Source organism: Brevundimonas sp. PAMC22021 (assembly GCF_019443405.1).
Taxonomy (GTDB): domain Bacteria; phylum Pseudomonadota; class Alphaproteobacteria; order Caulobacterales; family Caulobacteraceae; genus Brevundimonas.
The window spans coordinates 2,075,512-2,130,683 of record NZ_CP080376.1 but is presented as its reverse complement, the minus strand read 5'-3'; the positions used below and the strand labels follow the sequence as shown (position 1 = coordinate 2,130,683).

55 protein-coding genes, 2 tRNA genes and 1 pseudogene (2 of these 58 only partly in view) are annotated in these 55,172 nt (G+C 67.9%); 30 read left to right on the top strand and 28 right to left on the bottom strand.

The features are described from left to right. Positions 1-96 carry the end of a cold-shock protein gene (locus KY493_RS10490; protein ID WP_219896293.1) on the top strand. It extends 117 nt beyond the left edge of the window, so 96 of the gene's 213 nt are visible here — the last part of the coding sequence; the start codon falls outside the window, past its left edge; it ends in the stop codon at positions 94-96. An 89-nt stretch (positions 97-185) separates the two neighbouring features. Continuing rightward, complete coding sequence (locus KY493_RS10485; RefSeq protein ID WP_219896292.1) at positions 186-446, top strand: hypothetical protein; 261 nt, start codon at positions 186-188, stop codon at positions 444-446. Between the two features lie 536 nt (positions 447-982). On the opposite strand, the gene KY493_RS10480 is transcribed toward KY493_RS10485, so the two are convergent. Continuing rightward, positions 983-1,058, bottom strand: a tRNA-Ala gene (locus tag KY493_RS10480). Between the two features lie 211 nt (positions 1,059-1,269). Continuing rightward, positions 1,270-1,725: a TIGR02300 family protein gene (locus tag KY493_RS10475; protein WP_219898498.1), complete on the bottom strand. Its 456-nt coding sequence runs from the start codon at positions 1,723-1,725 to the stop codon at positions 1,270-1,272. Between the two features lie 127 nt (positions 1,726-1,852). Here KY493_RS10475 and aroA point away from each other — a divergent pair, with 127 nt between their 5' ends. The 7 genes and pseudogenes from aroA (at position 1,853) to mscL (ending at position 7,199) form a co-directional block, all read left to right on the top strand. Then, positions 1,853-3,160, top strand: a complete 1,308-nt coding sequence (gene aroA, locus KY493_RS10470; RefSeq protein WP_219896291.1) for a 3-phosphoshikimate 1-carboxyvinyltransferase — start codon at positions 1,853-1,855, stop codon at positions 3,158-3,160. 21 nt (positions 3,161-3,181) lie between these two features. Further along, positions 3,182-3,481, top strand: a complete 300-nt coding sequence (locus KY493_RS10465) for a type II toxin-antitoxin system RelE/ParE family toxin (protein WP_219896290.1) — start codon at positions 3,182-3,184, stop codon at positions 3,479-3,481. Further along, complete coding sequence (locus tag KY493_RS10460; protein WP_219896289.1) at positions 3,474-3,752, top strand: addiction module antidote protein; 279 nt, start codon at positions 3,474-3,476, stop codon at positions 3,750-3,752. Before KY493_RS10465 ends, KY493_RS10460 begins: the two co-directional genes overlap by 8 nt. Beyond that, positions 3,752-4,396 carry a (d)CMP kinase gene (gene cmk, locus KY493_RS10455; RefSeq protein ID WP_219896288.1) on the top strand — a complete coding sequence of 215 codons (645 nt, stop codon included), beginning with the start codon at positions 3,752-3,754 and terminating at the stop codon, positions 4,394-4,396. The genes KY493_RS10460 and cmk overlap by 1 nt, the downstream gene beginning before the upstream one ends. Before the next feature lie 163 nt (positions 4,397-4,559). Next, positions 4,560-6,263, top strand: coding sequence for a 30S ribosomal protein S1 (rpsA, locus tag KY493_RS10450; RefSeq protein ID WP_219896287.1), 1,704 nt, complete (start codon positions 4,560-4,562; stop codon positions 6,261-6,263). Between the two features lie 189 nt (positions 6,264-6,452). Beyond that, a pseudogene (locus KY493_RS10445) lies at positions 6,453-6,764 on the top strand (integration host factor subunit beta); the annotation flags it as partial. Positions 6,765-6,776: 12 nt separating this feature from the next. After that, on the top strand, positions 6,777-7,199 hold the full coding sequence (gene mscL, locus KY493_RS10440; RefSeq protein ID WP_219896285.1) for a large-conductance mechanosensitive channel protein MscL: 423 nt from the start codon (positions 6,777-6,779) through the stop codon (positions 7,197-7,199). Positions 7,200-7,203: 4 nt separating this feature from the next. On the opposite strand, the gene KY493_RS10435 is transcribed toward mscL, so the two are convergent. Next, the gene (locus tag KY493_RS10435; RefSeq protein ID WP_219896284.1) at positions 7,204-8,346 is read right to left on the bottom strand and encodes a GNAT family N-acetyltransferase; all 1,143 of its coding nucleotides are present in this window, start codon (positions 8,344-8,346) and stop codon (positions 7,204-7,206) included. A gap of 202 nt (positions 8,347-8,548) precedes the next feature. Here KY493_RS10435 and KY493_RS10430 point away from each other — a divergent pair, with 202 nt between their 5' ends. Beyond that, on the top strand, positions 8,549-10,378 hold the full coding sequence (locus tag KY493_RS10430; RefSeq protein ID WP_219896283.1) for a peptide MFS transporter: 1,830 nt from the start codon (positions 8,549-8,551) through the stop codon (positions 10,376-10,378). A 193-nt stretch (positions 10,379-10,571) separates the two neighbouring features. On the opposite strand, the gene KY493_RS10425 is transcribed toward KY493_RS10430, so the two are convergent. Then, entirely contained in the window at positions 10,572-12,656 is a 2,085-nt protein-coding gene (locus KY493_RS10425) for a TonB-dependent siderophore receptor (protein WP_219896282.1), read from the bottom strand. Positions 12,657-12,835: 179 nt separating this feature from the next. Between KY493_RS10425 and KY493_RS10420 the strand changes: the two genes are divergently transcribed. After that, a complete protein-coding gene (locus tag KY493_RS10420; protein WP_219896281.1) occupies positions 12,836-13,774 on the top strand; it encodes a TraB/GumN family protein in 939 nt (312 codons plus the stop codon). 17 nt (positions 13,775-13,791) lie between these two features. Here KY493_RS10420 and KY493_RS10415 read toward each other — a convergent pair whose 3' ends face one another. From KY493_RS10415 to ppk2, 3 genes are all read right to left on the bottom strand, one after another. Beyond that, a complete protein-coding gene (locus KY493_RS10415; protein WP_219896280.1) occupies positions 13,792-14,094 on the bottom strand; it encodes a hypothetical protein in 303 nt (100 codons plus the stop codon). A 65-nt stretch (positions 14,095-14,159) separates the two neighbouring features. Next, positions 14,160-15,590 (bottom strand): metalloprotease TldD, encoded by a 1,431-nt coding sequence (tldD, locus tag KY493_RS10410; RefSeq protein ID WP_219896279.1) that lies wholly within the window; start codon positions 15,588-15,590, stop codon positions 14,160-14,162. A gap of 53 nt (positions 15,591-15,643) precedes the next feature. Next, a complete protein-coding gene (ppk2, locus tag KY493_RS10405) occupies positions 15,644-16,393 on the bottom strand; it encodes a polyphosphate kinase 2 (protein ID WP_219896278.1) in 750 nt (249 codons plus the stop codon). Between the two features lie 125 nt (positions 16,394-16,518). Between ppk2 and KY493_RS10400 the strand changes: the two genes are divergently transcribed. After that, entirely contained in the window at positions 16,519-17,280 is a 762-nt protein-coding gene (locus tag KY493_RS10400) for an extensin family protein (protein ID WP_219896277.1), read from the top strand. Between the two features lie 190 nt (positions 17,281-17,470). Further along, positions 17,471-17,674 carry a cold-shock protein gene (locus KY493_RS10395; RefSeq protein WP_219896276.1) on the top strand — a complete coding sequence of 68 codons (204 nt, stop codon included), beginning with the start codon at positions 17,471-17,473 and terminating at the stop codon, positions 17,672-17,674. Positions 17,675-17,689: 15 nt separating this feature from the next. Here KY493_RS10395 and KY493_RS10390 read toward each other — a convergent pair whose 3' ends face one another. From KY493_RS10390 to KY493_RS10375, 4 genes are read right to left on the bottom strand one after another with little or no spacing between them, the layout of a single operon-like run. Next, entirely contained in the window at positions 17,690-18,607 is a 918-nt protein-coding gene (locus KY493_RS10390; protein WP_219896275.1) for a DMT family transporter, read from the bottom strand. 19 nt (positions 18,608-18,626) lie between these two features. Beyond that, positions 18,627-19,730 carry a histidinol-phosphate transaminase gene (gene hisC / locus KY493_RS10385; RefSeq protein ID WP_219896274.1) on the bottom strand — a complete coding sequence of 368 codons (1,104 nt, stop codon included), beginning with the start codon at positions 19,728-19,730 and terminating at the stop codon, positions 18,627-18,629. Between the two features lie 19 nt (positions 19,731-19,749). After that, positions 19,750-20,430 carry a hypothetical protein gene (locus KY493_RS10380; protein ID WP_219896273.1) on the bottom strand — a complete coding sequence of 227 codons (681 nt, stop codon included), beginning with the start codon at positions 20,428-20,430 and terminating at the stop codon, positions 19,750-19,752. Then, entirely contained in the window at positions 20,430-21,485 is a 1,056-nt protein-coding gene (locus tag KY493_RS10375) for a DUF2125 domain-containing protein (protein WP_219896272.1), read from the bottom strand. Before KY493_RS10375 ends, KY493_RS10380 begins: the two co-directional genes overlap by 1 nt. A gap of 102 nt (positions 21,486-21,587) precedes the next feature. On the opposite strand from KY493_RS10375, the gene KY493_RS10370 reads away from it, so the two are divergent. Further along, a complete protein-coding gene (locus tag KY493_RS10370; protein ID WP_219896271.1) occupies positions 21,588-22,022 on the top strand; it encodes a VOC family protein in 435 nt (144 codons plus the stop codon). Between the two features lie 5 nt (positions 22,023-22,027). On the opposite strand, the gene KY493_RS10365 is transcribed toward KY493_RS10370, so the two are convergent. Next, a complete protein-coding gene (locus KY493_RS10365) occupies positions 22,028-24,871 on the bottom strand; it encodes an ATP-dependent DNA helicase (protein ID WP_370627322.1) in 2,844 nt (947 codons plus the stop codon). A gap of 49 nt (positions 24,872-24,920) precedes the next feature. Here KY493_RS10365 and KY493_RS10360 point away from each other — a divergent pair, with 49 nt between their 5' ends. Continuing rightward, the gene (locus tag KY493_RS10360; protein WP_219896270.1) at positions 24,921-27,554 is read left to right on the top strand and encodes a ligase-associated DNA damage response DEXH box helicase; all 2,634 of its coding nucleotides are present in this window, start codon (positions 24,921-24,923) and stop codon (positions 27,552-27,554) included. Then, positions 27,551-28,291 carry a ligase-associated DNA damage response endonuclease PdeM gene (gene pdeM / locus KY493_RS10355; RefSeq protein ID WP_219896269.1) on the top strand — a complete coding sequence of 247 codons (741 nt, stop codon included), beginning with the start codon at positions 27,551-27,553 and terminating at the stop codon, positions 28,289-28,291. The genes KY493_RS10360 and pdeM overlap by 4 nt, the downstream gene beginning before the upstream one ends. Before the next feature lie 9 nt (positions 28,292-28,300). Here the strand turns inward: pdeM and KY493_RS10350 are convergent, their stop codons facing one another. The 5 genes from KY493_RS10350 to KY493_RS10330 are packed head-to-tail and all read right to left on the bottom strand — an operon-like array spanning position 28,301 to position 32,098. Then, the gene (locus KY493_RS10350) at positions 28,301-29,089 is read right to left on the bottom strand and encodes a MipA/OmpV family protein (RefSeq protein ID WP_219896268.1); all 789 of its coding nucleotides are present in this window, start codon (positions 29,087-29,089) and stop codon (positions 28,301-28,303) included. A 26-nt stretch (positions 29,090-29,115) separates the two neighbouring features. After that, positions 29,116-29,853 carry a 1-acyl-sn-glycerol-3-phosphate acyltransferase gene (locus KY493_RS10345; protein WP_219896267.1) on the bottom strand — a complete coding sequence of 246 codons (738 nt, stop codon included), beginning with the start codon at positions 29,851-29,853 and terminating at the stop codon, positions 29,116-29,118. Continuing rightward, positions 29,854-30,474, bottom strand: a complete 621-nt coding sequence (locus tag KY493_RS10340) for a YdcF family protein (RefSeq protein ID WP_219896266.1) — start codon at positions 30,472-30,474, stop codon at positions 29,854-29,856. Continuing rightward, a complete protein-coding gene (locus KY493_RS10335) occupies positions 30,471-31,376 on the bottom strand; it encodes an ABC transporter permease (RefSeq protein ID WP_219896265.1) in 906 nt (301 codons plus the stop codon). The genes KY493_RS10340 and KY493_RS10335 overlap by 4 nt, the downstream gene beginning before the upstream one ends. Next, positions 31,373-32,098 carry a cell division ATP-binding protein FtsE gene (locus KY493_RS10330; protein WP_219896264.1) on the bottom strand — a complete coding sequence of 242 codons (726 nt, stop codon included), beginning with the start codon at positions 32,096-32,098 and terminating at the stop codon, positions 31,373-31,375. The genes KY493_RS10335 and KY493_RS10330 overlap by 4 nt, the downstream gene beginning before the upstream one ends. Positions 32,099-32,166: 68 nt before the next feature. Here KY493_RS10330 and KY493_RS10325 point away from each other — a divergent pair, with 68 nt between their 5' ends. From KY493_RS10325 to KY493_RS10315, 3 genes are read left to right on the top strand one after another with little or no spacing between them, the layout of a single operon-like run. After that, a complete protein-coding gene (locus KY493_RS10325) occupies positions 32,167-33,099 on the top strand; it encodes an MJ0042-type zinc finger domain-containing protein (RefSeq protein ID WP_219896263.1) in 933 nt (310 codons plus the stop codon). An 18-nt stretch (positions 33,100-33,117) separates the two neighbouring features. Next, the gene (locus tag KY493_RS10320) at positions 33,118-33,651 is read left to right on the top strand and encodes a phosphoribosyltransferase (RefSeq protein WP_219896262.1); all 534 of its coding nucleotides are present in this window, start codon (positions 33,118-33,120) and stop codon (positions 33,649-33,651) included. Positions 33,652-33,694: 43 nt separating this feature from the next. Further along, entirely contained in the window at positions 33,695-33,967 is a 273-nt protein-coding gene (locus KY493_RS10315) for a hypothetical protein (protein WP_219896261.1), read from the top strand. Between the two features lie 160 nt (positions 33,968-34,127). Here KY493_RS10315 and lysA read toward each other — a convergent pair whose 3' ends face one another. Genes lysA through argH form a run of 3 tightly spaced genes read right to left on the bottom strand, consistent with a single transcriptional unit; the run spans position 34,128 to position 36,994 of the window. Then, positions 34,128-35,402 carry a diaminopimelate decarboxylase gene (gene lysA / locus KY493_RS10310; protein ID WP_219896260.1) on the bottom strand — a complete coding sequence of 425 codons (1,275 nt, stop codon included), beginning with the start codon at positions 35,400-35,402 and terminating at the stop codon, positions 34,128-34,130. A gap of 3 nt (positions 35,403-35,405) precedes the next feature. Continuing rightward, positions 35,406-35,633, bottom strand: a complete 228-nt coding sequence (locus tag KY493_RS10305) for a hypothetical protein (RefSeq protein WP_219896259.1) — start codon at positions 35,631-35,633, stop codon at positions 35,406-35,408. Further along, positions 35,630-36,994 (bottom strand): argininosuccinate lyase, encoded by a 1,365-nt coding sequence (gene argH, locus KY493_RS10300; protein WP_370627377.1) that lies wholly within the window; start codon positions 36,992-36,994, stop codon positions 35,630-35,632. The genes KY493_RS10305 and argH overlap by 4 nt, the downstream gene beginning before the upstream one ends. A gap of 61 nt (positions 36,995-37,055) precedes the next feature. Here argH and KY493_RS10295 point away from each other — a divergent pair, with 61 nt between their 5' ends. Next, the gene (locus tag KY493_RS10295) at positions 37,056-37,691 is read left to right on the top strand and encodes a TlpA disulfide reductase family protein (protein ID WP_219896257.1); all 636 of its coding nucleotides are present in this window, start codon (positions 37,056-37,058) and stop codon (positions 37,689-37,691) included. A 23-nt stretch (positions 37,692-37,714) separates the two neighbouring features. On the opposite strand, the gene KY493_RS10290 is transcribed toward KY493_RS10295, so the two are convergent. From KY493_RS10290 to KY493_RS10270, 5 genes are all read right to left on the bottom strand, one after another. Further along, entirely contained in the window at positions 37,715-38,014 is a 300-nt protein-coding gene (locus KY493_RS10290; RefSeq protein WP_219896256.1) for a hypothetical protein, read from the bottom strand. 72 nt (positions 38,015-38,086) lie between these two features. Then, a complete protein-coding gene (locus tag KY493_RS10285) occupies positions 38,087-38,656 on the bottom strand; it encodes an NUDIX hydrolase (protein ID WP_219896255.1) in 570 nt (189 codons plus the stop codon). Next, positions 38,656-38,853, bottom strand: a complete 198-nt coding sequence (locus tag KY493_RS10280; protein WP_219896254.1) for a hypothetical protein — start codon at positions 38,851-38,853, stop codon at positions 38,656-38,658. The genes KY493_RS10285 and KY493_RS10280 overlap by 1 nt, the downstream gene beginning before the upstream one ends. Positions 38,854-38,883: 30 nt before the next feature. Beyond that, positions 38,884-39,228 (bottom strand): hypothetical protein, encoded by a 345-nt coding sequence (locus KY493_RS10275; RefSeq protein ID WP_219896253.1) that lies wholly within the window; start codon positions 39,226-39,228, stop codon positions 38,884-38,886. A 65-nt stretch (positions 39,229-39,293) separates the two neighbouring features. Beyond that, positions 39,294-39,370: transfer RNA gene (locus KY493_RS10270), tRNA-Met, on the bottom strand. Positions 39,371-39,525: 155 nt separating this feature from the next. Between KY493_RS10270 and KY493_RS10265 the strand changes: the two genes are divergently transcribed. The 4 genes from KY493_RS10265 (at position 39,526) to KY493_RS10250 (ending at position 42,946) form a co-directional block, all read left to right on the top strand. Next, positions 39,526-40,179 (top strand): DNA-3-methyladenine glycosylase, encoded by a 654-nt coding sequence (locus tag KY493_RS10265; RefSeq protein WP_219896252.1) that lies wholly within the window; start codon positions 39,526-39,528, stop codon positions 40,177-40,179. Then, positions 40,176-40,835: a trimeric intracellular cation channel family protein gene (locus KY493_RS10260; protein ID WP_219896251.1), complete on the top strand. Its 660-nt coding sequence runs from the start codon at positions 40,176-40,178 to the stop codon at positions 40,833-40,835. Before KY493_RS10265 ends, KY493_RS10260 begins: the two co-directional genes overlap by 4 nt. A gap of 136 nt (positions 40,836-40,971) precedes the next feature. Then, positions 40,972-41,532 (top strand): HNH endonuclease, encoded by a 561-nt coding sequence (locus KY493_RS10255; protein ID WP_219896250.1) that lies wholly within the window; start codon positions 40,972-40,974, stop codon positions 41,530-41,532. A 76-nt stretch (positions 41,533-41,608) separates the two neighbouring features. Next, the gene (locus tag KY493_RS10250) at positions 41,609-42,946 is read left to right on the top strand and encodes a tyrosine-type recombinase/integrase (protein WP_370627321.1); all 1,338 of its coding nucleotides are present in this window, start codon (positions 41,609-41,611) and stop codon (positions 42,944-42,946) included. A 394-nt stretch (positions 42,947-43,340) separates the two neighbouring features. Here the strand turns inward: KY493_RS10250 and KY493_RS14520 are convergent, their stop codons facing one another. Then, a complete protein-coding gene (locus KY493_RS14520) occupies positions 43,341-45,188 on the bottom strand; it encodes a hypothetical protein (RefSeq protein WP_255567861.1) in 1,848 nt (615 codons plus the stop codon). Between the two features lie 422 nt (positions 45,189-45,610). Between KY493_RS14520 and KY493_RS10240 the strand changes: the two genes are divergently transcribed. Next, on the top strand, positions 45,611-46,855 hold the full coding sequence (locus KY493_RS10240; RefSeq protein ID WP_219896248.1) for a DUF3363 domain-containing protein: 1,245 nt from the start codon (positions 45,611-45,613) through the stop codon (positions 46,853-46,855). A 24-nt stretch (positions 46,856-46,879) separates the two neighbouring features. Here the strand turns inward: KY493_RS10240 and KY493_RS10235 are convergent, their stop codons facing one another. Further along, positions 46,880-47,173 carry a hypothetical protein gene (locus KY493_RS10235; RefSeq protein ID WP_219896247.1) on the bottom strand — a complete coding sequence of 98 codons (294 nt, stop codon included), beginning with the start codon at positions 47,171-47,173 and terminating at the stop codon, positions 46,880-46,882. A 181-nt stretch (positions 47,174-47,354) separates the two neighbouring features. Next, positions 47,355-48,287 carry a nucleotidyltransferase and HEPN domain-containing protein gene (locus KY493_RS10230; protein ID WP_219896246.1) on the bottom strand — a complete coding sequence of 311 codons (933 nt, stop codon included), beginning with the start codon at positions 48,285-48,287 and terminating at the stop codon, positions 47,355-47,357. 179 nt (positions 48,288-48,466) lie between these two features. Between KY493_RS10230 and KY493_RS10225 the strand changes: the two genes are divergently transcribed. From KY493_RS10225 to KY493_RS10205, 5 genes are all read left to right on the top strand, one after another. Next, positions 48,467-49,729 carry an SIR2 family protein gene (locus KY493_RS10225; protein ID WP_219896245.1) on the top strand — a complete coding sequence of 421 codons (1,263 nt, stop codon included), beginning with the start codon at positions 48,467-48,469 and terminating at the stop codon, positions 49,727-49,729. 47 nt (positions 49,730-49,776) lie between these two features. Next, the gene (locus KY493_RS10220) at positions 49,777-51,465 is read left to right on the top strand and encodes an ATP-binding protein (RefSeq protein ID WP_219896244.1); all 1,689 of its coding nucleotides are present in this window, start codon (positions 49,777-49,779) and stop codon (positions 51,463-51,465) included. A 612-nt stretch (positions 51,466-52,077) separates the two neighbouring features. Beyond that, on the top strand, positions 52,078-52,950 hold the full coding sequence (locus KY493_RS10215) for a hypothetical protein (protein WP_219896243.1): 873 nt from the start codon (positions 52,078-52,080) through the stop codon (positions 52,948-52,950). Between the two features lie 87 nt (positions 52,951-53,037). Then, positions 53,038-53,562 carry a very short patch repair endonuclease gene (locus KY493_RS10210; RefSeq protein ID WP_370627320.1) on the top strand — a complete coding sequence of 175 codons (525 nt, stop codon included), beginning with the start codon at positions 53,038-53,040 and terminating at the stop codon, positions 53,560-53,562. Continuing rightward, on the top strand, positions 53,552-55,172 hold the 5' portion of the coding sequence (locus tag KY493_RS10205; protein WP_219896241.1) for a DNA cytosine methyltransferase. Its footprint extends 35 nt past the window's final position; 1,621 of the gene's 1,656 nt are visible here — the first part of the coding sequence; the start codon lies at positions 53,552-53,554; its stop codon lies beyond the right edge, outside the window. The genes KY493_RS10210 and KY493_RS10205 overlap by 11 nt, the downstream gene beginning before the upstream one ends.

The following is a 55,172-nucleotide window of genomic DNA, read 5'->3' as shown; positions in this document are numbered from 1 at the left end:
CGCGGCCTCGATGAAGGTCAGAGCCTTTCCTACGAGCTCGAGCGTGACAGCCGCAGCGGCAAAGAGTCCGCAGGCCAGCTCAAAGCCTCGGCCTAACTTTCCCTGCCGCGCCTGGTGAGCAGCCAGGCGATCACGCTCAAGGGCTGGCGCAGTCTGCGTCAGCCCACGTTTCAACGGAGACCATCATGACTGTGCTCGCTGACAGGGTGCCTGCCCTGAACGACGTGGATCTTTCAACGCTCCGGGCGAACGCGGTGCGCTTGGTCGAGGAGGGAACGGCCACGCAGGTTCTGGCCGCCGACAACATCATTCCCGTGATCGATGCGGAGGTCGCGCGACGTGCGGCGCTGCCAAAGGCGGCCCCGGTGAAGAAGCGGGCTGCCCCGCGGCTGAAGGCGATCCCGGTCAGCGGCCACCAGACCGCCCTCGCGCCCAAGGCGGCCTAAACGCTGTTTCTGGCGGCCAAGAAAGACTTGCTCTTCGAGCTGATCAAAGCGCCGGCGCGTCAAGCGCGTCCGGCGCTTAGCGCGTCGCGTACCTGGGTCCACAGCGGCGGAGCTCAGGATGAAGATCTATGATGGACGGTTTTCCAATGGCGAGTTCGTCACCAGACGCGGCGCTCGCGAGCTCCCCTTCGCCTGGCGCGTCGTTTACCAGGTTCTCGGACGCCCTGGCGTGATGACTGGCTTCTCGACATCTCGATCCCTCGCGGAAGCGACCGTCGAGCGCCACAGCGCGGAGATGAGCTGGAACCGAGGGAGCCGCAGCATCTTTGTTTCCGGCGAGGTCGTTCCGACCTGCGTGCGCGGGGCGCCGTAAGCTCTGCATTCAGGTGCGCGTCACAGATCTTCATCTTCGCCAGAGGGCCAGATGAAGCCGGGACTGCGCTGCTCAAGCCGCCGGGCACTCCGAGCAGGCGATGTGAATCAACGGGCCAGAAAAGCAAAAGGGGTTAGCGGCGAGCCGCTAACCCCTAGGAAACTGGTGGAGCTAAGCGGAGTCGAACCGCTGACCTCTTGAATGCCATTCAAGCGCTCTACCAACTGAGCTATAGCCCCGGACCTTTCGGTCTGGTCCGCCCGGTTCGTCTTGCGACGGCCCCCGGCGAGGCGGCGGAACCTATGTCGAAGCATTTCGGCGATCAAGCCTGTTTCGACATTTATTTTCGGCCGGGTTCCAGGCGCCGAAAATGCAGCAGAATCAATGACCGGAATGCTGTCCCATCGCGCCTCCACTAGCGGGAGCCGCGACGGGCGCAAGTGAAAAAGATCAGTCGTCGTCCTTGGACGGCTTGGCGATCTCGTCGTCGAAGGAGTCGTCGTCCTCGTCCTCGATGAAGGGCACCGAGTCATCGTCTTCGTCGGCCAGGACGTCGTCGTCGTCGCCGTCGGTCGCGCCCATGCCGGGTTCTTCCGATGCGTCGGTCGGCGTGTCCTCGTCGTCGTCGGGCGTCAGGATCGGCTCATGGCCTTCCTCGTCGATCTCGGGGGCGCGGACCGTCTCGTCCTCGTCCTCGTCCTCGGCCTTCTTGTCGACGACCTGATCTTCGGCCTCGTCATCAGCCGGATAGCCCGGGCGGGTCCGACGGCTGCGCAGCTTCAGCGCCTCTTCCGGATCAAAGTCGGTGGAGCATTTCGGGCAGTGGGCGGGGCGGCGGTTCAGGTCGTAGAACTTTGCCTGACAGTTCGGGCAGACCTGCTTGGCGCCCAGTTCGGGATTGGCCACGGCGGATACTTTCAACAGGTTGAATTCGGGGCGGTCCCTTGCCACCCCCGGGGGCCGCTGTCAAAAGCGATCTTCGCGCCGCCCGCCCGGCCGATCCCCTGATGACCAGCTTTAATGCGGGCCCGCCATGATCTCCCAACTCACCGCGCGCCGTTCCTCCGCCCTCAGCGGCCGGGTGCGCGCGCCGGGCGACAAGTCGATCTCGCACCGCGCATTGATCCTGGGCGGCATGGCCGACGGCGTCACCGAGATCGAGGGTCTGCTGGAAGGCGACGACATCCTGGCCACCGCAAGAGCAGTGCAGGCCTTTGGCGCGGGCGTCGAACGGCTGGGCCCGGGACGGTGGCGGGTGACGGGGCGGGGCGGGTTCAGGACGCCGCTGGACGTGATCGACTGCGGCAACGCCGGCACCGGCGTGCGCCTGCTGATGGGCGCGGCGGCCGGCTACGGCCTGACCGCGACGTTCGACGGCGATGCGAGCCTGCGCAAGCGGCCGATGAAGCGAGTGACGGATCCGCTTCGGCGCATGGGCGCGCGCTTCGGCTGGCTGACCAACGAGGACCGGCTGCCGGTGGCGCTGACCGGCGGCGCGCTGACCGCCATCGAGCACGAGCAGGCGGTGGCCTCGGCCCAGGTCAAGTCGGCGATCCTGCTGGCCGGGCTGAACGCCGACGGCGTGACGACGGTGCTGGAGCCGGAGAAGAGCCGCGATCACACCGAGCGGATGCTGCGCGCCTTCGGCGCCGAGGTGGGGGTGGAGCCGGTCGGCCAGGGTTGGCGCGTCACGCTGCGCGGAGGGCAGGCGCTGCGGGGAACGGCCGTGGCCGTGCCGGGCGATCCGTCCTCGGCCGCCTTTCCGCTGGCGGCGGGGCTGATCACGCCGGGTTCGGAGGTGACGGTCGAAGGGGTGATGCTGAACCCGTTGCGCACCGGCCTGTTCGACACCTGGATCGAGATGGGCGCGGACCTGACGATCTCGGACCGGCGCGAGGCCGGCGGCGAAGAGGTCGGCGATGTCACCGCGCGGCATTCCGCGCTGAAGGGCGTGGTCGTGCCCGAGGCGCGCGCCGCCTCCATGATCGACGAATACCCGATCCTGGCCGCCACCGCCGCCTTTGCCGACGGTCAGACGGTGATGCGCGGCGTGGGCGAGATGCGTGTCAAGGAAAGCGACCGCATCGCCCTGATGGTCGCGGGTCTGCGCGCCTGCGGCGTGATGGTGGAGGAGGAGCCGGAGGGCTTCATCGTCACCGGCGGACAGGTGAAGGGCGGCGCGACCGTCCGCACCGCCCACGACCACCGCATCGCCATGAGCCACCTGGTGCTGGGTCTGGCGGCGGATGCGCCGGTGTCCGTCGACGATCCGGGCATGATCGCCACCAGTTTTCCGGGCTTTGCCGAGATGATGCGTGGGCTGGGCGGCGATCTGGCATGAGCGATCGATCGACGACCGCTGATGTTTGAGGTTCTTCAGCATCCGGAGTTCGTGGAATGGCTTCATCGGCTCAGAGACATCCAGGCCAAAGCGCGAATCCTTCGTCGCCTGAACAGGCTTGAGCGAGGCTTGGTCGGTGACGCCAAATTCATCGAGGCCGGAGTGCGGGAGCTGCGCATCGACTACGGCCCCGGATATCGGCTATACTTCATTCAGCGTGGCGGGCAGCTGATCGTGATGCTGTGCGGCGGCGACAAGGCAAGCCAGAGGGCGGATATCGCGCAGGCCTTGCGGATCGCCAGGGAGGTCGAACATGGTTGAGCTGAGACGTTTCGACGCCGCCGAATATCTGGACTCTGATGAAGCGGTGGAGGCGTTCCTGCAGGACGCGCTGGATTCCAATGAGCCGGTCGAGATCGCGGACGCCCTGATAGTCATTGCGCGAGCCAAGGGCCTGACGGCGGTCACGGAAGCGGCCGGGCTGTCGGAGGCGATGCCGGCTGCACCAGCGCCCGCATGGCCGACGCTGCTCAGGGTAATCGGCGGACTTGGGCTTAGGCTTACCCCGGTAACGGTCAGATCCGCCGCCTGATGGGTTTCGTCATCGCCGTCGACGGCCCGGCTGCATCGGGCAAGGGGACCATCGCGGGCCGGCTGGCGCGCGAATACGGCCTGCCGCATCTGGACACCGGCCTGCTCTATCGCGCGGTGGGGCTGAAGGTGCTGGAGGCGGGCGGATCGCTGGACGACGCCGAGGCGGCGCAAGCGGCGGCGAGAGGGCTGGACGCTCGCACCCTGTCGGACGATCTTCGCCTGACGACCGGCGAGGCGGGGGAAGCGGCCAGCCGCGTCGCGGGGCACCCCGGCGTGCGCGCGGCGCTGCTGACGCTGCAACAGGACTTCGCCGCGCAAGCCGGCGGCGCCGTTCTGGACGGGCGCGACATCGGCACGGTGATCGCGCCGGACGCCACGGCCAAGCTGTTCGTCACCGCGACGCCCGAGGTGCGGGCGAGCCGGCGCTGGAAGCAGCTGACGGCGCGCGGCGACGCCATCGCGCTGGAGGACATGCTGGCCGACATCCGCAGGCGCGACGAACGCGACGCCGGCCGGGGCGCGGCCCCCATGGTGCAGGCCCACGACGCGGCCTTGCTGGACACGACCGACTTGGGTATAGAGGCCGCCTTCGATGCGGCCCGCCGTATCGTCGAGGCGGCGCGCGCCCGGCACGGTCTTTAGACCAAACCTGGCAAATCCAACGCACCGGTCCTCAGACTTTCCGCGGGCGTTCTGAGCGATCCTGTCGCGCTCGCATCCTGACGACCTGCCTATCCTTTCCGTCCACCTCGCGCGGGGCCGCATGGCCGCGCGCCGCAACCCATTCGGAAGCTCCAACAGCTACATGACCGACACTCTCTCCCCCTCGCGCGACGATTTCGCCGCGCTGCTCGACGAACAACTGCAGGGCCGCGATCTCGGCGAAGGCCAGGTCGTCCACGGCCGCGTCGTCGGCATCGAAAAGGACATCGTCATCATCGACGTGGGCCTGAAGACCGAAGGCCGCATCGCCATGCGCGAGTTCGGCCAGGGCGAAGGCGCCGTTCTGCCCAAGCTGGGCGACAACGTCGAAGTCTACCTCGAGCGCGTCGAGAACGCCCTGGGTGAAGCGGTCATCAGCCGCGACAAGGCTCGCCGCGAGGAAGCCTGGACCCGTCTGGAAGGCGTGTTCGCCGAAGGCCAGCCGGTCAACGGCGCCATCGTCGGCCGCGTCAAGGGCGGCTTCACCGTCGATCTGGGCGGCGCCTCGGCCTTCCTGCCGGGCTCGCAGGTCGACATCCGTCCCGTGCGCGACGTCGGTCCGCTGATGGGCAAGGAACAGCCCTTCGCCATCCTGAAGATGGACCGTCCGCGCGGCAACATCGTCGTGTCGCGTCGCGCCATCCTGGAAGAAGCCCGCGCCGAACAGCGCACCGAGCTGGTCGGCCAGCTGCAAGAGGGCGAAGTCCGCGAAGGCGTGGTCAAGAACATCACCGACTACGGCGCGTTCGTGGATCTGGGCGGCATCGACGGCCTGCTGCACGTCACCGACATGAGCTGGAAGCGCGTGTCGCACCCGTCGCAGGTCCTGAACGTCGGCGACACGGTCAAGGTGCAGATCGTCAAGATCAACCCGGACACCCAGCGCATCAGCCTCGGCATGAAGCAGCTGCAGTCGGACCCCTGGGACGGCGTGGAAGCCAAATACCCGGTCGGCGCCAAGTACACGGGCCGCATCACCAACATCACCGACTACGGCGCCTTTGTGGAGCTGGAAGCCGGTGTCGAGGGCCTGGTGCACGTCTCGGAAATGTCCTGGACCAAGAAGAACGTCCATCCGGGCAAGATCGTCTCCACCTCGCAGGAAGTGGATGTGGTCGTGCTGGACGTCGACAGCTCCAAGCGCCGCATCTCGCTGGGCCTGAAGCAGGCTCAGGACAATCCGTGGGATGCGTTCGTCGCCAACCACCCGATCGGCTCGACCGTCGAGGGCGAAGTCAAGAACGCCACCGAGTTCGGCCTGTTCATCGGCCTGGACAACGACATCGACGGCATGGTGCACCTGTCGGACCTGGACTGGAACGTCTCGGGCGAGGAAGCCATCCAGCGTTACCGCAAGGGCGAAACCGTCAAGGCGAAGGTGCTGGACGTCGACGTCGAGAAGGAACGCGTCTCGCTGGGCATCAAGCAGCTGGGCGGCGATCCGATCGGCGAAGGCGACACCTATCGTCGCGGCCAGCAGATAACCGTCACCGTCTCGTCGATCGAGACCGGCGGCATCGAGGTCAAGTTCGGTGAGGACGACGCGCCGGTGTCGGCCTTTGTCCGCAAGTCCGATCTGTCGCGTGACCGCAACGAGCAACGTCCGGAACGCTTCGCCGTCGGCGACCGCGTCGATGCGATGATCACCGCCGTGGACAAGGCCTCGCGCCGCATCTCGGTGTCGATCAAGGCGCTGGAGATGAAGGACGAACAGGAAGCCATCGAACAGTTCGGGTCGTCGGACTCGGGCGCCTCGCTGGGCGACATCCTGGGCGCCGCGCTGAAGAACGCCGGCAACAAGGAGTAAGAACGCGGCCCCCACGGGCGGTGTTCGAGGGGCGGCCGGAGCGATCCGGCCGCCCTTTTCCGTTTCAGGACAAGGCAAGCCGACGTATCAACTGATGAGGTTGGGCGCGACTCAGTCGCGCTGGGGCTTTTTAAGCCGAACCTCTGCGGCTAGGGTGCGCTCGGAAGGGGTCGGCGCGAGAACGTCGGTCCGCGTAAAAGGCGGGGCGCGATGATCAAGTCGGAGCTGATCGAAAAGCTGGCGGCCGAGAACACCCATCTGACCCACGGCGAGGTGGAGCGGTTGGTCAACATCGTTCTGGGCAAGATGACGGACTCGCTGGCCGAAGGCGGTCGGGTGGAACTGCGCGGCTTTGGCGCCTTTTCGGTGCGGTCGCGTCCCGCGCGGGCGGGGCGGAATCCGCGCACCGGCGAGACGGTCGAGGTGCCGGCCAAATGCGTGCCCTTCTTCAAGAGCGGCAAGGAACTGCGCGAGCGGCTGAACGCCTCGGGCGACGAATAGGGAGGCGCCGCGATGGGCCTGCTGTCCGAGTTCCGCGAGTTCGCCGTCAAGGGCAATGTCGTCGACCTGGCGGTCGGCGTCATCATCGGCGCGGCCTTCAACGGCATCGTCAAGAGCCTGGTCGATCAGGTGGTCATGCCTCCGATCGGCCTGATGACCGGCGGCATCGATTTCTCGGAGCTGGAATGGGTGCTGCGGCCAGAGAACCCGGCGACCGCCGAGATCGAAAAGGTCGCGATCCAGTACGGCGCCTTTCTGAACACGGTGATCCAGTTCCTGATCGTGGCCTGGGTCGTGTTCCTGATGGTCAAGGGGATCAACACCCTGCGCAGGCGCGAGGCGGCCAAGCCCGACCCGGCGCCTTCGGCCCCTACCGCGACCGAGTCGCTGCTGATCGAAATCCGAGACGAACTGCGCCAGCGTCCCGGCGCCTGACGCGTCAGGCCTTGGACACCCGGCCGGTGGTCGCGCGACGCTGCGCTTGTCGCCGCTCCTGCGCCGACGGAACCGGGCGGTTGCAGACCAGATAGTCGCCGTCCAGCGGCGTCGGTCGCCACAGAGGCGCCAGGCTCTCTTCGCGGAAGGCGGCGTGGCCGTGGCCCCAGCCTCCCTCGCGCCGGGCCGCTCGACCCACGCGGCCCAGCGTCTGCAGCAGTTCCGGCGTCAGCGCCTGCAGCCGCACCTTGGCCGCGCCCAAGGCTCGGGCGTTGCGGATCAGCGTCCGCGTCAGCAGCGGAATGGCGTCGGCGCCCGCCAGCGCCTGAAGGTCGATGATCTCCAGGCTGGGCGGATCGATGATGCTGGTCTTGGCGGTCATCGCCAGGGCGGTCCCGGTCAGCCGCCCGTCCTCGATCCGGCCCAGCAGCAACGGACGGTGCGGCAGGTCGGGATCGGCCAGACGCCAGCGCATCATCTCGGCGCCGCGATCCGCGACCAGCGCCCCTTGCCTGGACAGGGCCCGCCAGAACTCGCCATAGGGCGAGCCTTCCGACACATCGCTGATCTCCACCACGTCGCGGGGCAGCCGCAGATGCTCAGGCTGTAACAGCCGGGGGTTCATCAGCCGCTCGCCGATCTGCTCTGCCGCCTCCGCCGATGTCTGGCCATAGGCGCGCCGGAGCAGTCGGCCGCGGAAGCAGGCGATCGGGTCGATGGTCCACGACAGTATCAACGCGTGGGTCTGCTCGGGCCAGGGTCGCATTCCCAGCCGGCCGTAGAGCGCGGCCGAGCGAGCATTGGCGTTCAGGGTGTAGTGGGCGAACACGCCGGGCTGATCCAGAAAGGCCTGGATCAGGGGGCGGCTGGCGCCCTTGTGCTGCGGCGGGACGATGATCGAAAAGCCCGTCGCGCCATGCAGCCTGCGCCCGTCCAGCACGAACCGCTGGATCAGATTGCCCAGCATGGCGCACGGCCGGTCCCCCGCATCGACGATCACCCAGCCCTCGGGCGCATCGATCTCGCGCCGCGCCGGATTGTCGGCCAGCCAGCGCCAGCCGTCCATTGATCGCTGAGGCCAGCCGACCGACGCATGCAGCCGGTTAAGGGCCGGGTAGTCGTCGGCGCGAACCTCCCGCACGATCATCTCGGCTTCCATCCCTGTCTGGCACGCGTGATCTGCATGGCGTCCGTGATTGCAGAAGACGGGCCACTTATGACAACCAGAGGTTGCGTAGAAGTGAGCGACGGGTGCTCTCGCAAGGTTAAGGCTTGTTCGGACTATCGGCCCGTGCTGCTTATGCGCCTTTCGCGCGCCCAAGCGAGGCGCGGCAGTTGGGAGTGAGCCGTTGACGACAACGGATGGGGGGGCGCTGACGCCTCGAAAGACCTTCCTGGGTCACCCTCGGGGGCTGGTGATCCTGTTCTTCACCGAGATGTGGGAGCGGTTCTCCTACTACGGGATGCGGGCGCTGCTGGTGCTGTATCTGACGCAGCACTTCCTGTTCGGCCCGGCCGAGGCGCAGGGCATCTACGCCGCCTACGCGGCGCTGGTCTATCTGATGCCGGTGATCGGGGGCATGATCGCCGACAAGTATCTGGGGCAGCGCAAGGCCGTCATCATCGGCGCGGTGCTGCTTGTGTTGGGCCATTTCACCATGGCGTTCGAAGGCTCCGGCGGGCGTGAGCGCCTGACTATCGGCGAGACCACCTACGACATCCAGGTCGAAGGCCGCGATCAGAACCGCCGCATGTTCGCGGTCAACGGCGACGAGCGCGTTCAGATCGCCATCTCTCCCGAAGGCGTCTCCACCGTCGGCGCAGAGCCGTCGGCCGCGAACGCCGCCGACGCGGCCGCCGCCGCTGTCGGCACGGGCCTGGGCACGCCGCCGACCGGCGCGTTGGATCCCGCGACGCAGGCCGCTCCGCAGGCCTCCGCCCAGGCCGGCTTCCCCGCGTTCACCGCCACCGGCGGCTATTCGCTGGAGACGACCCGCGACACGGCGATGGGCGAACCGGTGCTTTTCCTGGCGCTTTCGCTGATCATCATGGGAGTGGGATTTCTGAAGGCCAACATCTCGACCGTGGTGGGCGCTCTTTACGAAGAGAACGATCCCCGTCGTGACGGCGGCTTCACCATCTTCTACGTCGGCATCAACCTCGGCTCGTTCCTGGCCACGGCCGCATGTTCGTATCTGGGCTTCACCTATGGCTGGGCCTATGGCTTCGGGTTGGCCGGCATCGGCATGCTGCTGGGTCTGCTCACCTTTGTGCTGGGTCAAGGCTGGCTTGAGGGACGCGGCGGCCCCCCTGTTCCGCTGAAGGGGCGTTCCATCCTGGGCGTGCCGGTCGAGGCCTTTTTCTGGATCGCCGGCCTGATCTGCGTGATTCCCGTATGGCTCCTGATGCAGCGTCACGAGATCATCGAGACCCTGCTGCCGTGGATCGCAGGGATCATCTTCGCCGCCGTTGTCGGCTACACCGTGCTGAAGCTGAAGGGCGTCGAGCGGAGCCGCATGCTGGTGGCGCAGGTGCTGATCTTCTTCTCGGTGCTGTTCTGGGCGCTGTTCGAGCAGGCGGGTTCATCCCTGACCTTGTTCGCGGATCAATCGACCCAGATGCCGTCCTGGTTCAACGCCGGCTACACGCAGATGTTCAACCCTGGCGTGATCATCATCGGCGGCCCGATCATGGCTGCGCTGTGGGTCTGGCTGGCCAAGCGCAAGCTCGAGCCCTCGACCCCGGTCAAGTTCTCGTTCGGCCTGATGTTCGTGGGGCTCGGCTTTCTGGTTCTGACCTTCGCCGCGAGCAACCTGGCCAACGACGCCTTCCGGGTGCCGCTGACCTTCCTGTTCCTGACCTACGTCTTCCACACGATCGGCGAGCTGTGCCTGTCGCCCGTGGGCCTGTCGATGATCACCAAGCTGTCCCTGGCTAGGGTGGTGGGCATGATGATGGGCGTGTGGTTCCTGTCCAGTTCGGTGGCGCACATCGTGGCCGGCCTCATCGCCCAGGCGACCGCAACCGACACCGTGGCCGGCGTGGTGACCAGCCCGCAACTGGCGCTGGAGACCTATGCTTCCATCTTCGGCACCATCGGCTGGACCGGCGTCGGCGTCGGCGTCTTCCTGCTGGTGCTTTCTCCGCTGCTGAAGAAGGGCATGGCGGGCATCCACTGATCTCCGACGGTGCGGACATGAAGAGGCCCCGGCGGAGCGATCCGCCGGGGTCTTTTTGTTTACAGCCGTGCGGCTTTCCCCCTCCACCGCTTCGCGGTTCCCCTCCCCCAGAGGGGGAGGAATGATGCGGGTTTGAACTCCTCCCCCCACAGGGGGAGGGGACCATGCGAAGCATGGTGGAGGGGGCGCGGCTTCAGAACGTCTTGCGCAGGCTGACGCGATAGAAGGTCCTGGGGTCGATCTCGCGGCGTTCGGTGAAGGCCACAGCCTGCGTCTCCCGATCGCCGTAGAAGGTGCGGTCGATGGTGAAGTCGTCCCACAGGGTGACCTCGCCGCGCAGGGTCAGGCTGGCGGTCGGCTTGTACTCGATCCAGGCCTGCTTGTAGTCGCTGATGCGGACCAGCTGGCGCTGATCGGGATCGAAGCGCGGGTCGCGGAAGCCGGCCAGGTAGAACACGCCCCACTGCAGCTTCAGGCGCGTCAGGTCCTGCTGGAAGCTGAACTCCGCTTGGCTGGGCCGCACGCCGGAGATGGCGCGGGTCTCGCCGGTCGTGGGATCGGTCACCTCGGTATGGTTCCAGCTGTTGGACACCTTGAACTGACCGCCCGAGACGCCGAGCTTGTCGGTCGGCAGCGTCAGGCTGACCGCCAGCTGGTCCAGCGAGCCGTCGCCGATGTTGCCGGTCGCCGACAGCTCGTCGGCCAGCGGGATCACGTCGATGGCGTTGACGATCTCGTCGTGGCGATAGCCGAGCGACAGCACGCCCTCGCCCCAGAAGCGGCGTTCATAGGTCAGCTCGCTGATCCAGCGCTGCTCCGGCTCCAGGTCGACGTTGCCGCCGAAGACGTTTTCCTCCTCCAGGTCGGCCGACGCCGCGAAGTCCGAGAAGTCCAGCTGCCCCAGTTCGCGCTCGAAGCGGAAGCGCAGCTGGTTGTTCGGCATCGGCGTCCAGGTGGCCAGGACGCGCGGCTTGGCGAAGAAGAAGCTCTTTTCCTGATCGGCGTCGCCCGACTGGCTGATGGTCGAGGCCTCCAGCCGCAGGCCCGCTTCCAGCGTCAGGTTGGGCCGCACGCGGTAGGTGCCCTTGCCAAAGGCCTCGCCACGCGTTTCCTCGACCTTGACCGAGGCGCTGGGCAGCGGCACGACCGCGCCGCCGACGGTCAGCGCCTGTTCGGTGTCGAGCATGTTGTAGGCGACCTCGCCCCCAAGCTCGAGGGTGATGCGCGGCGAACGCTCCTGACGCACGAGGGCGCGCAGGATCGATTCCGAACTCTTGCCGTCATAGCTGAAGACCTGATCGGGCTCATCGAGGCCGTTGCTCATCACACTGTAGGTCGAGGCGCCGTCAAAGTCCGAGAACTCGTGGATCAGCCGCGTCTCGAGCTTCAGCGTTGGCGTGAGAGGACGGGTGTAGGTCGCGCCGACCTCGCCGTTCACGCCGTCTTCAGCGCTCTGGCTTTCGCGAAACACGGTCGGGCTCTGGCTGATATCGTAGCTCTGCCAGTCGTTGACGCCGATGCGGGCGGTCAGGTCGATCTTGCCGCCGGCGAGAGGGCCTGCGTAGTTGCCGCGGATGGAGTTGCCTCCGCCGTAGCCGTCGTTCACCGTCTGCTCGTCACGCGTGACGACGCCCGCGGCGTTGCGGCGGATGGTGCGGCCGCGACCGTTGGAGTCGCTCATGCTGACGCCGTCCGACAGGGTGACGCCCCAGCTGCGATCGCCCTCGCGCGCGGTGAACTGGTAGGAGGCGCCGGACACGTCCTGGCCGCCCTCGAAGAAGACGCGGTTGGCGCTGAACACCGACTGACGGCTGCTTTCGGCCTTCAGGATCACGTTCACGACGACCGAGTAGCCCTGCATGTCGATGCCGGGCGCCCCGCCCCGGATCAGCTCGACGCGCTCGACCTGGCGGGCCAGGGTGCGCGACAGAACCGAGGATCCGGTGTCGTTCTTGGACGCCGGGCGCGCATTGTTGATCAGGATATTGCCGACCGCGCCCTCGAACCCCCGCGCGCCCGAGCCGTCGTCGATCTGAAAGCCCGGCACCCGGTCCACCATGTCCAACGCCGTGTCCGGACGCTGGTCGGCGAAGAAGTCGGGGGTGAAGACCAGCACGCCCTGCTGGGCCGCGTCCGCCAGCGGCGCCTCGGTCGTCGGGCCGGTCGGCACGGGCGCCTGAGCCGCCTGCGGATTCGCCTTCGGCGGCGTCGTTTCGGCCGACGCTGCGCCTGTGCTCAGCAGCAGGGCGGTGGTGGTCAGCAGGATGGTGCGGGTCATGTTTGGCCTCTCGTTGCGTGGCGAGAGGTGTGCCGTTCGTCGCGTGTCGTCTCCAGTTACAAGGCCGAAAGGTGGATTAAATCGGCGACAGCATTACAGGCTTGTAAGTGTTGCCGGAAGTTAATGCGATGTAAGTCGATCCTATACTTGCCGGATGTTCGGCAAACTCGGGGGCGGACATGAAGACGCGGCTTGTTCTGGCGATTTGCGGCGCCCTGGCTTTCGCGGGCGGGGTCCAAGCCCAGGTTCAGTCTGAGCCCGCCTCGGAGGTCGAACCGATCGTCGTCACGGCGCGGCGGTCGGGGGCGCCGATGTGGACGGTGACGGCGGGAGACAGCACCGTGCTGCTGGTCGGCGCCATCGACGGGGTGCCGAAGTCCGTCGCCTGGCGTCCGGATGCGCTGGATGCGGCGACGCTGCGCGCGAACCGCATCCTGTTGGGCACCGGGGTGGAAGGGTCGCTCAGTGACATCCTGAGGCTGATCTGGCGCTCGCGCACCCTGACGCGCCTGCCGGATGGACGGACCTCGGCCGACTATCTGTCGCCGGAGTGGCAGGCGAGGCTGGACGCCCTGGAGGCCCGCTACCGCGTCGATCACAGTCGCAAGAGCTTCCTGCTTTCCAGCCGCGACCTGCTGACGGACCAGCTCGACTTCGACCGCGACACGGCCGACGACGCCGAAGACGTGGTGCGCCGCGCCGCGCGAAAGGCGCGCATTCCGGTTCAGGCCGTCACCGGCGGGCGCGGCGACCAGATGGTCGAGGATCTGCTGACCGCCCCGCCCGAGCGCCTGGTTCCCTGCATGCAGGCGGCCATCGAGGCGACGGAGGCGGGCGCCGGACCGGTGCAGCAGCGGGGAGAGGACTGGACGCGGTTCCGCGTGCGTGCGGTTCTGGATTCACCGTTGGAGAAGGCGCTAGGCCGCTGCTGGCCCTGGGGCGATCCCACCATCGGCCCGCAACTGCGCTCCGCCTGGATCGAAGGCGTCGACAAGGCGCTGGCCGAGCCGGGGGTGACCATGGCGGTCGCGCCGCTGAACCTGCTCGGCGGCGAGGACGGCGTGCTCGACCGCCTAAAGGCCAAGGGTCTGGAGGTCTCAGGTCCGGACTGGCGCTGAGACCTCCGAGGCGAGAATCAGTTCGCCGGGCGCTCGGGAACGGCGTCGCGAGCGGCGTCGCCGACGTTCTCGGCCGCATTGCCCACGCTTTCGGCCGCGGCGGAGACGGCGTCGGTGCGCACTTCTTCCTGACGGTTCATGTTCAGCAGGAAATAGGCGATCAGCGCCACGACGGCCAAGCCGATGATCAGGGCCACGACGCCGCCCATGCCGCCGCCGCCGCGACGCTCGACGATCACCGGGTTGGAGCCGCCGCCGCGCTCGACCACGCGCTCGTGGTTTACGCCATCGGTTCGTTCGGTCACGCGTTCATCAGCCATGGGATATCTCCTCCTGTTGTGGTGGAGCTTGAACCCCGCGTGTGCGGCGAAGGTTCCGGAGGGCCTCAGACGGCGGTGCCGCCCACGGTCAGGCCGCCCATCTTCAGGCTCGGCTGGCCGATGCCGACCGGCACGCCCTGGCCCGCCTTGCCGCAGACGCCCACGCCCGGATCAAAGGCGAAGTCGTCGCCGATCATCTGGATGTGGGTCAGCGCGGTCGCGCCGTCGCCGATCAGGGTGGCGCCCCGCACCGGTGCGGTGATGCGGCCGTCCTCGATCAGATAGGCCTCGGTGCACTGGAACACGAACTTGCCGTTGGTGATGTCCACCTGGCCGCCGCCGAAATTCGCGGCATAGAGGCCGCGCTTGGTCGAGGCGATCATGTCGGCTTTGTTGTCGCGCCCGCCCTCCATGAAGGTGTTGGTCATGCGCGGCATCGGCATGTGGGCGAAGGACTGGCGCCGGCCGTTGCCGGTCGGCTGGACGCCCAGCTGACGGGCGCTCAGCCGGTCGTGCATCAGCCCGACCATGATCCCGTCCTCGATCAGCACGGTGCGCGAGGTGGGCGTGCCCTCGTCATCGACCGACAGCGAGCCGCGCCGCCCGGCGATGGAGCCGTCGTCGACCACGGTGACGCCCGGCGCGGCCACCCGCTTGCCCATCATGCCGTTGAACACCGAGGAGCCCTTGCGGTGGAAGTCGCCCTCGAAGCCGTGCCCGATCGCCTCGTGCAGCAGAACGCCCGGCCAGCCGGCGCCTAGCACCACGTCCATCTCGCCCGCCGGGCAGTCCACGGCCTCCAGGTTCACCAGGGCCTGGCGCAGGGCTTCGTCGACCTGGGCCTGCCAGCGTTCGGGCGCGATCCAGGTCTCGAAGCCCGCTCGGCCGCCGGCGCCGGCGGAGGCGCTCTCGCGCCGGCCGTTCTGCTCGACGGTGACGGAGACGTTCAGGCGCACCAGCGGGCGCACGTCACGGACCGATCGGGCGTCGGCGCGCAGGATGTCGATCTCGCGGCGCTCTCCGACCAGCGAGGCGGACACCTGGACCACGCGCGGATCGCGCGCACGGGCAAAGGCGTCGATCTCGGCCAGCAAGGCGATCTTGTCCGAGAAGGCGGGCGAGGCGAGAGGATCGACCTCCCCGTACAGCTTCTGGTTGGTGGCGCGCGGACCATCGGCGATCACGGCCGCATGGCCGGCCTTGGCCAGGGCGGCGCTGTCGGCGGCGCGGCGCAGGGCGGCCGGGGAAATCTCGTTGGCGTGGGCGTAGCCGGCGGTCTCTCCCGCCACCACCCGCAGGCCGAAGCCTTCCGAAGCGTCATAGGCGGCGGACTTCAGCCGGCCGTCGTCGAACACCAGCGATTCGCTCTCCGACCGCTCCAGGAACAACTCGCCGTCGTCCGCGCCGGTCAGGGCCGCTTGCAGGATCGTCAGGGCTTCCGACGGATCGACGCCCGAGGTCTCGAGCAGGGGAGAAGGGGAAACGTGCACGGTCATGTCTGGATAAGTAGGGGGCCGCGCCCCCTGCGTCACCACGCCGGCGCGCGATTCTACGGCGCCACCCGGCCGGTCGCGCCGTCGGCCGGGAAGACGATGTCCGGATCGGGCAGCGGCGCCTCGATCCCCGGCGCGTCCAGACGGTGCAGCACATGGCGCAGGATGTTCAATCGCGCCTTCTTCTTCTTGTCGGTGGCGATCACGGTCCAGGGCGCGCAAGGGCGGTGCGTCTCGGCCAGCATCCGGTCGCGTGCGTCGGAATAGGCGTCCCAGCGCGCCTGCGCCTCCGCATCCAGGTCCGAGACCTTGAAGCGTTTCAGCGGATCGTCCCGCCGGGCCTCCAGCCGCTTGGCCTGCTCCCCCTTGGTGATGTCCAACCACAACTTGATCAGCACAATGCCGTCATCGGTCAGCATGCGCTCGAACCGCGGCGCGTCGGCCAGGAAGCGCGCGTGCTGCTCGGGCGTGCAGAAGCCCATCACCGGCTCCACGCCCGCGCGGTTGTACCAGGACCGGTTGAAGATCGAGGTCTCGCCCGCCGCCGGCATGTGCGGGACGTAGCGTTGAAAATACCACTGCGTCGCCTCCCGGTCGGTGGGCTTGGGCAGGGCGAAGACGCGGGTCTGGCGCGGCGACATGTATTCGGTCATGCGCTTGATCGCGCCGTCCTTTCCCGCGGTGTCGCGCCCCTCGAACACCACTACGATGCGCAACCCCTGACGGATCGCCCAGGCCTGGCTTTCCACCAGCGCGGTCTGCAGGGTGATCAGTTCGGCGTCGTAGTCGTCGTCGGTCTTGCGCATGGCGCGACTGTGGACGCCGGGAGCGCGGGCGGCAAGGTGATGACACGCTGCGGCATGAGGTCGCGGAGCTTAGCCGCTGCGCGCGCGTTCACCGACCGGCCCTTCCGGCCGCGTGTTGGAGAGGCATGAAGCGCGACGTCGCCGACTTCTGGAATCTGCTGTGGGAACTGGCGCTGCTGGCGTGCGCGGGGTTCGCCCTGTTGAACGTCTTTGCGCCCGCGCAGGACCTGCCGTGGAAGCCGCTGGACCTGTCGCGCCCGATCGGCACGGCGACGGCGTCCAAGGTCTCGGCCTTTGATCTGCCGCGCGTGGCGGCGTCCGAGGAGGTCGAGCGTTCCACCGCGGCCTGCATGAACCTGCTGAGAGAGGCGGGGGTGCAGGTCGAGCGGGCGGCGGACCGCAACGACGGCGGCTTCTGCATCGTCCAGGGCGCGGTGCGCATCACCGGCGGCGACGTGACGCCGCTGAGCCCGGCCGGCGTGGTCATGCAATGCCCGCTGGCGGTGCGCTATGTGATCTGGGACCGGCAGGTGCTGCGTCCGACCGCCCGCGAGGTGATGGGATCGGAGCCGGCTCGGGTGGAGAATTTCGGGACCTATTCGTGCCGCCGCATCTACGGCTCGTCGGACACAAACGAGCGGCCGAGCGAGCACGCGCGCGCCAACGCCCTGGACGTCTCAGGCTTCCGGCTGGAGGACGGGCGCAGCGTCAGCGTTCTAAACGACTGGTCGGGCGCGGGACCTGCGGGCGAGAGCGGCGGTCGCTTCCTGCACGCAGTGCGCGACGGCGCCTGCCGGCTGTTCTCCAATGCTCTGGACCCGGATTATAACGCCGCCCACGCCAACCACCTGCACCTGGACGGGGCGCCGCGCGGCCTGTGCGGCTGAGGCTGCGCGATTCGCTTTGCTGTTGACCGGCCCGAAAAGCCGGGTGACAACATCTGCGCAGTCCGGATTTCAGCGTGGGGTCCAAACCCGCGTCTCGCTCCTTCGCCTGAACGAGCTTGTCCAGATGGGCTGACGGGGTTTGCCTTCGGGAACCCTGCCTGGAAAAAAGCGCGTTTACGGAGACGCAGACATGGCGACCGGTACGGTCAAGTGGTTCAACCCCACCAAGGGCTACGGCTTCATCCAGCCCGACAGCGGCGGCTCGGACGTGTTCGTTCACGTTACCGCCGTGCAGAAGGCGGGCCTGCAAGGCCTCGATGAGAATGCGAAGGTGTCCTACGAGCTGGAAAACCAGCGCGGCAAGACGTCGGCGGTGGACCTCAAGGTCCTCTAAGTCCGACCTTCGGGTTTATGGATTGACGGGCGCGTCGGCTTTGGTCGGCGCGCCCGTTTTCTTTCGCGCCGAGACCTGGGCCAGCACCACGGCGCTCAGCACCAAGGCGCCGCCCAGCGCCTGAACCGGCGTCAGGGTCTCGCCGAACACCAGCCAGCCCAGGACGCCCGCGACCACCGGCTGGATCAGGATGGTGACGGCGGTCAGCGAGGCCGGCAGCTTGCCCAGCGCCCAGGCGACCCCGCCCTGACCGGTGACGTGCATCAGGCCCATGGCGACGCAGGCGGCCCAGCCCGCTGCGCTGGCAGGAACCAGGTCTTCGCCCAGCATCAGCGAAACGGCCAACAGGATGGGCGCGCCGACCACCGTCGCCCACCAGGTGACGCGCATGGCGCTGGCGTCGCGCCTGGCCAGCTTCACCGCCAGGAAGTAGCCCGAGTACCAGAAGGACACGAGCAGGGAGAGGATGTCGCCCAGAAGCGGATTGGTCCCCTGCGCGCCGCTGGCCGCCGCCGCCATGGCGAAGGCGCCCGCCATGGCCAGGATCAGCGCCACCACGAACAGCTTGCCCGGCCGCTCCTTCAGCACCAGCCAGGCGAAGGCCGTCACCACTACCGGGGTCAGGTTGCACAACACGGTGGCGTTGGCGACCGAGGTCATGACGATGCCGTAGTGCCAGAAGCTGAGGTCCATGGCGAAGAACAGGCCCGCCAGCAGCATCCACTTGGACGGCCGGGCGAAGCCTTCGCCGCCGGGCCGTCCGACGATCAGCGCCAGCAGCGGCAGGGCGAAGACGAAGCGCCAGAAGCCGGCCGCCGCCGGTCCCGTCTCCGTCAACCGCACCAGAATGGGCGCAAGGCCCAGCACGCTGGCGGCGATCAGCAGCACGATCAGCGGAACGGCGCGCGACGGGGCGGCGGGAGATGCAGGCATGACGACGTGGGACGGCCGGTCAGCCGGCCGCGAACTCGCTCAGGGCGTCGATCACGGCGCGGTTCTGGTCTTCCGTGCCGATGGTGATGCGCAGGCCGTCGTGGATGCCGTAGCCGCCGACGGCACGCACGATGACCCCCTTCTTCATCAGGGCCTCGTTGGCCTCCGCCGCCGTGCGCGCGGGATCGGGAAACAGCACCAGGATGAAGTTGCCGGCCGAGGGCAATACCTCAAGGCCGAAGCCGCGCAGGGCCTGGGTCAGGCGCGGCTTCCACGCATCGACCAGTTCGCGCGACGTGCGCTGGTGCGCCTCGTCATTGATGGCCGCCGCCGCCGCCTCGATGCCGGGCAGGGAGACGTTGAACGGCAGGCGGATGCGCTCGATCGCGTCTGCCACCACAGCCGGCGCATAGCCGAAGCCGATGCGCAGGCCGCCCAGGCCGTGGATCTTGGAAAAGGTGCGGGTGACCACGACGTTGGCGGCGTCGCGCGCCAGGGGCAGGGCCGTCTCGTAGTCCGGCTCGCCGACGTATTCGGCATAGGCCTCGTCGATCACCAGGATGATGTGGGCGGGCAGGGCCTCGTGCAGCCGCCGGATTTCCTCGGCCGTGTTCCAGGTCCCGGTCGGGTTGGACGGGTTGGAGACGTAGACCAGCTTGGTGCGCTCATCGACCTGGGCCAGCAGGGCGTCGATCTCGACGCGGTAGGCGGGCTCTGGCGCCAGCTTGACCTCGGCGCCGCAGGCCAGGGCGCTGATGCGATAGGCGAGAAAGGCGTACTGGCCGCAGACGATGTTGTCGCCCGGGCTGAGATAGGCCTGGTTCAGCAGCGAAAAGACCTCGTCCGAACCGTTGCCGAAGATCAGGCGCTCGGCCTCCAGCCCATGGTGATCGGCGACGGCGTCACGCAGCTTGCCGGCCTTGCCGTCGGGATAAAGGTGGATATTGCGAACAGCGGCTTCATAGGCGGCGCGCGCCTTGTCGCCCGGCCCCAGGGGATTTTCGTTGGACGACAGCTTGATCGGCTCGGCCACGCCGGCGATCGACGACTTGCCGCCGACATAGGGGGCGATGTCCATGACGCCGGGCTTGGCGACGGGGCCGGCTGCGGAGGCGTCGGTCATGTACGAAATCCCTGGTGCTTCAGAATACGGGCGCCGCGCCGATGACGCCGGACAAGGCGCCCGGTGCGTCGATCAGCCGCCCGTCGTCGGCCTGCACATAGCCCGCCAGGGTGAACAGCTTCAAGCCGCCGCGCGCCGCGAGCGGCTCTGCGGCGAGGCCCGCCTGCGACAGTGTCTGCACGATGCGGCTGTCGGGCCAAGCAGCATCGGTCACCCAGAAGCTGCGGTCGTCCCCGGTCGGACCCGACGTTCGCGTCGAGACGACCAGCGCCTGGGGCCGAGCCCGGCGGTCGTCCGGCAGGGCGGCGGCGACCGAAAGCTCCGGTCGCGCCAGCATCCGCCCCCACCAGGGCCGGGCGGCGTCGACATCGAGAACGGCCGACCCGCCGCCCGCAGCGGCGGCGAGGGCGGCGTCGGGATCGTCCACCGTCCTGAGGTTCAGGCCAAAGCGGTCGGCGGCCAGAAGAGACGCACGCGCCCCGCAGACGACCACGAGAGCGCCTGCCGCCTCAATCCGGCCGCGCAAGGCGCGAAAGGCCGCCGCTTCCGTCGCCGGGACGCCGGCGAGCAGCGGCCGGAGCGCGATGGCGTCTCCATCCGGACGCTCGCCGAAGCCGGCCTCCAGCCGCGCACGGATGGCGTTCAGCAACGCCTGGTCCAGCGCCGCGCGCGCCTCGTCGGCCGGGGCCTCTTCCAGCATCAGAACAGCTTGGGCGCGGGGGCGATGGGGAAGGGACCCAGCCAGGTGCGGCCGTCGCGGAACAGCAGCGTCAGCTGCACGTCGCCCTGTCCCGTCGCATCCGCCGCGCCGGCCGCCGCGGCCGCGCCCGTCGCGCCGAGCCGGTTCACGGTTCCCTCGCCCGAACGCGCCAGGCCCGCGATGGCGCGCAAGGGTTGCTCGGCCTTCAGAGCCACCTCGCCGGCGATGCGGCCGTCGGCTTGCGCCCGCAGTTCGTCGCTGGCCAGGGTCGCGCGGCTCTGACCGGCCGACATCTCGCCGCGAATCTGGGTGAAGCGGCCGCCCGCGCGGGTCCAGGCGGCGAACAGGCCGTCATTGCCGCTGGCGCGCAGACGGCTGGCGTCCTCCAGCACCGTCTCGATCTGCAGGGTCAGCCGGCCCTGCTGGGCGAAGCCCTCGACCGGACCGGCCGGCCGGCCTTGCGCGTCTATCAGGCGGAACAGCACGTCCACGTCGTCCGCCGCAGTCACGCCGCCCGCGATGTGAGGGCGCGAATACAGCTCGACCCGCGCGGCGCGGGCGATCGGAAAGGGTTCGGCGCCCGGGTGCGGGGTGAAGACCGGATTGACCAGCTCGATCGCCAGGTTCGGCCAGCGCTGGTCCAGGCCGTGCACGCTCATCCGCACCGCATCGCCGCGCACGTTCACCTTGCCCTTGGCCGCGCGGGTGACCGTCAGGCCGTCCGGCGCGATCACCACCCACTTGGTCGGCTGATAGGCGTTGGCCTCGGCCACCAGCTCGGGCGCGGCGACCGCATGGCCGGACGGCGCCGTGATCGACGCGTGCGGCAGGGCCACGCGCGCGCGGAACGGCCAGCCGCTGATCGCCGGGTCGGCGTAGTCGATGGTCCAGCCGCCGTCGCGCAGTCTCTGCGCCTGCGCCTCCAGCCGGGTCTCGACCTGACGGGTCAGGAAAAACCACCATGCGGTCCAGCCGGCCAGCACGATCAGCAGCAGGATAAAGGGGGCGTAGAGGCCTTTTCGGCTGTGGCGCTTGGGCGGGGCGTTGTCGGTCATGAACGGGCTCTAGCAGATCGCGCAACGCGGAACAGCGGGCGCGGTGGCGCAACGTGGCCGCCCGTTCCGCGTTCAACACGGACCACGGTTCGGAGGCGGCGCATGGAAATGCAGAAGCTGTATCGCGGGCGGCTGATCGATCATGTGCAGATCGTCACGGCCGACCTGGCCGCCAGCCGTCGCTTCTACGAGGCGGTGCTGGATGTGCTCGGCGTGGCGATCGACTTCGAGGGCGACGGCATGTTCGGGGCCGATGAACTGGCCGTGTCCAGCGCCGACAGCGAGGCGGCGCAGGGCCGCGTGACCGGCCGCATTCACCTGGCCTTTCAGGCGCGCGACCGGGCGATGGTCGACGCCGTCCACGCAGCCGGCCTGGCGGCGGGCGGCGCGGACAATGGCGCACCGGGACTGCGGCCCTATCATCCCAGCTACTACGCCGCCTTCCTGCTGGACCCGGACGGCAACAACATCGAGGCGGTGTTCCATGGCCCGGCGGATCGCTCGGCCCAAAGCATCGAGATCGTGTTCGAAAGCTGAGCCGGTCAGTCGAGAAACGACTTGACCGCCTCGATGGCCTCGACCAGCCCCATGCGCTGCAGCTCGGCGCCCGGCGGCAGGCTGGCGAACAGGCGGGTGGGGGCGGCGGCGTCCAGCATGACAAAGACGCCCCGGTCGTCGGCGCGGCGGATCAGCCGGCCGAACGCCTGGGAAATGCGGGCGCGGGCCAGCGCGTCGTCATACCCCTTGCCGCCCAGCCGCTCCCGCCGCGCCTTGTGCAGCAGGTCCGGGCGAGGCCAGGGCACGCGGTCGAAGGCCAGCACCCGCAACGACCGGCCCGGCACGTCAACCCCGTCGCGCACGGCATCGGTGCCGAGCAGGCACGAGTTCTCCTCCACCCGGAACATGTCCACCAGCGCGCCGACCTCCAGCGGATCGACATGCTGGGCGTAGAGCGGGATCTGCGCCTTGGCCAGGTCCGGCCCCAGCCGCTCATAGACCGCCTTCAGCCGGCGGATGGCGGTGAACAGGCCCAGGCCCCCGCCGCCCGCCGCCAGGAACAGCTCGCGCATGGCCGCCGCCGTCTGGCGCGGATCGTCCTTGACCAGGTCGTTGACCACGATAACGCGGCTGTTGGCGGCGTAGTCGAACGGGCTGTCGACCTTCAGGGTGCGCGGCGGCTCGATCAGCCGGGCCGAGCCGGTGCGCAGGCGCGCCAGGTCGAACGGGTCCTCCTGCAATGGATCGGACAGGGTGGCGGACGTCACCAGCACGCCGTGCGAGGGCGCGATCACCGCCGCCTCCAGCGGCACGGTGGGGTCAATCCAGTGGCGACGCAGCGCCACGTCGTGGATGCGCCCGAACGCCGTCTCGGCGGACAGCCAGTCGACGAAGTCCGGGTCCGGCTGGTCGCCGCCGTCCTCCAGCGCCGCCAGCATCGAGCGCCAGCCGGGCAGGGTCATGCGCGCGCGCCGGTCCAGCCCCCTCAAGGCCCCCTCCAAGCGCGACCGCTGCGAGCCGTCCAGTTCGGACGCCTCGTCGTCCAGGATGTCCTCCAGATGCCGGGCCAGGGCCAGCAGCGGCGCCTCGATGGCGGCCAGGGCCTGAGCGGCCGCACGCGCGGTCTCGGCCACCGGGTCGGTGACGGGCTTCAGCGCGCATTCCATGCCGAACTCGCCGCCCGACGGCGAACGGCTGTCGGAGGTGCGGGCCCGCAGCTGATCCAGCGACGCGGCCAGGAACGCCTCGATGGGTCCGATCGGATTGACCTCTCCCGATGCGGGCGCGATCCGGCCGGTCACGCCTTCTCCCGGCAGGGCGGCGGCGGCGCGGACGGCGTCGTGCAGCGCCCTGGTCGCCGCCTCGTCATCGCCCAGGAGGTCGCCCAGCCGCTGTTCCAGCCCGCGTCCGCGCCGGCCCCGTCCTTCAGGCCCCCGGATCCAGCGACGCAGCTCGGCCGCCTCCTGGCCGGAGAGGCAGGCGGAAAAGGCGCTGTCGGCGGCGTCGAACAGATGGTGGCCCTCGTCGAACACGATCCGCTTCAGCGTCGCGGTCTCGCCGTCCTGCTTCAGCCCCCGCGCCGAGCGTGCGCCGTCGAAGGCGGCCTGGGTCATCACCAGCGCATGGTTGGCGATCACCAGGTCAGCGCGGCGGCTGGCGCGGATAGTCTTCTCGACAAAACAGGTGCGGTAGTGCGGACAGGCGGCGTGGACGCACTCGCCACGCCGGTCCACCAGATTGCCGGCGCTTGCGGCGTGCGCCGCAGGCGTGGCGAACAGGCCGGGCAACCAGCCGGGGAAGTCGCCGCCGGTCATGTCGCCGTCCCGGCTGTGCAGCGCCCAGCGCCCCGCCAGCGCCAGGCCGATCAGGTCGCCGTTCCCCAGCTGCGCCGCCTGCACCATGTCCTGCAGGTTCAGCACGCACAGGTAGTTCTCGCGCCCCTTGCGGATCACCGCCTTTTTCTTGCGCTCGGCCGGATCGGGCCACAGGGCGTGGCTTTCGCGGTCGATCTGGCGTTGCAGCGCGCGGGTGTAGGTCGAGACCCAGGCCGCCCCCTGGTTCCGCTCGGCCCACAGGCTGGCGGGCGCCAGATAACCCAGGGTCTTGCCGGTGCCGGTGCCGGCCTCGGCCAGCAGGACGCGCGGCCGCCCCTCGTCGTTGCGGGGCGAAAAGGCGAAGGCGGCCTCGGCGGCGTAGTCGGATTGGCTGGGGCGCGTCTCGTCCAGGCCCCGCGCCTGCAACAGCTTGTCCAGGCGGATGCGCGCGCTTTCGCTGTCGACCGGCGCCGAGCCCGCTTCGCCGCGCGGCGCCTCGTCTTCCCATTCGGCAAGGCGCGTCCACACATCCAGGCCCGAGCCGCGATGCTGGCGCTGACGCACCCCTCCGGCTCGCAGGGCGTCCGATGCCCGCTCGCCCCAGGCCCAGCCAGCGCGTTCAAGCGTCTGCGCCAGCACATAGGCGGCCTCCCGCTCTGGATAGGCGGGCTGAGCCAATTCGCGCAGCAGCACCGCTGCAGCTTCACGTAAGCAGCCCGCCTGTTCCTCGGCCGACTTCGGCTCGGCCAAGCCGAGCGCCAGCGCCAGACCGGTGGGCGACGGCGCGCAGAACTGCGCCGGCCGCACAAAGGCGAACAGCTCCAGCACGTCCATCATCTCGGGAGAGCGCGGCGGCGGCGACAGCCCCAGCCGGCGCGCAGTCAGCGACGCGTGCGCCACCAGCACCGACCCGCCGGTGAACACCCCTTCCGCCGCCCCACGCCCGACCTTGCGCGCGCCCGCGTCGTCGCACACCGCCCCCGCGCCCGGCGGCGTGGCCAAGGCAGGCGGCAGGGCGGACGCGACGTCCACGGCCTGCGGGCGCGCTTCAGAGATGACGGATTCGTCTGACACCTTCGATAGATAGCGTTCGCGGGGCTGAAACGGAACGGGAACATGCTATATGAGCCACGTGACGCCTGACGCCGCTCCCGCAAAGCTCCCCCCGCTCTTCGCCGACTGGTTCGCGCGGCGCGGCTGGTCGCCCAGGCGACACCAACTGGAGATGGTCGCGGCGGCGCAGGCCGGATCGCACGCCTTGCTGGTCGCGCCGACCGGCGGGGGCAAGACGCTGGCGGGCTTCCTGCCCAGTCTGATCGATCTGGCCGAGCGCGGACCCAAGCCCGAGAGCGGGCCGGGGTCGGGGGTGCATACCCTTTACCTTTCGCCGCTGAAGGCGCTGACCACCGATGTGGAGCGCAACCTGATGACGCCGATCCGCGAGATCGGGCTGAACATCCATGTCGAGAGCCGCACCGGCGACACCAAACAGTCCAAACGCCAGCGCCAGCGCGACTTTCCGCCCGACATCCTGCTGACCACGCCCGAGCAGCTGGCTCTGTTCTGCGCCTGGGAAGGCGCGCGGGCCTATTTCGCCGACCTCAAATGCGTGGTTCTGGACGAGGTCCATGCGATCTGGAGCGGAAAGCGCGGCGACCTGCTCAGCCTGGGTCTGGCTCGGCTGCAGCAGTTCTCGCCCGGCATGCGGCGCGTCGGCCTGTCCGCCACCATCGACGACCCCGACCTGATCCGCGACTGGCTGGCCCCGCACGAAGCTCCTCCTCCTTTGGGGGAGGGGGACCGCGAAGCGGTGGAGGGGGACCTCCCCCCTCACCAGGCTTCACCTGGTCCCCTCCCCCCTCTGGGGGGAGAGTTGGTGCGCCTGGTCAAGGGCGATCCGGGCGCTCAGGCGGTGGTGGACGTGCTGGTGTCCGAAGGCCGCGTGCCGTGGTCGGGCCACACAGGCCAGCACGCGATCCCCGAGGTCTACGCCGCCATCCAGCGCTCGAACCTCGCCCTGATCTTCGTCAACACCCGCTGGCAGTCCGAGTTCGTGTTCCAGCAGCTGTGGGCCATCAACGACGACAATCTGCCCATCGGCCTGCACCATGGGTCGCTGGCGCCCGAGCAGCGGCGCAAGGTCGAGGCGGCGATGGCGCGCGGCGACCTGCGGGCGGTGGTCTGCACCTCGACGCTGGATCTCGGCATCGACTGGGGCGACGTGGACCTGGTGATCCAGATGGCGGCGCCCAAGGGATCTAGCCGCCTGGTTCAGCGCATCGGCCGGGCCAACCACCGGCTGGACGAGCCGTCCCGCGCCCTGCTGGTGCCCGCCAGCCGGTTCGAGCTGCTGGAATGCCAGGCGGCGCGCGAGGCCGTGGCCGAGAACGCCTTCGACTGGGAGCCGATGCATACCGGCACGCTGGACACCCTGGCCCAGCACGTCATGGGCCTGGCCTGCTCCGAGCCCTTCACGATGGAAGCGCTGTTCGAGGAGGTGACCTCCTGCGGGCCCTATCGCGAGCTGACCTACGAGACGCTGGAGGAGGTGGTCGATTTCGTCGCCACCGGCGGGTATGCGCTGCGCACCTACGACCGGTTCGCCCGCATCGTGCGCGACCGCGAAGGCCGCTGGAAGGTGCGCAATCAGCTGGTGGCCCAGCGCCATCGGATGAACGTCGGCGCCATCGTCACGGCCGGCACGCTCAACCTGAAAGTGGCTCAACGCCGGGGCGGCGGCGCCTCCAAGCGCCTGGTCGGCGGGCGCAAGATCGGCGAGGCCGAGGAGTGGTATTTCGAGCCGCTGACCCCCGGCGACACCTTTGTCTTCGCCGGCCAGGTCTGGGCCTTCCAGGGCATCACCGGCATGGACGCCCTGGTCACCCACGCCCAGGACAAGGACCCCAAGATTCCATCATGGGGCGGGTCGCAGTTCCCGCTGTCCACCTCGCTCGCCGACCGGGTGCGGACCATGGTCGAGGATCGCGATCATTGGCGGGTCCTGCCGCCGGACGTTCAGGAATGGCTGGAGCTGCAGGAGCAGCGGTCGCTGATCCCCCGCGCCGATTCCATGCTGATCGAGACCTTTCCGCGCGGCAGTCGTCACTTCCTGGTGGCCTATCCGTTCGAGGGGCGGCTGGCGCACACGACGCTGTGCATGCTGTTGACGCGCCGGCTGGATCGACTGGGCGTGGGACCGCTGGGGTTCGTGGTGACCGACTACTCGCTGGCCATCTGGTCGATCCTTCCAATGGATGAACTGGACTTCGACGCCCTGTTCCAGCCGGACATGCTGGGCGACGATCTAGAGGCCTGGCTGGAGGAAAGCTTCATGATGAAGCGCACCTTCCGCAACTGCGCGCTGGTGTCGGGCCTGATCGAGCGGCGACAGCCGGGGGCGGAGAAGACGGGGCGGCAGGTGACCTTTTCGACCGACCTGATCTACGACGTGCTGCGGCGGCATCAGCCGGATCACCTGTTGCTGAAGACCGCGCGGGCGGATGCGGCGTCGGGCCTGCTGGACGTGGCGCGGTTGGGGCAGTTGCTGATGCGGATCCAGGGCAAGCTGCGTCACGCGGCGTTGACGCGCGCTTCGCCCTTCTGCGTGCCGGTGCTGGTCCAGATCGGGCGCGAGCGGGTGGGCGGCGGGGCCGCCGAAATGATCCTGGACGAAAGCGCCGAGGCTCTGATCGCCGAGGTGCTCGACGACGCCGAGCCCGGGGCCGAACCCGGGGCCGAGCCGGAGCTGGCCGCGTGAACGCGGCCCTGCTGAAGACGCTGGAGCCGGCGCGCAAACCCTGCGGCTCCCTGCGCGTGCGGATCGAGGGCGAGCCCTGCGTGCTGCGCTGCTCGGGCGCGCTGTGGGTTCCGGCGCACAGGTGCCTGATCGCCGCCGATCTGCACCTGGAAAAGGGCTCGGCGTTCGCCGCGCGCGGCCAGATGCTGCCGCCCTACGACAGCCGCGCGACGCTGGATCGGCTGGAGGCGGAGGTGGCGGAACTGGACCCCCGCATGGTCGTGCTGCTGGGCGACAGCTTTCATGATGCGCGATCGATCGCGCGGATGGCGGCGGACGACCTGGAGCGGCTGCATCGGCTGGCGGCCGGGCGCGAGTGGCTGTGGCTGGAGGGAAATCACGACCGGGAGGCGCTGAACGCCTCGGGCGACGCGGCGTCGCTGCTGCCCGGCGCCGTCGTTCCGGCTTTGTCGTTGGGCGCCCTGCGACTGACGCACGAGCCGGAGCCGGGCGACCAGCCGGGCGAGGTGGCCGGCCACCTTCACCCCGCCGCCAAGGTGGTGGCCTATAGCCGGGGCGTGCGCCGACCCTGCTTCATCACCGACGGCCGCCGGATCGTGCTGCCGGCGTTCGGCGCCTTTACCGGCGGACTGAACGTGCGCGATCCGGCCATCGCCGGCCTGTTCGCCAGCCCGCCCATGGCCGCCGCCCTGGGGCGGGACCGGGTCCACGCCCTGTCTTGGGGCTCGTTGGTCTAGTTTTGGGATCTAGTTCGGGCTGCTGAAGCGAACCACGCCGATCAGGCCGGCGCGCCAGACGTCCGCGCCGTCCACCAGCGGGCTGTCCTTCACGTCGCCCAGACGCCGCTCGTAGTTGACGAAGCCGCCGACGCCGAACCGCTCTCCGATCGGCACGGCGAGAAAGGCCGACACGCCTGCGCCGGTCAGGCCGCCGGATGGCTCATAGGCCGAAAAGCCGCTGCCGGGCGCCTCTGCGGGCGTCACGCCAAAGTAGCGTTGGACCCGCTCGTCGTTGCCGCCGCTGACATAAGCCGAGGTGCGCAACAGGCCGACGCGCGTCACGTCCTGATGGCCGATGGAGGCGAAATAGCTCAGGCCCGCATCGTCGCCGGTGACGTCGTGACCGATCCGACCGCCGACCACGAAGTCTCCGGGGATACGCTTGTAGGCGTACAGCGTGCCGTCCGCGCCGAGGTCAGGACGATCCAGGTTCGAGCCCTCGATGTCGCCGGCCGAAAACCGCGGCCGCAGCTGAACGCCCGCCCGGAAGTCGTCGGAATAGACGGCGTTCCAGCCCAGGCCGTCCAGGCCGTTGGCGTAGACGATCTCGCGCCAGTTGGCCGAGCCCCAGGCGGTGAAGTTCACGTCCTTGCCGGTGTTGCCGGTGGCCGAAAAGCCGTGCGTCACCCCGCCGCCCACATCGACTCGCCACTCCTTGGGCTCTTCCAGACGCGGATAGGGCTGGGACTGGGCCAGCGCCGAGCCGGCGACGGCGGACAGGGACACGACAGCGAGGGCGAAAAGACGCAGCGACATGCGAATGGAGGCTTTCAGGCGGTTGATCAGTCGCCGGAATGCGCGAGACGGCCGTTTGGCTGCACCAGGAGCTTCGTCGACGCCGACTCGATGCTGTTTTGCAACGCTTGCATGAACTCGGCCCGCTTCAGCCCGGCCGGGATCGGCGGCAGGAACTCATACACAACCGTGCCGGGATAGCGGCGGAAGCCATGCGCGGGCCAATGCACGCCGGCGTTGGTGGCGACCGGATGACAGGGCGCGTCCAGGTCTCGGTACAGGGCGGCGATGCCGGGCTTGTAGTCGGGCTGGGCGCCGACCTCGGCGCGGGTGCCCTCGGGAAAGATCAGGATCTGGCGGCCCTCGGCAAAGCGGGCGCGCGCCTGGCGCACCATGTCCTTCAGCGCCTTGGAGTGCGCCGAGCGGTCCACCGCGATCATGCGCGTCTTCCAGGCGAACCAGCCGAAGAAGGGCAGGGGCAGAAGTTCCTGCTTCATGATGAAGCAGTTGTCGTCCAGAAAGGCGAAGGGCGCGATCACGTCCAGCATGCCCTGGTGCTTGGAGGCGATCAGGGCGGCGCCCGTCGGCCTGTGCTCCAGCCCTCTCACCTCGACCCGGACGCCGGCGATCCAGCGCAGGCCGAACAGCACGAACCGCGACCAGGACGTGATCACCCACATGGCGTAGCGGTGCGGCAGCAGCAGCGCGGGCGACATGCCGACGGCGAACACCGCCATCGACAGATACAGCCAGGCGACGAACAACAGGGATCGCAGGGTGGTCACTTAAGCGGCGGCCTTTTCAGCGGCGGGGGCGTCGTCGTCGCCGGTCAGGTCGCGCCAGAACTCGCGCACCACGGCGGCCAGGTATTTGCAGTATTCCAGCGTCATGCGCCGCGCCGTGATCTCGGCCCGCCACCAGTCCTCGGTGTCCAGCGACGGGGTGGAGACGGCAAACGGCGTCAGCTCGGCGCCGGGCAGGGCGCCCTCGATCTCGGCCAGCGAACGCGGCATGTGGTAGTCGGAGGTCACCACGATCAGGCTGTTGTAGCCGCGCGAGCGCGCCCAGGCGGCGATCTCCTGCGCATTGCTTTCGGTGTCGGTGGCCTCGAAGCCCAGGTCGACGCAGCAGTTGAACAGGCGGGACGACCCGGGCACCAGTTCGCGCAGTTCCCGCCGGCGCACCTCGCGGTTGACGCCCGAGATCAGCACCCGGTCGCCCTTGTCGTATTCCAGCAGGCGAATGGCGGCGTTGACGCGCTCGGCCGAGGGGCCGGTCAGGGCGACAATGCCGTCCGCACGCGCCGGATCGGGCGCCGGCGTCAGGTCGCGCACATGCTGGGCGAAGGCGAACAGGCCCGCCAGCCAGATCAGGGCGGCGACGACCAGAATCGTCAAGAGTTTCATACGCCCTCCCTGCCATCCGCCAGCGTCCGCATTGCGGCGATCCGCGCCGCCGCAAGCGCCACCGTAGCCGCGAGAAGCGGGCATGGCGAGAGCAGCAAGAGGTCGCTCCAGGCCAGCGGCAGGGCAGCGCTGACCCCATCCGTGCCGCCGATGAACCGCAGCAGGATCACCGGCAGGGCGGCGACGGCCGCGCCGATCGCGCCTGACGTCGCGGCGAGGATGGCGAACCGCCTCTGGAACAGGCCCGCGATCAGGCCGTCGCCGGCGCCGTTCAGGCTCAGCGTCTCGATCACGCCGCGATTGGCGGCGAGCCCCGCGCGCGTCGCGTAGGCGATGGCCGCCGCCGCCGCAAAGGCCGTGGCCAGGAACGCCAGCCCCGCCAGGGCGCCGATTGCGCCGGCCGAACGCTCGACCTCGCCTCGCCACAGGCTGTGGTCGTCGACAGAGGCGTCGAGCCCGGCCTGCGCCAGCGCCCGGCTCAGCGTCACGGCCGAGGCGGGCGTATCCGGCGACAGCCTAACGGTGACCAGGAACGGCAGCGGCAGGTCGGGCAGCACCGCCTCGCCCAGCCAGGGTCGCAGCAGGGCTTCGGCCGCGCGTCGGTCCAGAGCCTGCGCCTCCTCCACGCCATCGACGCCCGACAGGGTCTCGGCGGCGCGGGCGGCGGCGGCGGCGCCCGTCTCGCCGACGCGCGGACGGACCTGCACGGTCGCCTCTGCGCCCAACTGCCCGGCCCAGCCGCGCGCCGCCCGGTCGGCGGCCGAGGCCCCGACGGCGGCAAGGCAGGCCAGAAAGCACAGCACGGCGATGACCGACATCAGCCACGGCTCGCCGGCGGAGGCGCGCGGCAGCAGGGGCGCGGGATCCCTGTTTGGACGAAGGCTTGAAAGGCGCGGGATCATGCGGCGACCGGCTCCGTCGTCGCGGGCCCGGTCAGGCGACCGCCGTCCAGCCTCAGCACGCCCGCGCCCGAGCGTTCGGCCAGACCCTGATCGTGGCTGGCGATCAGCACGGTGGCGCCCAGCCGGTTCAGCGACTGGAACAGGCGAAGCAGCCGCTCGCCCATGGCGGCGTCGACGCTGCCGGTCGGCTCGTCCGCCAGGATCAGGCCGGGCTGACCGATGACCGCGCGGGCGATCGCCAGCCGCTGCTTTTCGCCGCCGGACAGCTCGGGCGGGCGCGCCTGCATGCGCGCGCCCAGGCCCACCCAGCGCAGCATCTCCTCCACGTCCGCGGCATGCTGCGCGCGCGTCTTGCCGGCCAGCCGCAGCGGCAGCGCCGCATTGTCAAAGGCCGACAGGTGATCCAGCAGGCGGAAGTCCTGGAACACCACCCCCATGCGCCGGCGAAAGGCCGGCGCGTCGCGGCGTGCGATCCGCGTCACGTCCTCGCCGAACAGGCGGATCGTTCCGGCGTTCGGCCGCGCGGCCAGGGTCAAGAGCTTCAGCAGCGACGACTTTCCTGCGCCGGAAGGCCCGGTAAGAAAATGGAAAGAGCCGCGCGGCAGAATGAGGTTAACGTCCCGCAGAACCGTACCGGACGTCGCATAGCCGAAGCCCACGCCGTGCAGGCGGACGGTCTCTGGCGCGGCTGAGGGTTCGGGGCTGGCGGGCGAAGACGGCATCGATCTGGTTCAGCACGGGGCGAGCAGCCCCGAACGGGAGGGGGCGAGACGCCTCGCAGTCAGCGAACATGATACTGACCTGCCCCGCCTGCGCCACAAGCTATTTCATCGCCGACGACCTGGTCGGGCCGAACGGCCGCAAGGTCCGCTGCAAGTCGTGCGGCGAGGTGTGGAAGGCGTCCAACGACGAACCGCTGGAGCTGACCGTCGCGCCCGAGCCGCGCGTCGTCGAACCTGATCCGGAGGTCAGCCTGGCCGAAACGCCGGCGCCCGAACTGCCCAAGGCGTTTCGCGCCCGCGCCGAACAGCAGCGCCGCCTGCGCCGCGCAGCCGCTCAAGGCATTGCCTGGGCCGGAATGGCCAGCGTCTTTGTCGGCCTGGTCACCTCGGCCTGGCTGTTCCGCGTCGAGGTGGTGGAGGCCTTTCCCCGCGCCGCCGCCGCCTACGCCATGGTCGGCTCGCCGGTGAATCCTGTCGGTCTGGACTTCGAGGCTATGAGCGCCAAGGAGGCTCCTGGTCACCCTGGCATGGTGCTGGTGTCCGGCGCCCTCAGGAATGTGCGCGACGGCGAGATCGTGGCGCCGTCCGTCCGCGTCGCCCTGCTGGACGAACATGGCGCGGAGATCGGGCACAAGGTGGTGCGGATCGACGCGGCGCCCGTGCTGCCCGGCAAGGTGCAGGGATTCGCCGCCCTGATCGCCGATCCCGGCGGCCATGCGGCCGACATCAGCGTGAACTTCGCCCAGGCGGTTTCGGCTCACGGTGCAGGTCACGGCGGATCCGGCGCGGGCGACCACGCCCAGTCCAAGGCGGCTTCGGACCACGGCGAGGCGGCGGACAAGACCCATGCCCCAGCCGAGCACGCCTCGGCGTCCGCCGGCGGCTTGCGGCCCGCGTTGGCGCCCGGCCACGCCTCGTCGGATCAGGCGCCGGTCGACGCCCATCCGGTGAATGATCACGCCGCCGCCCCCGCCGCCTCGGTGGACAAGGGCCACCACTAGGCGTTAGGGCCTCTGGTCATGGCCGAGCCCGCCCCCACGCCGACCGTTCTGCTGCCCGAAGCCGAGGTTGCGCGCGTCGTGGCCGATCTGGCCGAGCGGATCGCTCCCGTGATCGACGACGACACGGTGGCGGCGGTGCTGCTGACGGGCGGACTGTGGTTCGCCGCCGACCTGACGCGCGCGCTGGCGCGGGTCGGGCGGCATGTTCGCTTCGACGCCCTGTGGCTGGCCTCGTATGGCGACGAACAGGCGAGCCGGGGCAAGATCGACGTCTATGCGCCGTTCCAGCGGCCCATCGCCGGGCGGCGAGTGCTGATCCTGGACGATGTGTTCGACACCGGCCTGTCGCTGGCCGAGGCCGTGCGCATCGCGCGGGAAGCCGGAGCGTCGGAGGTTCTGACCTGCGTCTTCGCGCGCAAACCCTGGCCCAAGCCCCGTGCGCCGGAGCCCGACTTCGTCGGCTGGGAGGCCCCGAACCGCTTCCTGGTCGGTTATGGTCTGGATCATGCCGGGCATCTGCGCGGGCTGCCGGACATCTGCGCGCTGGACTAACGCCGGCTTGCGAAACGGCGCCGCTTACAGCAAGCTTCGTCTCATGCGCATCCCCGTCCTGGCCTGCCTCGCTTTCGCTATCCTCGCCGGAGGCTGCACCGACAGCCGCAAGGCGCAGCGCGACGTCAAGTGGAGCGACCGCCCCGCCGACATCACCTGCTGGACCTATGGGACGCAGAACTTCGCCGGCCGCTCGACCGGCAAGGTCGAGTACGACGAGGGCGGCCGCCTGTCGTTCGTCGACGCCGCCAACGGCCGCTTCACCACCATCGAGGGCGACTGCCGCGTCGTCTATGCGACCGCGCCGAGGAACTGAGGCAGAAAGGGCCTCTCCTCCCTGTTCGCCTTAGCGAATGGGGAGGTGGATCGGCGGCGAAGCCGGCGAGACGGAGGGGTTCTGCGTCGCTGACCCCGCCCCTCCGTCACGAGGCGTCGCCTCGCGCCACCTCCCCGTCCGGGATGGGGAGGAGAGAAGACTACAGCCAGTCGGCGAACGGCTCGCGGTCCAGCATGTCCTCATAGGTCGGGCGGGGACGGATCACGGCCCAGCGGTCGCCGTCGACCAGCACCTCGGGGATCAGCGGGCGGCTGTTGTATTCGCTGGCCATGACCGCCCCATAGGCGCCGGCGCCGGTGAACACCACCAAGTCGTCGGCCTCCAGCGGCGGCAGGATGCGGTCGCGCGCAAAGGTGTCGCCCGTCTCGCAGACGGGCCCGACCACGTTATAGGCCTGATCCTCTCCGCCCAGCGGCTGCACGGCGCGAATGTCGTGAAAGGCGTCATAGAGCGCCGGCCGCATCAGGTCGTTCATGGCCGCGTCCAGCACCAGAAACCGCTGGCCGTCCGATCGCTCGTTGACCTGGATCACCCGGCTCAGCAGCACGCCGGCGTTGGCGGCCAGCAGGCGGCCGGGCTCGAACGCCGCCTCCACGTCCAGCCCCTGCAGCACCCGCGCGGCCATGGCGACATAGTCGGCCGGCGAGGGCGGCGTCGATCCGCCGGAATAGGGCACGCCCAGCCCACCGCCGAGATCGAGCCGGGTGACCGCATGGCCGTGGGCGCGCAGGTCCAGCGTCATCTGGCGCAGCACCTGGAACGCCGCCTCCAGCGGAGACAGATCGACGATCTGGCTGCCGATGTGACAGGCCAGGCCCACCGGCGTCACATGGGACGAGGCCGAGGCGCGGGCGTAGAGGCGCATCGCTTCGTCTGCGGGCACGCCGAACTTGTCGCCCTTGCCGCCGGTGGTGATCTTGGCGTGGCCGCCCGCGCCGACATTCGGGTTGACCCGAATGGCGACGGCGGGGCGGGCGTCCATCGCATGGGCGACGGCGATCAGCCGGTCCAGCTCGGCGCCGCTTTCCACATTGATCTGGCGCACGCCGACGCCGATGGCGAACGCCAGCTCCATGTCCGTCTTGCCGACACCGGAGAAGATGATCCGCTCGGCTGGCACGCCCGAGGCGAGCGCGCGCCGGATCTCGCCTTCCGACACCGTGTCGGCGCCGGAACCCAGCTTGGCCAGCGTGGCCAGCACCGACAGGTTGGCGTTGGCCTTGACCGCAAAGGCGATCAGCGCCTCGCCCAGCGCCTCGCGGTGCGCGTCAGCGGCGGCGCGCAGCAGGCCGTAGTGCCGCTTCAACGTCGCGGTCGAATAGACATAGGCCGGCGTGCCGACCTCGTCCGCGATCAGCTCCAGCGGCACGTCCTCGGCGTGCAGCGCGCCGTTCTTCAGGTCGAAATGGTGCAAGACTTATCGCGGATCGCGCTGTGCGGCGGTGCCGCCGATGGGGTTGGAGGGGCCGCCGTCGATCGGCTGGATGGAGGAGGGCGCATTCACCGTGGCCGGTTCGACCGGGCCGGGGGCGCTGGCGCCGCGAATGGCGCCGCCGTCGGGCACGGGCGCTTCCAGATCGGCCATGCGGCCGCAGGCGGAGGTGAGCAGGGCAAGCGCGCCTGCGACGATCAGGGTGGTCTTCACAGGCGTCGTCTCCAGTCGTTGATGCGCGCACGGACCTGTTCCGGCGCGGCGCCTCCAAAGCTCTGGCGGCTGGCGCAGGAGGCTTCGGGGGTCAGCACGGTGTAAACCGCTTCGGTGACGCCGGGTTCGAGCGCCTGCAATTCTTTCAGCGGCAGATCGGCCAGACCCAGACCCAGGCTTTCCGCCCGCTTCACCGCCGCGCCGGTCACATGGTGGGCGCGACGGAACGGCAGGCCCAGTTCGCGCACCAGCCAGTCGGCGAGGTCGGTGGCGGTGGAGAAGCCGGCGCCGGCGGCGGCGGCCATCTTTTCGGTGTTCGGCTGCAGCGCGCGCACCATGGCCGTCATGGCGTTCAGCGCCAGGTCCAGGGCGTCGAACGCCTCGAACACCGGCGGCTTGTCCTCCTGCATGTCCTTGGAATAGGCCAGCGGCAGGCCCTTCATCACCGTGGACAGGGCGACCAGCGAGCCGATGATGCGTCCGGTCTTGGCCCGCACCAGTTCGGCCGCGTCGGGATTGCGCTTCTGCGGCATGATCGACGAGCCGGTGGTCAGGTCGTCGGGCAAGGAAGCGAAGCCGAACATCGGCGTCATCCACACCACGATCTCTTCCGCCAGGCGCGACAGATGCCCGGCCGTGATCGAGGCGGCGGCCAGGCTTTCCAGCGCGAAGTCGCGGTCGGACACCGCATCCAGCGAGTTGGCCATCGGCCGGTCGAAGCCCAGCGCCTCGGCCGTCATGTGGCGGTCGATGGGAAAAGGCGATCCCGCCAGGGCCGCCGCGCCCAGCGGGCTTTCGTTCATCCGCACGCGGGCGTCAGCGAAACGGGAGGCGTCGCGCCCGAACATCTCCACATAGGCCATCAGGTGATGACCCAGCGTCACCGGCTGGGCGGTCTGAAGGTGGGTGAAGCCGGGCATCAGGTCGCCCGCGTGCTGCTCGGCCCGGTCCAGCAAGGCGGCTTGCAGCACTTTCAGCTGATCCACCGTGCGGTCGCAGGCGTCGCGTACCCACAGGCGGAAATCGACCGCCACCTGGTCGTTGCGGCTGCGCGCCGTGTGCAGGCGGCCGGACGGTTCGCCGATCAGTTCGGACAATCGGGCCTCCACATTCATGTGGATGTCTTCGAACTGGTCGCGGAAGGGAAAAGTCCCGCCGGCGATCTCGCCCTCGATGGTCTCCAAGCCGCCCAGGATGGCGTCGGCGTCCGCCTGTTCGATGATGCCTTGCCTGGCCAGCATGCGGCAGTGCGCGCGCGAGCCCGCCAGATCCTGCGCCCACAGGCGCTTGTCGACGCCGATCGACACGTTGATCGCCTGCATGATGTCGGCGGGCTTGGAAGAGAAGCGGCCGCCCCACATATCCTGCCCGACAGGCTTGGCCGTGGCGGTGGTCCCGGCGTCATCAATGGGGCGATCGGTCATGGCGGGCTCGAAAACGACAGTGGGCGTGCTGGCGGCCGTCGTGCTGGTCAGCGCGGGCGGCGGCGCGGCTTGGCTATACGCCAATCGGGGCGCATCCGTCCAAGCCCCTGAGGCGCCAGCCGACACTCAGCCGGCCGCCAGGAGCGAACTGGCCCGGTTCGCGCTCGGGTCTCTGAGCCAGCTGGAGACGCCTGCGTCGCTGGAGCCCGCGCCAGACTACGTCTTCAAGGACGCGGAGGGTCGCGACGTTCGCTTTGCCGACTTCCCCGGACAGGTCGTCGTGGTCAATCTGTGGGCGATGTGGTGCGCCCCGTGCAAGACCGAGATGCCGACGCTGGCGGCGCTCGCGCGGGACTACCAGGGGCGAGACCTGAAGGTTCTTCCGGTCAACGTCGATGCGACGCCTGAGGCGGTGCGGGCCGCCGGGCGGTTCCTTCAGGACCACGCGCCACTGCCGCTCTACAACGACATCCGCTTCCAGCTGCCGTTCGAGTTCGCCGGGGCCGGGCGGATGCCGCAGACGATCCTGCTGGATCGCCAGGGCCGCATCCGCGCCTGGCAGGTCGGCGAGGCGGACTGGGCCGGGCCGGAGGCGAGGGCGCTGATCGACGCCCTGCTGGCCGAGCCGGCCTGAAGCCCTTGGTTCTGAAGCCTGGATCAGTTGCCGCGCGAATCGGCCTCGGTTTCCGCCTTCTGCTCGTCGGCTGCGACGGCCATGCGATCGGTCGCCTCGTCGATCTCCTGACCCGCCTCGCGCGCGCCGGCGGCGATGGCCGAGCCGACCTGCTCCGCCTCTTCCTTCAGATTGTCGCCGGCCTCGGCGGCGGCGTCGCCCGTGCGATCGGCGGCGGCCTCGGCGTTGGCCTCGGTCTGCTCCTGCTCGGTCTCGGTGCAGGCGGCGGCGCCCAGCGCCAGGACGGCGGCGGCCGCGAGCAAGGTCTTTGAACGCGTGATCATGATGTCGCTCCGGTCAAGGTTGATCTCGTTCGGGCAAACGCCGCAGCCGGCGGCCGGTTGCGCCGTGGCGTATCAGCCGAACAGGTCCGGTTGTCGCAGCCGCAGGCAAAGGACGAGGTGCAGCGTCTTCAGGTCCTCGATCTCGCAGCCGTCCGCCATGCGGGCCAGCTCCGACAGCGAGACTTCGACCACCTCGATGGCCTCATGCTCGCCGGCCAGCCCGCCGCCCGCGCCGATGCGGTCGATCGCGCGGTACTCCCCCAGAAACAGAAACAGCCGCTCCGTCGAGACGCCCGGGCAGGAGAAGGCGGCGGCGACCTGATCAACCCTCTCCAGCCGCACGCCGACCTCTTCCAGCGCCTCGCGCCGAACGCTGTCGGCCGGCGTCTCGCCCGGATCGATCAAGCCGGCCGGCGCCTCGAGCAGCAGGGGGTTGGCCGCGCCGGCGAACAGCGGACCCGGCCGCAGTTGCCGCGCCAACAGGGCCACGCGACGCTCGGGATCATAGGGCAGCACGGCCGCCCCGTTTCCATGGTCCTCGACCTCGCGCACGATCCGGGCGCCCTCGTCGGTCTGGATCGTCGCCATGTGCAGCCGCGACCATCCGGAGTGGATCTGTTCCGATCCGACGATCCGCGCCATCAGTGGATGGAGCCTTCCAGCCCGGCGATGCGGCGGTCCATGTCGGCCACCACCGCCTCCAGTCGCGCCTTCTCGGACGCCATGTCGATGGGCGTCCCGTCCTCGTAGCTCAGCTGCGCCCCGCGCGCGATCAGGTCCAGCCGGTAGATGGCCGTGGTGCGCGCGGCCTTGAACCGTTCCAGTTCGCTGTCCGTCATGGTCGTTTCTCGCAAGAAGTTGTCGCCCGATCACCGGCCGGCGACGAGTTCCACCGTGATGGGCTCGCCCGTGACCGCCTTGGCCCGCCAGCGCGCGCCGACGCCTCCGGACACGACAGGCGTGCAGTATCGGACCGGCGACGGAATGGGGCGTCTCTGACGCAGGCACAGGTCCGCGCCCCGCACCTCCCACACCCCCGAACTGCGCCCGCCACGCCGACCCTGGCCGGTATAGGTGCGGTCAGCGTTCAGCCAGAGCCTCGCCGTACGCCCGTCCGGATAGGTGGACACCACCGTATTGGCGTAGGCCGCCTGCATCGGATCGGCCGCGCTCGCCTGGAGCGCCGCGGCGAGGAACAGACCGGTGAGCATCATCGGCGAACAGGACCATGGCGCGGGGCCGCTGTCGAGCGTAACCGGAGCATCCTGTGGGAAAACGGTGGTGGCTGGAGGCGGGATCGAACCGCCGACCTGTGGGTTATGAATCCACCGCTCTAACCATCTGAGCTACCCAGCCGTTGGGCTCGCGACGGGTCAAACCCTCGCGGAAGAGGCGTGCCTATATCGCCGCGTCGCCTCCGGTTCAAGTCGTCAGTGACCGCCTGCGTCAAGTCATTGCGTCACGCGCCTGAACGCGGGACACCTTGGGTGTTCGCCGTTGCAGAGAGCCGTATGCCGCTTCCTCCCACGCCCGAAGACCTGGCGCATGCGCGCTCAGTGCTGGCATCGGCCGATCCGGCGCTGGCGCGGGTCGATCGCCAGACCCCGCCCTTGGAATGGCGGCTGAGGGTCGGCGGGTTCGAGGGGCTGTTCCGCATGATCGTGGAGCAGCAGGTCTCGGTCGCCTCGGCCGCCGCGGTCTGGGCGCGCCTGCGCGACGGCATGGGCGGGATCAGCCCCGAGGCCCTGCTGCGGCACGATCTGGATCAGCTGCGCGGCATGGGCCTGTCGCGGCAGAAGGCGACGTACGGCCAGGGCATCGCGCGCGCGCAGCTGGCCGGCGAGATCGACCTGGAGCACATGGCCACGCTGGACGACGAGGGCGCTATCGCCGCCCTTACGGCGCTGAAGGGCGTGGGGCTGTGGACGGCCGAGGCCTATCTGATGATGTGCGAGGGGCGGCTGGACGTGTTTCCGGGCGGCGACGTGGCGCTGCAGGAAGCCATCCGCTGGGCCGACAATGCGGAGGTGCGGCCCGATCAGAAGCAGGCCTATGCCCGCGCAGAGGCCTGGCGGCCGTACCGGGCCGTGGCGACCCATCTGCTGTGGGCCTGGTATACCGGGGTGAAGCGCGGCGAGATCGCGCTGGAGCCGGTTGCATCATGACGCCGCTTGTCGACCCGGCGCTGGCCGAGCCGTTGCGCGATCCGCAGGCGGTGCTGGGCGCGCTCGACTTCGCGGGCGTGGCCGTGTTCGCCGCCACCGGCGCCCTGGCGGCGGCGCGCGAGAAGCACGACCTGGTGACCTTGGCCTTTTTCGCCGCCGTCACCGGCGTGGGCGGGGGCACCATGCGCGACCTGTTGCTGGGCGTGCCGGTGTTCTGGGTTCAGGACTGGCGCTACATCGGCGTGTGCCTGCTGGGCGCCCTGGCCATCTGGCTGCTGGGCCGCAGGGACTGGCGGTTTCGTGCGCTCTTGTGGCTCGATGCGCTGGGTCTCGGCGCCTATGGCGTCATGGGCGCGGCCAAGGCGGAGGCGGCGGGCGTGGCGCCGCTGATCTGCATCGTCATGGGGGCGCTGACGGCCTGTTTCGGCGGGGTGGTGCGCGATCTTCTGGCCGGCCAGCCCTCGATCCTGCTGCGACGCGAGATCACCATTTCGGCGGCAATCCTGGCGGCCACCCTGTTTGTGGGCTTGCGCGCGCTGGACACACCCATGTGGCCCGCGGCCATCGTGGCGGCGCTTTGCGGGTTCGGACTGCGCGCCGGGGCGCTGCAGTGGGGCTGGAGCCTGCCGGGTTTTCCCGACCGCGCGCGCGGATGAAATCGTCACGCGGCGGTCGCGTCTTCGTCGTGGCGGCGTCGGCGAATCGGGTCTAGGCTGAAGGGACCAGACAAGGAAGGAGACGCGTCTTCAGTCCTGTCGCCTCAACACCCCCCGCATCCCACGGGAGGGCCTGATGCAGGTTCTCTCCCGTCCGCCGTCCGGCTGGCCCGCCCTGGTGCTGAACGCCGACTTCCGGCCGCTGTCCTATTACCCCCTGTCGCTGTGGCCTTGGGAGGAGGCGGTCAAGGCCGTCTATCAGGACCGCGTCGATGTGGTCTCGACCTACGACAAGGTGGTCCGCTCGCCGTCCATGGAGATGGTGCTGCCCAGCGTGATCGCGCTGAAGACCTATGTCGATCAGGACCGAAAGCCCGCCTTCACCCGCTTCAACGTCTTTCTGCGCGACGGCTTCGCCTGCCAGTACTGCGGCGAGAACGCCGAGCTGACCTTTGACCATGTGGTGCCCCGGTCGCATGGCGGGCGCACGACGTGGGAGAACATCGTCGCGGCCTGCGGGCCCTGCAATCTCCGAAAGGGCGGGCGCACGCCCCAGCAGGCGGCCATGCCGATCCGCCGCAACCCGCATCGCCCCAGCGCCTGGCAGCTCCAGGAAGCCGGCCGACGCTTTCCGCCGCACTTCCTGCATCAGAGCTGGCTCGACTACCTCTACTGGGACATCGAGCTCGAACCCTAGGGTTTCCCGGTGTTCCCGTTTGTTGCCCAAGTGCCTGTTTTAATGGCGCAAAGAGGGCAGAGGGCGATTGCCCGGGATGACCGCCTTATCCTCCGACTTGCTCCCTTCTGGTGGCCATGTGGTGACCAGAAATCGGGCTCTAGACCCGCCATGGCGGGACGGAGGAAATATGTCTGGTGGCCATATGGTGACCAAGCGTCTCACCAAAAGGGTAGTCGAGGCTTTGGCACCCCGGGACGAGCGATACGTCGTGTGGGATTCCGATCTCAAGGGGTTCGGCGTCCGGATATCCCCGCAGGGTCGGCGGACCTACCTGGCGCGGTTCAGGACTCACGGAGGCTCGGACCGGCTCATGGCGCTGGCCCCCCACGGGGTCATTACGGCGGAGGAAGCGAGAGAACGGGCTCGGCTCGCCATCGCCGAGGCCGCCCAAGGCGGCGATCCCCAGGCCGACAAGATGGAACGGCGGGGCGAGATGACCATGGGGGAGCTGTGTGAACTCTACATGGCTGAGGGCACAGCGATGAAGAAGGCGTCGACCCTTAAGATCGATCGCATTCGCATCGACCGGCACATCAAGCCTCGAGTCGGACGGATGAAGCTGAGCGACGTCTCACGGGCCGACATCCAGCGCCTCATGATCGATGTCGGGAACGGCAGGATTCGGGCGGAGGCCACGCCTCACACTCGCGGAGGCAAGCATGCAGCGGCACGGACCGTAGGGCTCTTGGGCGGCATCTTCAGTTTCGCGATTGAGCGAAAGCTCATGACCGAAAATCCAGTCCGCGGATTGAAACGTTACAAGGACAATCGTCGTGACCGTTTCCTGTCGCCGGCGGAGATGGCGCGCCTGGGTGATGTCCTGATCGAATTGGAGAAGGATGGCGGTGATCCGCGCCACATCAACATCATCCGCCTCCTGCTGCTCACAGGGGCCCGCAAGAATGAGATCGCGCATCTGAAATGGTCGGAGGTCGATCTGGAGCGCGGCCTCCTCAGGCTCCAGGATTCAAAGACGGGCGCGAAGACGATCCGGTTGGGTGCGCCGGCTATACGGTTGATGACTGGCCTTCGCGCAAACGGGAGCGTCTATGTCTTCCCTGATCGCCGCCACCCTAAGCGCCCTGTCGCCAATCTGGATTGGGCATGGGTGAACATTCGCAAGCGGGCGGAGATGGAGGATCTTCGCATCCATGATCTGCGACACAGCTTTGCGAGCGCCGGTCTGGCCGGGGGCGAGGGGTTGCCATTGATTGGAAAGTTGCTGGGCCACAGCCACATCAGCACGACCAGCCGATATGCTCACTTGGCTGATGATCCTCTTAAGGCGGCAGCTGACAGGATCAGCGAGCTTGTGGCCATGGAGCTGATGCCGACGTTGGTGGCTGATACGTCGTCTGATCCTGACATTTGAGTTTGAGATTAAATGCAGGATTGCCGTGGGCTGGGTTTCAGCCTCTGCCAAGGCTGAGTTTCCAGGTGGCTTTCAAATGGCATGTCCAGCTTGGGATGTTGTTAGGCCCCGTCTGACAACATTTAGCGATTAAATTGGATTTCGCTGAAAAATCCTAAGGTTTTTGGCAATTGGGCTAACAGATTTGGATAGGTCTTAAATGACCATCAGGCCCGCCCACTTCGAGGGATACGGTCCGGATAAGGCCCTTTAGCACCGTAGGCGGACCGGGTATCGACCTGACTCTATTCGCCGCACGAGATGCGGCGAATAGAGGCTCTGATTACCGCAAGCACACGAGCGCTATCGCCTTTGACCTCGGTTTTGCGAAGGTGGGCGGCGCTGGCCGCTTGCCCTAGTTGTTCTCCCAGACCTGATTGAGAATCTGAGCGGCGAGCGCCGCCTTGTCTTGCGGAAGAAATCTCCCGTAGTGGGCTGCGACCGTGGCGGGCGTGTCTTGGATGGCATAGCTGGCCTGCTCGTAGCTCCCGGTCTGCTTGAGGATATGCGTGGCCAGCACATCTCGAACGCTGTGAGGACCGTGCGGTAGAAGGCCTGGGATGGCGCCACGACCCGTCCAAGGATTGTAGATGCCGTAGCGCTGGATGGTCAGTCGCCAGGCCTCATAGAACCCTTGCTGGCTGTAGGCTGCGTCATGGCTTGTCCTCTTGACCGTCTTGACGAAAAAGACGCCGGGATCTGCCGCACCGGCCAGAAGGAGCGGGCGATTTGCGATGTAGTCATCGATCCAGCGATAGAGATCGCCCAGATCGGGAAGCACGAGGCGGAACGGCCGTCTGGAGAAGTAGGCGGAGTTCGCATTCTTGAATGCGGCACAGGGGATGAAAACTTCCCAACCGTTGTCCCGCTCGCTCCACCGTAACTCTCCCGCCTTGATGCGCTCAAGTTCGCGCTCGCTTGTTGCGGGGTCGCCCTTGGCCCTAAACAGCAGCTGGCGAAGGTTTTTCTGTCGTAGGCCAAGATGGAGCCCAAACCGGAGCATCAGAAAGCTCCGAACGCTCTCGGCCGCCAGTTTCGGATAGCGTTCGGCGTTCGGCATACGCCGCAGGATTTCCTCGGTGATCTTGAGATATTCCGCGACCGGACGGGGCGCTTCGAGAATGGGAAGCAGTGGCTCGAATGGATCGCGATGCACTCGAGCGACCCGCTGGATTTCGCGGGCGCGCGCAAGCACATGGCGGTTCAACCGCTCACAAGCTGCGTCCCAGTCCGCAACAATCTTGCGGATTTCGTCTTCCGTAATCAAACCATCAACCGGCTCCAGTTCAGACGCGAGCCTGGGGTTCTGCCTTAACCACCCTGTGCCGCTGCGCGCCAAGGCCGCTGCCAAAAGGAGCATTTCGGCTTCCCAGCCCGTGTAGAAACCCCGGCGTGCTTCTCGCCATTGGACGTACCAGTCCCATACGGCTGGCGAGACGAGCAGGGCGAAGGTCAGCTTCTCTCGCGGGAGGCCAAATCCTTTGGATACGCTTTCAGCCGGCATTGCCAGTGCGCCGAACATAAGTCCGAGATGCTCGATCTTCTGTGAGGCCGTTTCCGCATTCCACACTCCGGACCGCTGGAAGCCGATGTCCGTCAGCGTTTGCGTTTTGAACCGCAGCAGATTCGCCATCTCTTGGGCGAGGCGGGATGGAGGTGCGAACTCCGACCGAGCGGAGAGTTTCTTTCCGGAGCGGAGCGGCACGCTGCCGACAGAACCTTCAAAGCGAATCGAGAACCGATGTTTGGAGACTTCCGCGTGGTAACGATGGAAAGCGGTCCCACCGGACAGGATCGATGACTGAACCCACGCCACGATTTGATCCTGCTCGCTGAGGCTCCGGGTCCCGAAGTCATCTGGAAGGTGCCAGGCCAGCCGCTGCCTCTCCGCCGCGCTCACTCCACGAGGGCGGTGGCCTGAAACCACACGCGACGGATCGAGGCGCGAACGGAGCCACCCTTCCGGCAGGCAGTACCGTTGCTCGATAAGTGAGATCACTCGGAAGCTGGCGGGCGTCGCCGGGACCTTTGTGCCCCTCCGCCAGGCTCTGATCGTAGTCAGGTCGACCACCGCTTCCTTCGCCGCGATGGCTCGATGAAGTGCCCAGGCGCTGTCTCCGTGGCGGTTCATTTCTGCGTCGAGCGCCTCAGCGAAGACAGCGGGAGCTTCCAAGCGGTCCCAAAGCGGCGCCGGACGTTCCACGATTGGATGCGGAGGTCGGCCTCGGCCCCTGAGGTGACCAAGATCCTCGGGGACATTGTCAGGATTGCCGTTCAGGCGTGATGGGACGGGCATGCTCTCTCCGCAGATCGGCCACCTCGGCCGGACTACTTAGAGACGCCGAAATATGCAGTGACCTGAGTTCGAGTCCGCCGACGACTGTGGATAGCCACCAGTCCACGCAGAGGCTTGGCCGTCGTCCCTCATGTGAACTGGGTAATCGAAATCATCGATGCGCCATCAGGGGCGAAGAGACGGGGAGGGAGGGCAAGATAAAAGAAGAGGGCGTCGCTTCGCTTTTGTCCTTTGTTCTCAGCCCCTAGCGACCGTCCAGTATCCACCCTGCGACTTGCGACGACTTAGGGTGGCGCGCGGCGGATCGCGACTTCCAGGAAGGTCTCGCCATGTCCGTTCGAAGCGCTTTGGAGGTTCGGCTGGCGGCCCTGTCCTCGTCCTCCGACAGCCCTGTCGATTTGCGGCTGCCCGACAGACTGAAATCGGATCCGGGTGTCCGCGCTTCGATGCTCAAGCGCCTCTCCTCGACGATGCGGTTCAGCTACGGCGCCAAGGCCGGTGCGCTCAAGTCGGCAGCCAGGAAGTCCGGCAGCGCCTTTCGCGTGGACGTGCGGCAGAGGGTCATCGTCAAGGCGCTGGTGTCGCGGCATGTGGGCAAGGGTCTGGCGCGTGGCAAGGCGCTGGCCGCCCATGTCCGCTACCTGGGTCGCGACGGCGCCGGCCACGAGGGGGAGCAGGCGACCTTCTTCGACCACCAATCCGATGCGGTGGATGGGGCCGACCGGATCGGGGCGTGGGCAGAGCACCGTCACCACTTCCGCTTCATCGTCTCACCAGAGAATGGCGACCGGATCGCGGACCTGCGCGATTATACGCGGGACGTCATGGGGCGGGTGTGCGCTGACCTGGGGGAGCCGGACCTCCCGTGGATGGCGGTCTGCCATTTCGACACCGATCAGCCGCATGCCCACGTCCTGATGCCGGGACAGCGCGCCAATGGCCGCGATCTTGTGATCCCGCGCGCATATGTCGGTTATGGTTTTCGCGCTCGCGCCCAGGAAGCGGCTCAGGAGCGACTGGGCGACCTGTCACGTCAGGACGCCGAGAGACGCATCTGGCGGGAAACCCAAAGGGATGGGTTCACAGGCTTCGATCGTCGCCTTCTGGCGTCAATGGATGGCCAGGGGCTCGTCGATGACGCGATAGGCGGTCGGAACGCGTGGGCGGCCCTGACGCGTGGCCGACTGGCGCATCTGGAAAGCCTCGGCCTGGCCCAGCGACAAGGACACCGATTCAAGCTGGCGGAAGACCTGGAAGCGCGCCTTAGGAAGCTGCAGATGTCCAAGGATGTGATCCGGACGCTGAACCAGTATCGGCTCGACACCGGCAGGGCGGCTGGCGTGCTGCGCGAGGGGAGGGTGACGGGGCAGGTGGTGCAGGCCGGATTTCACGACGAGCTGGGCGGCTCGGCCTTCGCCATGGTGCGCGATGCGACGGGTGCGGACCATTACGTCCGACTGGCGACCGGGACGGCGCTGCCGGCGGTCGGTGCCAAGGCGACATTGGGTCTTGACCCGCGGGGTCTGGCGCAGGTGCTTCCCGGCGGCCGGGGCGCGGCGGGCCTGGGTCTGTGAGGACCCACCCGCCGCCTGCGAGCATCAGGGTTGCGCGTCATCTAGAGCGGATGAGACGGTCCAGTCGCCCGACCGCCGGGGCTGACTGGAAGAGGACCGAAGGCCAGTCAGCTGGCCTCTGGCCCAGTCATGCAGCCGTTGGCGGGGATAGTAGGGCGTGCGCCCGAGATGGACGCAGGGCGGGCCGTCCGAGCGCGTGCAGAAAATCTTGGCCAGCGTCGCGGGCGAGCGCCGAATGCCCATGCGCAGAAGCTCGGTCGACGCTTCCTTGCGGTTCAGCAGAACGTCTTCGGTCTCTCCAAGGTAAATGCCAGTCATCGCGGGTACTCCTCGTTCAACGGGTCAACGGAGGCGCGACGATCCACAGGAGGTCAAGGCCGCCGCCAGAAGGCGATCACAGGCCCAAGCCAACCAGAAGGGTTCACTGGGTTTCAGGTGGTTTCAGGCGTGTCGCAGGCCTCACGCGATTTCTCGCGAACGTGATCGACAGTGTGGCCGGTCAGCGCGCCCCGGCCTTGATCCGAAGCTCGGCCACTTTGGCTTCGCAGAGGTTGGCGACGAGGTCGCGCAGGACGACAGCGCGTCGCATCAGCCACTCCAAATCTTCGGCCAAGGCATCGTACTGATCGCTGTAGCGGGCTTCGACATAAGCCCGTTTGAGCAGCTCGAATCGGCGACGGTCCGCTCGCTGCTCGCGGGGCCAGGCGTCCGCCAGCCGAGTGTCGATGTCCTCCGCCAGCGAGCGGAGGAACCTGATGTTGTGTGACCGGGGGAAATAGAAGGTGTGGACGAGCAAGAAGCAGGCGTAGGCGGTCTCGACGCCCTGGTGCAGGAGGAAGGCGGCCCACTTCCTAACGTGCGATCCTTGATCTGAAGCAGCCACCTGTTCAGCCGCCGAGCGCAAACGGAGATCCAAGTCCATCAACCTGGACTTCAGGGTCGTCTCCGCGTTCGCTAGAGCGTCAAACGACGTCATGGGCATGGGGGCAACAAATGAGTGACCCGGCACGTCGTAGAGCGCGATCCCGTCGCGGACGATGTCAGTCCAGAAATACTCGCCGCGCCTAAGTGCGTCGTTCACCTCCTTTAGGTCGTGCACGATGATATTCACCGTTCGGCCGATTTCGGGGTCGCGAAGAATTTGATCCTCGGAGTTCCACCAGTAGTCCGCGATGTTGGTGAGCTTCTCGTCGTTGACGACGATCAGGAGATCGAAGTCAGACAGGTAGCCGTTCTCCGGTTCGTCCACCCAATCGGTTCGAGCGTAGGAGCCGAACAGGATGATCTTGAACACCATCCCCCCGCGACGCCAGGTCGAGGTGCCGCCGCCACCGCCATTCTTTGCCGCGTCGAACCCAGCAAGCAGGGTATCGCGAACCTTGGCGAGTTCTCGCTGCTGACGCTCCGGAAGATGCTCGAGATCTGACCGCATCACTCGAGTCTAATCGAAAAAGCCGTCGATGCACGTCTAAGATCGGCGCGACCGCTTGGCGTCAATAGCGGACCTCAGCGGTCGATCGGAAATCGGACAGGGTCACGCGAACAGGCGGCGTTACAACGCGTTTCAGTTGCGGCTAAGGTCGTTCACCAACAACAGCGCAAATACTTCTCATGCCAGACTGGGCGAACGACCCTGCTGATGAAAATCACCTCCGCCTCTTTCTGCCTGGCGAAGGCTGGAAGGCCTATGCGGATAAGCTCAGCGATGAGGACGGAAAGCTCGAAGCGTCCGGCAGCAAGAGGCTGATCGAAAGCGCTTTCCTTAATGCCCTCAACTCTACGAACCTGCTGATCCTCACTGGCAGCGGCTCATCACTCGCCGCCCGGAACGACCCGGCCAAAGCTCAACCCGCCAGCATGGGCGACCTCTGGAAGGCGGTGAAACTCAGGGCTGGCGAAACGAAATTTCTGTCGATCTGCGGGTTGTTTCCCAGCGCGCCCATCGACGGGAATATCGAAAAGCTGCTGACGCTGTGCAAACTCTATCTCGAGCTCAATCAGACCTCGACGAGCGAAGAAGCGAAGTCCGTCGCCACCTTTGTCCGCGAGGCTGAGGACGCGATCCTCTTGACAGTCGACTTCATTGATGGACAGACGACCCTCGACGCCCACGCGACCGTCATCCAGAAGATTGGTCGGCGGGGTATGCGCAAGCCCCGGGCGCGGTTCTTCACGACCAACTACGACCTCTGCTTCGAGGAAGCTGCGAGACGGCACCGATTCACGATCATCGACGGCTTCTCCCATGCCCTGGAGCAAACCTACGACCGCGCCAACTTCGATTTCGACATCGTTCGGCGCGAGATTGGCAAGGACGCCCCCGACTACATCGAGAACGTCTTCCACCTCTACAAACTGCACGGCTCGGTCGATTGGCGCCGTATCGAAGGTGAGATCGTCAGGTCGAAAAGTCCCAAGGGCGATCCGATCCTGATCTATCCCCGCTCGAGCAAGTACCAGGAGTCTTTCGAGGCTCCCTACCTGGACATGATCGGGGCCCTCCAGGCGTCCCTGCGCGAGTCCGACACCGCGCTGATCATTTCCGGCTTCGGTTTCAATGACGATCATCTCAGCCGACCGATCCTAGCGGCGATGGAAGCGAATATGTCGCTGCGGCTGCTGGTCTGTGATCCAGCCTTCCTAGACGCCGCGGATGTGGCGGCCGGCGATCATGTGCTGAATGCCGATCTGAAGACCCAGAACAAGTATTTGAAGGCCTTCTATCGCCTGGCGGAAGGCGGTGATCCTAGGGTCCACCTGCTCAATGGGCGCTTCAGCGACATGGCCAAGGCCTTGCCGGATCTGGTCGGAGAGACTGATCGGGAGCGGCATATCGCGCGCGTCCGCGCCCTCCGCGAAGAGCAACCGCATTGACCGGTCGGTTGCCGAGCCCCGTTGATCCCGACCACTACTTAGGGACAGTGACCGAGGTCACGGCCTCCCAGGTCCAGGTCAACTTTCCCGAGGCGACGGCGCGACCCGAACGTCGCGGCCTTTCGCGCGGCGCCGTCGGCGATTTCGTCTTCATCGATTCCGAGCGCGTCAAGCTCCTCGGTCGTGTGATCGAAACGCGCATCCCGGACGGCGAACGACTGAGCGTGGAACCTCGTCTCGGGGCGGCGCCGGAGCCGAATCCGATCGGCCGAATCCAGCTTCTTGCCGCTGTCGAACAGGGATCGGACGAATTGCGGCGGGGAATTCCGGCCTTCCCCCGTATCGGCGACAGCGTACACCTCGCCGATCCTAGGCTTCTGGCCCGGTTGATCCGCAACTCTGTCACCAACAAGGGCGACCTCACGTTGAGCGTGGGCCGGATCGACGCTGCGGACGGCGTCGACATCTGTCTGCCGCCCGAGAAAATCTTCGGTCGGCATGCGGGCATCTTCGGCGCGACCGGAGGCGGCAAGAGCTGGACGCTCGCAACGCTGATCCAAGAACTTAAGGCCGCTGGCGGGAAGGCGATCCTGCTGGACCCGACCGGCGAGTTTGTGGACATCGATCCGGTTGATGAGGTGTTCGTCTTCCAGGTCGGATCCCCCGGCCACAAACAAGTGCATTTCCCATACCGAAAGGTCACCGAAGACGATCTGTTCTCGCTGTTTCGCCCCTCCGGCCAAAGCCAGGGTCCGAAACTAAGGGAGGCGATCAAGAGCCTGAAGCTGGTTCAGGCGGTGAGCGGCACGGCGCCGGAGAAGGTCATCTTCTACAAGGGGCTCGTCGCCAAGCGGGGCCAACCTCGCGCGCCATTCTATACCGCAATCGCGGACAACTCGAATGCGATCCATTCGCCGCTCTGCGATTTCGAAATCTCGAACCTCGCCGATCAGATCAAGGCGGAATGCGTCTACTCGACGGACCGCGACCACTCCGCCAACTTCGGCGGACCCGATCCGGCCACGGCGGGTTATTGCGAGACGCTCGTCTCGCGGATCGGCACGCAGATCAACTCTCCCGAACTGGAGTGTCTGTTCAAGACAAATGGGACGTCTCTGGTCGACGAACTGGCGACGTTCCTGAACGATCCAACCAAGGACGTGGCGGTGATCTCGTTCCGGGATGTCCGGTTTGAACACAATACGCGTGAAATCCTGCTCAACATCATCGGCCGCCACCTCCTAGGCCTGGCCCGTGGCGGGGCATTCCGGGACAGGCCGCTGGTAGTTTTTCTGGATGAGGCTCACCAGTTCCTCGGCCAGACGGTCGGCGATGAGTACGGCAGCACCCAGCTGGACTCGTTTGGCCTGATTGCCAAGGAGGGCCGCAAATACGGGCTGACCTGCGTCCTTGCGACGCAGCGGCCGCGGGACATTCCTCATGACGTTCTCAGCCAGCTAGGAACGCTGTTCGTTCATCGGCTGACCAACAAGCAGGATCGCGATACAGTGGAAAGCGCCTGCGGCGATCTTGATCGGGGCGCGGCTCAGTTCATCCCGATGCTGGGCCCCGGCGAGGCGATCATCATAGGGCCGGATTTGCCCGCGCCCCTGCCAGTCTTCATTCACCCGCCGACGAGTCCGCCCGACTCCCGCGGTCCTTCTTATCAGGCGTTCTGGAAATCGCGCCGGACGGCCGCGGCTGCCCGTGAAACCGGGGCGGACGACAAAGGCTAACAGGAGTCGGCGCTGACAATGCGTTTCAGTCCGTCAGGGCTGTGGACCCGGGCCGCAAACTCGGTAGTCATTCGGTATGGTAAAACCAGCTCCGCCCCTCAAGCCGTAGCGCCTGATGCACGGGGAGATTTGATCCCTCCGAGACCTGCGGGCTGATGTGATCTCCGAGCTGGGCTTGCTGCCACAGTCTTCACCACGATGCGCACATTGCCGAACCCATTGTGCCAACGTCCTTATGGACTGGGGTCGACGACGAGCGAAGATGATCGCCGGGTCGAGACCCATCGGTTAAGGAAACCGCCCATGCCCGTACACCCCTCCATGCTCGCCTCCCTCGTGGCGCCGCCGCCGCTTCTACCGTTGAGGGAGATGGAGGTCGCCGCACCTTGCTGGTGCCGGTCCGGGATGACGTGGGGAGCCTGTCATCGCGGTCGGGCGCTGAGGCCTCGGATGACGCCTCATGACCTCGTGAGACGTTTCAAGAAACTCGCTATGAAGGGGTACTGCTCGCACCCGGCTGGCGAGGGGACACGGTGCGGAAAGGTCGCCGTCCAGTCCCACACCGTCCAGCGCCGGGGCGGGCTCCGCGCCATCGCCGAGGCGGGGCATGTGATGACCGTCAAACCGACCACCGCCGACATGGAAAAGCACGACGGACGGCCGCCGCCGCGCAGCATCGGCTTGGGACGCGCGTCGATCTTCCCCGGCTTCTGCGCCAAGCATGACGCCGAGGCCTTCGCATCCATCGAAGGAGCGGACATCGGCATGACGCGCGAGGAGGCGATCCTCTTCGGCTTCCGCGCCATGGCCTACGAGCGGTTCCACAAGGCCGACCAATTGGCGCGGATCGCCGGCGAGCGCGAGATGGACTCCGGGCATCCCTTCGAGGTGCATGTCGAGGTCCAGAAGTGGGCCTATTCCTATCGGGCGGGGGTCGAGCGCGGGCTGGCCGAGGTGGAGGCGTGGAAGGCGGGGTATGACGGGGCCTTGGCCAACCCGGACGATCCGGGGTTCAACCACGTCTTCCTGCGGTTCGACGGATTGCTGCCGCTGGCCGCCTGCGGGGCATTCCACGTCGAGCACGATTTCGCGGGGAACCGCCTGCAGCGGCTTGGACGTGGGGATGCGGCCCTGGAGCACATGGCCCTGGTCGTCACGAGCTATGGCGGACGCTCGGTCGCCGCCTTGACCTGGACCGGCGGCGCGGATGGGCCATCCGGCCGACTAGCGCGGTCCCTCGGGAACCTCGGCGCCGCGCGCGCCTCTGACGCCGTCATGCGGCTCGCCTTCGAGCACTTGGACAACGTCTTCATGACGCCCAGCTGGTGGGAGGGGCTGGCCGTGCGCGATCGCGCCCGCGTCACCGCCATGATCTACAGCGGCGTATCCGGGATCGAGCGCGATCCCGGCCATCTCCGGGGAGGCGACGGGATGCGGCTTTCATCTGCAGGCCTTGTCGAGAAGGGGACCAGCCTGGCGGACTAGCCGCTGGTGCCGCGCCTCGGCGTCCCGGCCGGCCACGCTTGCGTCTGGGCCGCCCGCGTTCCAGATGTCCCCCGACCTGGAGAAGACGTGATTGATCCCCTGACACCGGCCGCGCGGAGCGCGCTGATGGCCCGTATCCGCCGGGCGGACACCAAGCCCGAGATGATCGTGCGCCGGACGCTGCACGCATCGGGCTATCGCTTCCGCCTGCAGTGGAAGGCCGCGCCCGGACGGCCGGATGTGGCGTTCCCCGGCCGGCGCGCGATCATCTTTGTGCACGGCTGCTTCTGGCATCAGCACCCGGGATGCCGGCACGCGCGCCTGCCAGCGACCCGCCGCGACTTTTGGGAGGCGAAGTTCGACCGCAACCGTGCCCGTGACGCGCGGGACCTCGCGCGGGCCGAGGCCGAAGGCTGGCGGAGTCTGGTGCTGTGGGAGTGCGAGATCGCCGACCGCGAGGCGCTGGGGCCGAGGCTCGAGGCCTTTGTCGGTCCGGTGCGTCGCAAACGGTCGCGGCCCACAGGTTTGGATCTTGCCCTTCCATCAGAAGAGGGTAGGATTCCACGACAGGAGCGGATCGCCGATCCGCGATTAGATGACGATGGAGCATGAAGTGCGCGCGATAGACCTCTATGCCGGGATTGGCGGGTGGAGCCTCGGGCTTCGTCTGGCCGGCGTTGAGGTCGTCGCCTCCTATGAATGGTGGCAGCCTGCGGTGGACACCCACAACGGCAACCACGGCGGCGGCATCGTTGCCACAGACGTGCGCAAGCTCAAGCTCGAGGATCTTCCGACAGGCATCGACCTAGTGGTCGGAAGTCCGCCCTGCACGGAATTCTCCTATGCCAACCGGGGCGGCAGCGGCGACCTCGCGGAGGGCCTCAAGGACCTCGTGCGCTTCTTCGAGGTGGTCGACCATCTGAAACCCAGGTGGTGGGCGATGGAGAACGTGCCCCGTGTCGCTGAGTACATGCGCGCGGGCTTCGCGGACCCCGGGCATGCGCTCCACAGGTTCCGTCACCTCGACCCGCTGATCGAGGTCGTCGACTTCTCGGATTACGGCGCGGCCCAGGCCCGGAGGCGCTGCATCGTGTCGAACGTGCCGCTGGCGCTCATCGACGGCTACAAGGCCAAGCTCGGGTCGCCTACGCTCGGAGATGTCATCGCGGCGCTGAATGGCGATGGCTCGGTCGTCACCGACCCGATCTGGGGCGGCGTCCTTCCTGCCGCCGGGCTGACCGAGACGGAGACCGAGCCGGCCCTTATCGGTGAGGAGCTGCGGATGAACCGAGACGCGAAGGTCCACCACGCGGTCTACAACAACATGGCCTTCCCGGATCGTCTGGGGGAACCGTCCCGCACGGTCACGGCGACCTGCACGAGGGTGTCGCGCGAGAGCATCGTCATCGAGGATCCGCGTCGGCCGGGCTCGTTCCGCCGCCTGACCATCCGGGAGCGGGCCAGCCTCCAGGGCTTCCCGGTCAACTACCAATTCCATGCCCGCTCCTTCGCCGAGAAGGCGAAGATGATTGGCAACGCCATTCCGCCAACATTCACCTACCTCCTGGCCTCGGCGGCCCGCGGGGTCCCCGCCGGGGCCTTCAAGGGGCTCTGGATGGACCAACGGCACATGGTGTTGCCGGATGTGCTGCCCAAGGCCACGCCGCCCGAGCGCGCCGGCCGCACCTATCCCGAGGGCCGCGCCTTCCGAGCCGCGATCCCCGGCCTGCGCTTCAAGAGCGGCATGCGGTTCGAGCTGTCGAACGGCGCAGCGCGGTCCAAGCCCGATTGGAAGGTCCGGTTCTTCTTCGGCCCCTCCAAGGATGTCCGGGAGATCGAGCTCGACGGAGCCGTCATGGCGGAGCTAGAGACCACCCTCATGGCCCACCCCGCCTTCGCCGACGCCTGGACGGCGCTCGGGCTGGCCGACTCACGTCTAGCGGACGCGGACGCCACGCGCCTTCAGGCGGCCTGGTCCCACAAGGGTGAAGGTCATGACCCCTATGATGTGGTCGACACCCTGGCCGCGGTCGCTGCGGACGTCCAGACCGCCATTGAGGCGTGGAGCGGGGAGGGGGACAACGGGGTCCTGGCTGAAGCGTACGTGATGAATGTCGCCGCCGGCGACGCCGCGCACTCCAAGGTTCCCGGCGCGGCCAAGCTGACGCGCAACGCGAAGGCGATCCTGGCGGGTCTTATCGTCGGCGACTGGTTCAACGCCC

Coding starts and splice junctions, on each gene's coding strand:
- KY493_RS10390 (WP_219896275.1), bottom strand. CDS start 18,607: ATGCCTGCATCTCCCGCCGCCCCGTCGCGCGCCGTTCCGCTGATCGTG.
- KY493_RS10260 (WP_219896251.1), top strand. CDS start 40,176: ATGACGCCGCTTGTCGACCCGGCGCTGGCCGAGCCGTTGCGCGATCCG.
- tldD (WP_219896279.1), bottom strand. CDS start 15,590: ATGACCGTGCACGTTTCCCCTTCTCCCCTGCTCGAGACCTCGGGCGTC.
- KY493_RS10325 (WP_219896263.1), top strand. CDS start 32,167: ATGATACTGACCTGCCCCGCCTGCGCCACAAGCTATTTCATCGCCGAC.
- KY493_RS10230 (WP_219896246.1), bottom strand. CDS start 48,287: ATGCGGTCAGATCTCGAGCATCTTCCGGAGCGTCAGCAGCGAGAACTC.
- KY493_RS10380 (WP_219896273.1), bottom strand. CDS start 20,430: ATGCTGGAAGAGGCCCCGGCCGACGAGGCGCGCGCGGCGCTGGACCAG.
- KY493_RS10255 (WP_219896250.1), top strand. CDS start 40,972: ATGCAGGTTCTCTCCCGTCCGCCGTCCGGCTGGCCCGCCCTGGTGCTG.
- KY493_RS10360 (WP_219896270.1), top strand. CDS start 24,921: ATGAGCCACGTGACGCCTGACGCCGCTCCCGCAAAGCTCCCCCCGCTC.
- KY493_RS10395 (WP_219896276.1), top strand. CDS start 17,471: ATGGCGACCGGTACGGTCAAGTGGTTCAACCCCACCAAGGGCTACGGC.
- KY493_RS10265 (WP_219896252.1), top strand. CDS start 39,526: ATGCCGCTTCCTCCCACGCCCGAAGACCTGGCGCATGCGCGCTCAGTG.
- KY493_RS10215 (WP_219896243.1), top strand. CDS start 52,078: ATGACCGTCAAACCGACCACCGCCGACATGGAAAAGCACGACGGACGG.
- KY493_RS10330 (WP_219896264.1), bottom strand. CDS start 32,098: ATGCCGTCTTCGCCCGCCAGCCCCGAACCCTCAGCCGCGCCAGAGACC.
- KY493_RS10320 (WP_219896262.1), top strand. CDS start 33,118: ATGGCCGAGCCCGCCCCCACGCCGACCGTTCTGCTGCCCGAAGCCGAG.
- KY493_RS10295 (WP_219896257.1), top strand. CDS start 37,056: ATGGCGGGCTCGAAAACGACAGTGGGCGTGCTGGCGGCCGTCGTGCTG.
- KY493_RS10250 (WP_370627321.1), top strand. CDS start 41,609: ATGACCGCCTTATCCTCCGACTTGCTCCCTTCTGGTGGCCATGTGGTG.
- mscL (WP_219896285.1), top strand. CDS start 6,777: ATGGGCCTGCTGTCCGAGTTCCGCGAGTTCGCCGTCAAGGGCAATGTC.
- KY493_RS10340 (WP_219896266.1), bottom strand. CDS start 30,474: ATGAAACTCTTGACGATTCTGGTCGTCGCCGCCCTGATCTGGCTGGCG.
- KY493_RS10435 (WP_219896284.1), bottom strand. CDS start 8,346: ATGATCGTGCGGGAGGTTCGCGCCGACGACTACCCGGCCCTTAACCGG.
- KY493_RS10465 (WP_219896290.1), top strand. CDS start 3,182: ATGTTTGAGGTTCTTCAGCATCCGGAGTTCGTGGAATGGCTTCATCGG.
- KY493_RS10400 (WP_219896277.1), top strand. CDS start 16,519: ATGAAGCGCGACGTCGCCGACTTCTGGAATCTGCTGTGGGAACTGGCG.
- aroA (WP_219896291.1), top strand. CDS start 1,853: ATGATCTCCCAACTCACCGCGCGCCGTTCCTCCGCCCTCAGCGGCCGG.
- KY493_RS10315 (WP_219896261.1), top strand. CDS start 33,695: ATGCGCATCCCCGTCCTGGCCTGCCTCGCTTTCGCTATCCTCGCCGGA.
- KY493_RS10240 (WP_219896248.1), top strand. CDS start 45,611: ATGTCCGTTCGAAGCGCTTTGGAGGTTCGGCTGGCGGCCCTGTCCTCG.
- KY493_RS10225 (WP_219896245.1), top strand. CDS start 48,467: ATGCCAGACTGGGCGAACGACCCTGCTGATGAAAATCACCTCCGCCTC.
- KY493_RS10425 (WP_219896282.1), bottom strand. CDS start 12,656: ATGACCCGCACCATCCTGCTGACCACCACCGCCCTGCTGCTGAGCACA.
- KY493_RS10280 (WP_219896254.1), bottom strand. CDS start 38,853: ATGACGGACAGCGAACTGGAACGGTTCAAGGCCGCGCGCACCACGGCC.
- KY493_RS10290 (WP_219896256.1), bottom strand. CDS start 38,014: ATGATCACGCGTTCAAAGACCTTGCTCGCGGCCGCCGCCGTCCTGGCG.
- hisC (WP_219896274.1), bottom strand. CDS start 19,730: ATGACCGACGCCTCCGCAGCCGGCCCCGTCGCCAAGCCCGGCGTCATG.
- KY493_RS10285 (WP_219896255.1), bottom strand. CDS start 38,656: ATGGCGCGGATCGTCGGATCGGAACAGATCCACTCCGGATGGTCGCGG.
- rpsA (WP_219896287.1), top strand. CDS start 4,560: ATGACCGACACTCTCTCCCCCTCGCGCGACGATTTCGCCGCGCTGCTC.
- KY493_RS10235 (WP_219896247.1), bottom strand. CDS start 47,173: ATGACTGGCATTTACCTTGGAGAGACCGAAGACGTTCTGCTGAACCGC.
- KY493_RS10420 (WP_219896281.1), top strand. CDS start 12,836: ATGAAGACGCGGCTTGTTCTGGCGATTTGCGGCGCCCTGGCTTTCGCG.
- cmk (WP_219896288.1), top strand. CDS start 3,752: ATGGGTTTCGTCATCGCCGTCGACGGCCCGGCTGCATCGGGCAAGGGG.
- KY493_RS10415 (WP_219896280.1), bottom strand. CDS start 14,094: ATGGCTGATGAACGCGTGACCGAACGAACCGATGGCGTAAACCACGAG.
- KY493_RS10375 (WP_219896272.1), bottom strand. CDS start 21,485: ATGACCGACAACGCCCCGCCCAAGCGCCACAGCCGAAAAGGCCTCTAC.
- KY493_RS10350 (WP_219896268.1), bottom strand. CDS start 29,089: ATGTCGCTGCGTCTTTTCGCCCTCGCTGTCGTGTCCCTGTCCGCCGTC.
- KY493_RS10460 (WP_219896289.1), top strand. CDS start 3,474: ATGGTTGAGCTGAGACGTTTCGACGCCGCCGAATATCTGGACTCTGAT.
- ppk2 (WP_219896278.1), bottom strand. CDS start 16,393: ATGCGCAAGACCGACGACGACTACGACGCCGAACTGATCACCCTGCAG.
- KY493_RS10370 (WP_219896271.1), top strand. CDS start 21,588: ATGGAAATGCAGAAGCTGTATCGCGGGCGGCTGATCGATCATGTGCAG.
- argH (WP_370627377.1), bottom strand. CDS start 36,994: ATGTGGGGCGGCCGCTTCTCTTCCAAGCCCGCCGACATCATGCAGGCG.
- KY493_RS10335 (WP_219896265.1), bottom strand. CDS start 31,376: ATGATCCCGCGCCTTTCAAGCCTTCGTCCAAACAGGGATCCCGCGCCC.
- KY493_RS10275 (WP_219896253.1), bottom strand. CDS start 39,228: ATGATGCTCACCGGTCTGTTCCTCGCCGCGGCGCTCCAGGCGAGCGCG.
- KY493_RS10485 (WP_219896292.1), top strand. CDS start 186: ATGACTGTGCTCGCTGACAGGGTGCCTGCCCTGAACGACGTGGATCTT.